Source organism: Streptomyces sp. NPDC046308 (assembly GCF_055588065.1).
In genome coordinates, this window is sequence record NZ_JBVJFB010000012.1 from 1 (window position 1) to 57671 (window position 57671).

The 57671-nt window shown below is 72.9% G+C and carries 44 protein-coding genes (1 of these 44 running past the window's edge); 28 read left to right on the plus strand and 16 right to left on the minus strand.

Translation table 11 applies throughout. The features are described from left to right. Window positions 1–209: 209 nt before the first annotated feature. The gene (locus ACZ6JT_RS33875; RefSeq protein ID WP_469215832.1) at window positions 210–1157 is read right to left on the minus strand and encodes an NAD-dependent epimerase/dehydratase family protein; all 948 of its coding nucleotides are present in this window, start codon (window positions 1155–1157) and stop codon (window positions 210–212) included. Next, a complete protein-coding gene (locus ACZ6JT_RS33880) occupies window positions 1154–1825 on the minus strand; it encodes a ScbR family autoregulator-binding transcription factor (protein WP_469215834.1) in 672 nt (223 codons plus the stop codon). Before ACZ6JT_RS33880 ends, ACZ6JT_RS33875 begins: the two co-directional genes overlap by 4 nt. A gap of 102 nt (window positions 1826–1927) precedes the next feature. On the opposite strand from ACZ6JT_RS33880, the gene ACZ6JT_RS33885 reads away from it, so the two are divergent. The 3 genes from ACZ6JT_RS33885 to ACZ6JT_RS33895 all read left to right on the plus strand — a co-directional run bounded on the left by ACZ6JT_RS33885 (window position 1928) and on the right by ACZ6JT_RS33895 (window position 6130). Further along, window positions 1928–2899, plus strand: coding sequence for a ScbA/BarX family gamma-butyrolactone biosynthesis protein (locus tag ACZ6JT_RS33885; RefSeq protein WP_469215836.1), 972 nt, complete (start codon window positions 1928–1930; stop codon window positions 2897–2899). A gap of 302 nt (window positions 2900–3201) precedes the next feature. Continuing rightward, complete coding sequence (locus ACZ6JT_RS33890) at window positions 3202–4884, plus strand: AMP-binding protein (protein ID WP_469215838.1); 1683 nt, start codon at window positions 3202–3204, stop codon at window positions 4882–4884. Between the two features lie 49 nt (window positions 4885–4933). Continuing rightward, entirely contained in the window at window positions 4934–6130 is a 1197-nt protein-coding gene (locus ACZ6JT_RS33895) for a serine hydrolase domain-containing protein (RefSeq protein ID WP_469215840.1), read from the plus strand. Window positions 6131–6136: 6 nt separating this feature from the next. On the opposite strand, the gene ACZ6JT_RS33900 is transcribed toward ACZ6JT_RS33895, so the two are convergent. Then, window positions 6137–6394, minus strand: coding sequence for a hypothetical protein (locus ACZ6JT_RS33900; protein WP_469215842.1), 258 nt, complete (start codon window positions 6392–6394; stop codon window positions 6137–6139). Window positions 6395–6573: 179 nt separating this feature from the next. Between ACZ6JT_RS33900 and ACZ6JT_RS33905 the strand changes: the two genes are divergently transcribed. Continuing rightward, window positions 6574–6786 (plus strand): hypothetical protein, encoded by a 213-nt coding sequence (locus ACZ6JT_RS33905; protein ID WP_469215844.1) that lies wholly within the window; start codon window positions 6574–6576, stop codon window positions 6784–6786. A 431-nt stretch (window positions 6787–7217) separates the two neighbouring features. Here ACZ6JT_RS33905 and ACZ6JT_RS33910 read toward each other — a convergent pair whose 3' ends face one another. After that, window positions 7218–11939 (minus strand): hypothetical protein, encoded by a 4722-nt coding sequence (locus tag ACZ6JT_RS33910; protein ID WP_469215846.1) that lies wholly within the window; start codon window positions 11937–11939, stop codon window positions 7218–7220. Between the two features lie 271 nt (window positions 11940–12210). Here ACZ6JT_RS33910 and ACZ6JT_RS33915 point away from each other — a divergent pair, with 271 nt between their 5' ends. Both ACZ6JT_RS33915 and ACZ6JT_RS33920 read left to right on the plus strand, forming a co-directional pair. Then, window positions 12211–14277, plus strand: a complete 2067-nt coding sequence (locus ACZ6JT_RS33915) for a galactose-binding domain-containing protein (RefSeq protein ID WP_469215848.1) — start codon at window positions 12211–12213, stop codon at window positions 14275–14277. A gap of 164 nt (window positions 14278–14441) precedes the next feature. Then, window positions 14442–15062, plus strand: coding sequence for a TetR/AcrR family transcriptional regulator (locus ACZ6JT_RS33920; RefSeq protein ID WP_469215850.1), 621 nt, complete (start codon window positions 14442–14444; stop codon window positions 15060–15062). On the opposite strand, the gene ACZ6JT_RS33925 is transcribed toward ACZ6JT_RS33920, so the two are convergent. After that, entirely contained in the window at window positions 15056–16765 is a 1710-nt protein-coding gene (locus tag ACZ6JT_RS33925; protein ID WP_469215852.1) for an FAD-dependent oxidoreductase, read from the minus strand. The genes ACZ6JT_RS33920 and ACZ6JT_RS33925 overlap by 7 nt on opposite strands. A 102-nt stretch (window positions 16766–16867) precedes the next feature. Here ACZ6JT_RS33925 and ACZ6JT_RS33930 point away from each other — a divergent pair, with 102 nt between their 5' ends. Both ACZ6JT_RS33930 and ACZ6JT_RS33935 read left to right on the plus strand, forming a co-directional pair. Further along, complete coding sequence (locus tag ACZ6JT_RS33930) at window positions 16868–18058, plus strand: SchA/CurD-like domain-containing protein (protein ID WP_469215854.1); 1191 nt, start codon at window positions 16868–16870, stop codon at window positions 18056–18058. A gap of 13 nt (window positions 18059–18071) precedes the next feature. Next, window positions 18072–18329 (plus strand): acyl carrier protein, encoded by a 258-nt coding sequence (locus tag ACZ6JT_RS33935; RefSeq protein WP_469215856.1) that lies wholly within the window; start codon window positions 18072–18074, stop codon window positions 18327–18329. 115 nt (window positions 18330–18444) lie between these two features. On the opposite strand, the gene ACZ6JT_RS33940 is transcribed toward ACZ6JT_RS33935, so the two are convergent. Together ACZ6JT_RS33940 and ACZ6JT_RS33945 are read right to left on the minus strand one after the other, a co-directional pair. Beyond that, the gene (locus ACZ6JT_RS33940) at window positions 18445–19521 is read right to left on the minus strand and encodes a methyltransferase (protein WP_469215858.1); all 1077 of its coding nucleotides are present in this window, start codon (window positions 19519–19521) and stop codon (window positions 18445–18447) included. 34 nt (window positions 19522–19555) lie between these two features. Further along, window positions 19556–20704, minus strand: a complete 1149-nt coding sequence (locus tag ACZ6JT_RS33945; protein WP_469216096.1) for a right-handed parallel beta-helix repeat-containing protein — start codon at window positions 20702–20704, stop codon at window positions 19556–19558. A gap of 369 nt (window positions 20705–21073) precedes the next feature. On the opposite strand from ACZ6JT_RS33945, the gene ACZ6JT_RS33950 reads away from it, so the two are divergent. The 4 genes from ACZ6JT_RS33950 (at window position 21074) to ACZ6JT_RS33965 (ending at window position 27737) form a co-directional block, all read left to right on the plus strand. Beyond that, on the plus strand, window positions 21074–21436 hold the full coding sequence (locus ACZ6JT_RS33950; protein WP_469215860.1) for a hypothetical protein: 363 nt from the start codon (window positions 21074–21076) through the stop codon (window positions 21434–21436). Between the two features lie 147 nt (window positions 21437–21583). After that, the gene (locus tag ACZ6JT_RS33955; RefSeq protein ID WP_469215862.1) at window positions 21584–25432 is read left to right on the plus strand and encodes an nSTAND1 domain-containing NTPase; all 3849 of its coding nucleotides are present in this window, start codon (window positions 21584–21586) and stop codon (window positions 25430–25432) included. A gap of 303 nt (window positions 25433–25735) precedes the next feature. Next, window positions 25736–26284: a streptavidin gene (locus ACZ6JT_RS33960; protein WP_469216098.1), complete on the plus strand. Its 549-nt coding sequence runs from the start codon at window positions 25736–25738 to the stop codon at window positions 26282–26284. Window positions 26285–26804: 520 nt separating this feature from the next. Further along, a complete protein-coding gene (locus ACZ6JT_RS33965; protein ID WP_469215864.1) occupies window positions 26805–27737 on the plus strand; it encodes a cytochrome P450 in 933 nt (310 codons plus the stop codon). A 37-nt stretch (window positions 27738–27774) separates the two neighbouring features. On the opposite strand, the gene ACZ6JT_RS33970 is transcribed toward ACZ6JT_RS33965, so the two are convergent. From ACZ6JT_RS33970 to ACZ6JT_RS33995, 6 genes are all read right to left on the minus strand, one after another. Beyond that, window positions 27775–28977 carry a thiolase family protein gene (locus ACZ6JT_RS33970; protein WP_469215866.1) on the minus strand — a complete coding sequence of 401 codons (1203 nt, stop codon included), beginning with the start codon at window positions 28975–28977 and terminating at the stop codon, window positions 27775–27777. Then, window positions 28974–30515 (minus strand): AMP-binding protein, encoded by a 1542-nt coding sequence (locus ACZ6JT_RS33975; RefSeq protein ID WP_469215868.1) that lies wholly within the window; start codon window positions 30513–30515, stop codon window positions 28974–28976. Before ACZ6JT_RS33975 ends, ACZ6JT_RS33970 begins: the two co-directional genes overlap by 4 nt. Before the next feature lie 48 nt (window positions 30516–30563). Next, a complete protein-coding gene (locus ACZ6JT_RS33980; RefSeq protein ID WP_469215870.1) occupies window positions 30564–31727 on the minus strand; it encodes an 8-amino-7-oxononanoate synthase in 1164 nt (387 codons plus the stop codon). A 16-nt stretch (window positions 31728–31743) separates the two neighbouring features. After that, a complete protein-coding gene (locus ACZ6JT_RS33985; RefSeq protein ID WP_469216100.1) occupies window positions 31744–32925 on the minus strand; it encodes a beta-ketoacyl-[acyl-carrier-protein] synthase family protein in 1182 nt (393 codons plus the stop codon). Beyond that, window positions 32925–33167 (minus strand): acyl carrier protein, encoded by a 243-nt coding sequence (locus ACZ6JT_RS33990; RefSeq protein ID WP_469215872.1) that lies wholly within the window; start codon window positions 33165–33167, stop codon window positions 32925–32927. The genes ACZ6JT_RS33985 and ACZ6JT_RS33990 overlap by 1 nt, the downstream gene beginning before the upstream one ends. 101 nt (window positions 33168–33268) lie before the next feature. Continuing rightward, window positions 33269–34495 (minus strand): MFS transporter, encoded by a 1227-nt coding sequence (locus tag ACZ6JT_RS33995; RefSeq protein ID WP_469215874.1) that lies wholly within the window; start codon window positions 34493–34495, stop codon window positions 33269–33271. 756 nt (window positions 34496–35251) lie between these two features. Here ACZ6JT_RS33995 and pabB point away from each other — a divergent pair. From pabB to ACZ6JT_RS34070, 15 genes are all read left to right on the plus strand, one after another. Next, window positions 35252–37261, plus strand: a complete 2010-nt coding sequence (gene pabB / locus ACZ6JT_RS34000; RefSeq protein WP_469215876.1) for an aminodeoxychorismate synthase component I — start codon at window positions 35252–35254, stop codon at window positions 37259–37261. After that, on the plus strand, window positions 37258–37734 hold the full coding sequence (locus tag ACZ6JT_RS34005) for a GNAT family N-acetyltransferase (RefSeq protein ID WP_469215878.1): 477 nt from the start codon (window positions 37258–37260) through the stop codon (window positions 37732–37734). Before pabB ends, ACZ6JT_RS34005 begins: the two co-directional genes overlap by 4 nt. Then, window positions 37731–38669 carry an arginase family protein gene (locus ACZ6JT_RS34010; protein ID WP_469215880.1) on the plus strand — a complete coding sequence of 313 codons (939 nt, stop codon included), beginning with the start codon at window positions 37731–37733 and terminating at the stop codon, window positions 38667–38669. Before ACZ6JT_RS34005 ends, ACZ6JT_RS34010 begins: the two co-directional genes overlap by 4 nt. Continuing rightward, window positions 38666–38989, plus strand: coding sequence for a chorismate mutase (locus ACZ6JT_RS34015; protein ID WP_469215882.1), 324 nt, complete (start codon window positions 38666–38668; stop codon window positions 38987–38989). The genes ACZ6JT_RS34010 and ACZ6JT_RS34015 overlap by 4 nt, the downstream gene beginning before the upstream one ends. Then, window positions 38986–39573, plus strand: a complete 588-nt coding sequence (locus ACZ6JT_RS34020) for a hypothetical protein (RefSeq protein ID WP_469215884.1) — start codon at window positions 38986–38988, stop codon at window positions 39571–39573. Before ACZ6JT_RS34015 ends, ACZ6JT_RS34020 begins: the two co-directional genes overlap by 4 nt. Further along, complete coding sequence (locus tag ACZ6JT_RS34025) at window positions 39570–40730, plus strand: LeuA family protein (RefSeq protein WP_469215886.1); 1161 nt, start codon at window positions 39570–39572, stop codon at window positions 40728–40730. The genes ACZ6JT_RS34020 and ACZ6JT_RS34025 overlap by 4 nt, the downstream gene beginning before the upstream one ends. Further along, a complete protein-coding gene (locus ACZ6JT_RS34030; RefSeq protein WP_469215888.1) occupies window positions 40727–41530 on the plus strand; it encodes a class I SAM-dependent methyltransferase in 804 nt (267 codons plus the stop codon). Before ACZ6JT_RS34025 ends, ACZ6JT_RS34030 begins: the two co-directional genes overlap by 4 nt. Then, window positions 41520–42767 (plus strand): GNAT family N-acetyltransferase, encoded by a 1248-nt coding sequence (locus tag ACZ6JT_RS34035; RefSeq protein ID WP_469215890.1) that lies wholly within the window; start codon window positions 41520–41522, stop codon window positions 42765–42767. The genes ACZ6JT_RS34030 and ACZ6JT_RS34035 overlap by 11 nt, the downstream gene beginning before the upstream one ends. Then, window positions 42764–44791 carry a LeuD/DmdB family oxidoreductase small subunit gene (locus ACZ6JT_RS34040; RefSeq protein WP_469215892.1) on the plus strand — a complete coding sequence of 676 codons (2028 nt, stop codon included), beginning with the start codon at window positions 42764–42766 and terminating at the stop codon, window positions 44789–44791. Before ACZ6JT_RS34035 ends, ACZ6JT_RS34040 begins: the two co-directional genes overlap by 4 nt. Then, window positions 44788–45855: an isocitrate/isopropylmalate dehydrogenase family protein gene (locus tag ACZ6JT_RS34045; protein WP_469215894.1), complete on the plus strand. Its 1068-nt coding sequence runs from the start codon at window positions 44788–44790 to the stop codon at window positions 45853–45855. Before ACZ6JT_RS34040 ends, ACZ6JT_RS34045 begins: the two co-directional genes overlap by 4 nt. 3 nt (window positions 45856–45858) lie before the next feature. Then, window positions 45859–46764, plus strand: coding sequence for an aminotransferase class IV (locus ACZ6JT_RS34050; protein ID WP_469215896.1), 906 nt, complete (start codon window positions 45859–45861; stop codon window positions 46762–46764). Next, the gene (locus ACZ6JT_RS34055; protein WP_469215898.1) at window positions 46764–48125 is read left to right on the plus strand and encodes a hypothetical protein; all 1362 of its coding nucleotides are present in this window, start codon (window positions 46764–46766) and stop codon (window positions 48123–48125) included. Before ACZ6JT_RS34050 ends, ACZ6JT_RS34055 begins: the two co-directional genes overlap by 1 nt. Further along, on the plus strand, window positions 48122–49390 hold the full coding sequence (locus ACZ6JT_RS34060) for an MFS transporter (protein ID WP_469215900.1): 1269 nt from the start codon (window positions 48122–48124) through the stop codon (window positions 49388–49390). The genes ACZ6JT_RS34055 and ACZ6JT_RS34060 overlap by 4 nt, the downstream gene beginning before the upstream one ends. Before the next feature lie 55 nt (window positions 49391–49445). Then, complete coding sequence (locus tag ACZ6JT_RS34065; protein WP_469215902.1) at window positions 49446–50663, plus strand: 3-deoxy-7-phosphoheptulonate synthase; 1218 nt, start codon at window positions 49446–49448, stop codon at window positions 50661–50663. Between the two features lie 88 nt (window positions 50664–50751). Continuing rightward, window positions 50752–52017 carry an MFS transporter gene (locus ACZ6JT_RS34070; RefSeq protein WP_469215904.1) on the plus strand — a complete coding sequence of 422 codons (1266 nt, stop codon included), beginning with the start codon at window positions 50752–50754 and terminating at the stop codon, window positions 52015–52017. Here ACZ6JT_RS34070 and ACZ6JT_RS34075 read toward each other — a convergent pair. Beyond that, the gene (locus ACZ6JT_RS34075) at window positions 51970–52713 is read right to left on the minus strand and encodes a 4'-phosphopantetheinyl transferase family protein (RefSeq protein ID WP_469215905.1); all 744 of its coding nucleotides are present in this window, start codon (window positions 52711–52713) and stop codon (window positions 51970–51972) included. The two genes, ACZ6JT_RS34070 and ACZ6JT_RS34075, sit on opposite strands and share 48 nt — an antisense overlap. 129 nt (window positions 52714–52842) lie before the next feature. Here ACZ6JT_RS34075 and ACZ6JT_RS34080 point away from each other — a divergent pair, with 129 nt between their 5' ends. Next, a complete protein-coding gene (locus ACZ6JT_RS34080) occupies window positions 52843–54198 on the plus strand; it encodes a cytochrome P450 (protein WP_469215907.1) in 1356 nt (451 codons plus the stop codon). Window positions 54199–54301: 103 nt separating this feature from the next. On the opposite strand, the gene ACZ6JT_RS34085 is transcribed toward ACZ6JT_RS34080, so the two are convergent. Next, window positions 54302–56011 (minus strand): AMP-binding protein, encoded by a 1710-nt coding sequence (locus ACZ6JT_RS34085; protein WP_469215909.1) that lies wholly within the window; start codon window positions 56009–56011, stop codon window positions 54302–54304. Beyond that, window positions 56008–57671, minus strand: the 3' end of a protein-coding gene (locus ACZ6JT_RS34090) for an amino acid adenylation domain-containing protein (protein ID WP_469215910.1). Its footprint extends 3031 nt past the window's final position; 1664 of the gene's 4695 nt are visible here — the last part of the coding sequence; its start codon lies beyond the right edge, outside the window; its stop codon occupies window positions 56008–56010. The genes ACZ6JT_RS34085 and ACZ6JT_RS34090 overlap by 4 nt, the downstream gene beginning before the upstream one ends.

Sequence of the window (57671 nt, forward strand, 5' to 3'; positions counted from 1 at the left end):
TCCACGAACGCACCACCGAACAGCTCCGCCAACGACTCGTCCCACTCGTCCGGCACGACACCACGCACGTCATACGCCTTGACGATGTTCGAAAGGTCGGGCATTTCCACTCCTTCAGGGGGTGACCGGCTGTGTCCCGGACGCTACCCGCCGCGCCGCCCGGCCCAGCCCGTCCGCACCCCAACCCGCTGAGGCTTTGGCAGATCGCCTCACCCCGGGGCGCTCCCGCCCCTCTCCCGGTACCACTGGGCCGCCGCGCCGAGCCGGCTCAGCGGGCCGGGACCCGGCGCGGTCCCGGCGAGCCGCCAGACCTCGTCGGCGCGGTACCAGTGGTCCCCGGCCAGCAGCGTGAACTGCCGCTCGCTCACCCAGCCCGGGGTCGCGGCCAGCGTCTCCAGGCACCTGCGCCACGGCCGGTCCCCGACGGGAGCCGCCGGCAGCACCCGGTGGGCGGCGAGGGCGGCCATGAGGTCGCGGTTGCGCACCGGCACCGGGTGGTGGGCGTGCAGGATGCCCGCGGGCGCGGCGCCCTCCCCGAGCGCGAACGCCGCGATGAGCCGTGCCAGGTCGTCGACGTCGACGAAGGAGGCCAGTCCCGCGCCGCCTTCCCAAGCCGCCGGTACCCGCCGGAAGGCGTCGGCGAGGGCCGGTACGACCCAGCGGTCGCCGCGGCCCAGCACCAGCCCCGCGCGCAGGACCAGCCCCCCGGCGTCGAGCACCGGCTCCTCCCCCGCCAGCCGGCTGTTGCTGGCCGCCGACACCGGGGCGGGCGTCAGCTCGCCGACGTCCTGTCCGGTGTGCGGGCCCGGCCCGTAGACGGCGCAGGTCGACAGCTGGACGATGCGCCGCACGCCCGCCCGGCGCGCCTCGGCCATCAGGGCGGCGGTGCCGGTGGAGTTGACCGCCGTACAGCGGTCGACGTCCGGTCCGATGAAGGAGGCCAGGGAGAGCAGGACGTCCGCGCCGTCGCACACCCCGCGCAGGGATTGCGCGTCGGCCAGATCCGCGCCCACCCAGCGCCCTCCGTACGCGATGGGGGGACGCGTACGGGACACCGCGCGCACCACGGCCTGCGGGTCCTGCTCGGCCAGCCGGCGCAGCACCGCCGACCCCACGAATCCCGTCGCCCCGGTGACGACGATGTGACGGGGGCTCACCCGCGCTGCTCCGGTCCGGGTTCCGGTTCCTTCGGCCGCTGCGTCGGCGGCAGCGTCAGGCGGATGGTGCGGCGGGTCTCCTCGGTGGCGACCGCGGGGAGGAGGTAGCGCCACAGCGAGGCGATCCGCTGCGGCAGGTCGGCGCGTCCGGTGGACGCCTGGGAGAAGAGCTGCGCGCCGGTGAAGGAGCTGACCAGCACCCAGGCCAGTTCGTGGTCGTCGACGTCCGGCTGGAGTTCGCCCTTGGCGCGGGCGAAGCGCAGCTGCTGGCGGAACTCCAGCACCCAGGCCTGGTAGGCGACGTCGTCGCGGAGGCCGAACTCGCCCTGTTCGACGGCCAGTCGGACGCCGGCCCGGAGCACCGGATTGTGCTGCAGCTCCTCCGAGAGGTAGAGCGTGATGTCCACCAGGTGCTGGAGCCCGTCCTCGCCTTCGGGGAAGACCAGGCCCTCGCCCTGGCCGACCATCACGGCGTAGGCGAGCTCCTCCTTGGAGCTGAAGTGGAAGTACATCCCGCCCTGGGTGACGTCCGCCCGCTTCATGATCTTGCTGATGCTGGCCCCGCTGAAGCCGAACTCGTCGAAGACCTCCGCGGCGGCACGCAGGATGGCCGCTTTGGTCTGAACTGCCCTGAGTTGAGGGGCGCGTTGCTGCTTCCGCTCTGACATGGACACCTAATCTCTCTCGACAAAAAAAACGAACATCCTTTATTTTAGGACCCAGCGCCACACAAGCACCAGCTCATGTCCGATGTCCAGGGGGGCTCAACCATGACTGTGTCAGCTGATCACTCCGTCTCGTCCGTCGCCGCACTCAGCAGCGCCTTACCGCGGGAGTACGTCCACAAGAGCGCACACTCCGAAGTCCTGCTCACCGGTTGGCGCAGCGTCGCGCCCGACGAGTACGTCGTCACCGCCCAGTGGCCCCGGGCCCACAGCTTCTACTCGCCGGACGGGGGCCACCACGACCCCCTCCTCCTCGCCGAGTCGGTCCGCCAGGCCATTCCGCTCCTGAGCCACGTCGCCTACGAGGTCCCCTTCGGCCACCGCCAGATCTGGGACACCTTCAGCTACTCGGCGCATCCGGAGGCCCTCGTCGTCGGGCCGGCGCCGGCCGACATCGAGCTCCGCATCAGCTGCTCCGGCGTCACCCGCCGCGGCCGAAGACTGGCGGGCCTCACCATGCACGTCACCGCGACGCGTGACGGGGAGGTCCTCGGCACCGCCGAGGCCGGCTTCACCAACCAGCCCCAGGCCGTCTACCAGCGCCTTCGCGGTACGAACGCGGACCTCGACCAGGTGGCCGCCCGCATCATCCCGCTGCCGCCGCCGCTGACGCCCCGCCGCGTGGGCCGCGACCGCTTCCACGACGTGGTCCTGTCCCCCACCAGTTCCGCGCACCGCACGCAGCTCCGGGCCGACATCAACCACCCGATCCTCTTCGACCACCCCGTCGACCACGCCCCGGGCATGCTGCTCCTGGAAGCGGTGCGGCAGGCCGCGTACGGTTCCGCCTTCCCCCGCCGGGGGGTCCTGACCGACATCGAGATGCGCTTCTTCCGCTACGCCGAGCTCAACTCGCCCTGCTGGATCGAGACGACCCCCGTCACCGGCGGGACGACCGCGGCGGGCCGCCATCCCGTCCGCGTCGTGGCCCGCCAGAACGGCGAGGACGTCTTCACCGCCACGGCGACGATCACCACCGCGGCGCCCGTCCCCCTCCGCGTCTACGCCGCGCCCTGATCCCCCGGCCGGGAGTGAACGGCCGGATGAACGACGAAGGCGCCTGACCGGGTCTCCGCCCGGCAGGCGCCTTCGCCTTCCCCGCGGAGCGCGGGAGACGGGTGCGGCTCGCTCCGGTCAGAGCTTCCCGACCACGCCGGACTTACAGGGGGTCAGTCACCCCGACCGTACATTTCAGGCCATCTTCGCAGGTCGGCGCACGCGTACCCGCTCCGGCGTGTGCGAGAGTCCCGTCGGCGCGGTTCACGAGGGGTCGCCGGACCGCCGGGTCCCGCTCTCGCCACCCAGTCCAGGAGGTCCATGTGTCTGCCGCATCGAGCTACGCGTCCGGGGTCGGTGAAACTCCGCTGCTGGGAGACACCATCGGCGAGAACCTGGACCGCACCGTGCGGAGGTTCCCCGGGCGCGACGCCCTCGTCGACGTGGCCGCGGGGCGCAGGTGGACGTACGCGGAGCTGGCCGCCGACGTCGACGCGCTCGCGCTCGGACTGCTGGACCTGGGCATCGTCAAGGGCGACCGCGTCGGCATCTGGGCCCCCAACCGGGCGGAGTGGACGCTGGTGCAGTACGCCACCGCCAAGATCGGGGCGGTCCTCGTCACCGTGAACCCCGCGTACCGCTCCCACGAACTGGAGTACGTGCTCCGGCAGTCGGGGGTCCGGCTGCTGGCCGCGGCGGACCGGTTCAAGACCTCCGACTACGCGGCCATGATCGAGGAAGTGCGACCGCGCTGCCCGCTGCTGGAGTTCGTGGCCCTGCTGGGCGGGCCCCTGTGGACCTCGCTGCTGGAGCGGGGCCGCCAGGGCGACCCGGCGGAGCTGGCCCGCGCGCAGGCCGCGCTGAGCCCGGACGACGCGATCAACATCCAGTACACCTCGGGAACCACCGGCTTCCCCAAGGGCGCGACCCTCTCGCACCACAACATCCTCAACAACGGCTTCTTCGTGGGCGAGCTGTGCCACTACACCGAGCAGGACCGGGTCTGTATCCCGGTGCCCTTCTACCACTGCTTCGGCATGGTGATGGGCAACCTCGCGTGCACCAGCCACGGCGCGGCCATGGTGATCCCGGCGCCGTCCTTCGAGCCGGCGGCCACCCTCGCCGCCGTGGAATCGGAGTCGTGCACCTCGCTGTACGGGGTCCCCACCATGTTCATCGCCGAGCTGGCCGATCCCGGATTCGACGCGTACGACCTGTCCAGCCTGCGGACGGGGATCATGGCGGGATCGCCCTGTCCGGTGGAGGTGATGAAGGAGGTCATCGACCGGATGGGCATGTCCGAGGTGTCCATCTGCTACGGGATGACGGAGACCTCGCCCGTCTCCACGCAGACCCGCGCCGACGACTCCGTCGAGCGGCGGGTGTCCACGGTGGGCCGCGTCGGGCCGCACCTCGAAGTGAAGGTGGTCGATCCGCAGTCCGGCCTGACGGTCCCCCGCGGGGAACCGGGTGAGCTGTGCACCCGCGGCTACTCGGTCATGCTCGGCTACTGGGAGGAACCGGAGCGGACCGCCGAGGCCGTGGACGCGGCCCGCTGGATGCACACCGGCGACCTGGCCGTCATGGACGGCGACGGCTACGTGAGCATCACCGGCCGGATCAAGGACATGGTGATCCGCGGCGGGGAGAACCTCTACCCGCGCGAGATCGAGGAGTTCCTCCACACCCATCCGGACGTCCTGGACGTCCAGGTCATCGGCGTGCCCGACGCGAAGTACGGGGAGGAGCTGATGGCGTGGGTGCGGATGCGCGAGGGCGCCGAGCCGCTGACCGCGGCCGCCGTGCGGGCGTACTGCGACGGCCGGCTGGCCCACTTCAAGATCCCGCGCTACGTGCACGTCGTGGAGGAGTTCCCCATGACCGTCACCGGAAAGATCCGCAAGGTGGAGATGCGCGAGGCGGCGCTCCGGTTGCTGGAACTGCCCTCCCAGGACGGCGCGTTGCGGCCCGGCCCGCCGCCCGCCCTGCCCGATGATCTCCGGTAGGCATCACAGACCCCGACCTTCCGACCAGAGGAACACAGTGCGCCTGCCCATGAACCGCCGTCTGGCCCTCAGTACAGCCCTGCTCGCGGTGATGGCCGCGGTGGCTCCGGTGACCACCGCCCACGCCGCCGGGACCACCCCCGACCTCGAGGCCCTGACCCAGGCGCTGGTGAGGACGACCGACGCCGGGGCGCCGGGCGCCCTGGCCCGTTTCAGCGGCCCCGACGGCACCCGCACCCGGGCCGTGGGCGTACGCGACCGGGGCACGGGCGCGCCCATGCAGCCCCAGGTCCGCTTCCGGATCGGCAGCGTCACCAAGACGTTCTCGTCCGTCGTCCTGCTCCAGCTGGTGGGCGAAGGACGGATCGAGCTCGACACCTCCGTCAACCGGTACCTGCCCGGCCTGCTGCCCGACGACCGCATCACGGTGCGTCATCTGCTCACCCACCGCAGCGGACTGGCGGACTACACCGACGCCATGTTCGAGCACACCGTGCCCGGCTTCGAGGCCGTGCGCAACAAGGTCTTCGGCTACCAGGAGCTGGTGGACCTCTCCCTGGCCAAGCCGCGGACCGGCGTGCCCGGGGCGGCGTACGGGTACTCCAACACGAACTTCGTCGTCGTCGGCATGCTCATCGAGAAGGCCACCGGCCACCCGGTGGCCAAGGAGTACGAGCGGCGCATCATCCAGCCGCTGCGGCTGCGCAACACCGCGTACGTGCACCCCGTCACGCGGATCAGCGGGGTGCACGCGCGCGGCTACCTCCACCCGGACGAGGCCGGCGGGCCCCTGGTCGACTCCACCGAGCAGACGGCGTCGTGGGCCCAGTCCGCCGGTGCGATGATCTCCGACCCGGCCGACCTGAACACCTTCACCTCGGCCCTGCTGAGCGGGAAGCTGCTTCCCGCGCGGCTGCTGGACGCCATGACCACCGCGACCCCGACCGACGCCACGAACACCCGGTTCTACGGGCTCGGCCTGCGGCGCTACGACCTCTCCTGCGGCACGTCCGTCTACGGGCACACCGGCACCGTGCAGGGCTTCTACACCTACGCCTTCTCCACCCGCGACGGCCGCCGCAGTCTCGCCGCCATGGCGAACACCTCGAACAAGGGCGAGGCGAACACCGCCCTCGGCGGGACCCTCGAAGCGGCGTTCTGCGGGAAGCGGACCGCGAAGGCGACCAAGCGCGGCTTCGGGTTCGCCCCGGCCGAGGTGGACCTGCCCGAGCACGACGTGCGCTGACGCGCCTCAGCCCTCGCCCGCCGCGTCGTCGCAGGCGGGACAGACCAGGCTCGCCTCCTGCGGGTCGTACCACGCGGAGCCGGGCTGCCCCGGCGGCTGCCGGGAGGCCCTGCGCATGGCGAACGTGTCCCTGCCGCAGAAGGTCCGCGGGCCGGGGACGGCCGTCATGCCGGGGGCGGCCGGCGCCGCGTGCACCCGGCGTACGGAGGGCTCGCCGCCCTCTGCCGGTGCGCCGAGCTCGTACACGACGACGAATTCGCTCATACCCCGACGGTAGGCCGCCGACGGGCGTCCCGCAGGACCCCGACACCGGACGGGTGAGCCGGGTGCGCCCCGGTTCACCTGCGTGTCGGGCCGCCGGCGCCGACCGGGTTCGCCATCCTGGGCCGGGCGCGGTCCCGCGGGGGCCGCGGCCCCTCCCCCACGGCGAGAAGGAGCACGGCATGGCCTCGGACGCGATCGGACGTTTCCTCGCGGCGCTGGACCCCGACCACCGGGAGGCCGTCAGCGGCAGACCGCGCGAGGAGCAGGAGCGTCTCGCGGCCGCGTGGGAGCGGGAACTGGAGTCGGACGACGAGCTCGACACCCTCGACGAGCTCTCTCCCGCCGCGGCGGAGGCGGAGGCGGCCCGCCGCGTCATGTCCCGCGAAGCCTGACCCGCGCCGCCGGAAAGCCGCCCCGCGCCTCAAACGCCGGCGAGGCTGAATCTGCGCGCCGGTGCGGCTCAAAGCCCGGGGCTCCGCCCCGCACCCCGCGCCTCAAACGCCGGCGGGGCTGAATGGGTGCGGCGCAGCTGGACAGTGCGGCTCAAGGATCGGGGCTCCGCCCCGGACCCCGCTCCTCAAACGCCGGAGGGGCTAAATTTGCGCGGCGAGCCGGGTCGGTTGGGGTGGGGGTGGGTGGGTGTCGGGGTGATCCCCGCAGGGCGCCAAACGCACTGCCGCCCAGCTCTCCGACACCCCGACACGTTTGGCGCCCGAGGAGACGCCCCGGCGCGCGCCCGCCCCCACCACAACCGACCCCCGCACCCGCTAGGTCGCGCCGCGACAGGCCCCCGTACCCGGCCCGAGCCGCGCAGCCAACCCGCTCACCCCCCGGACGGGCGTCGGTGCCAGGCCTGCGTGAACATCTCGTGGAGCGGCGCCGTCGGCAGGACCCGGTCGAACGGGGCCTGGATCGTGTTGCGCCACAGCGGCCGCACCAGGTGGCTCGCCAGCTTCGCGGTCTCCAGCGGCAGGTGCGGGGCCTTCAGTTCGGTCCACTCCCCGGGCAGGAACAGGGTCCGGCCCGCCCGCGCCCGCTTGGCCTCCACCACCGCGCCCGTGGCGAGGAGTTCCGTCCGGGCCGACGTGTGCTCCTTGGCCGACCAGCCGTTCCAGCGCCGTACGTCGCGGTCGGTGGGCGCGGCCAGCGTGGCCAACTGGAGGTACAGCGCCGCTGCGTCCGCGCCCACGCCGAGCTCCGCCCCCACCCGCGCGACCAGCTCCGGGCAGGACTGCCGCGGATCGGCCTCGTACGCGCCGGCCGGCAGGGCTCCCGAGCGGGCCCGGAGCATCATCCGCTCCAGCCCGCCGCCGGGCAGCAGCGGCGCCACCCGGTCCAGTGCCTCCGCGAGGCCGGTGATCGCGCGCAGCCGCGTCCACACCTCGGGGCCGGTGGCCGCCGCGGGCCGCAGGAAGGCGGCGCCGCCGGGCGCGCAGACGACGAGCGGCCCGGAGTCGTAGGCGGCCACGGTCACCGGACCCTCCTCCGCGAAGCGGCCCTTCACCACCGGCAGCCGCGCCGGCCCGAACTGCTCGGCGATCGGGATCGTGCTGTCGTGGACCGTCGCCCCGGGCAGTTCCAGCAGCAGCTCGGGGCGCCGCAGCTCGGCCCGCAGCCGCTCGTAGAGGGCCATCGCGCCGGCCACCGCCGGATCGCCGACGGGCCGGTCCGTCCAGGCCCAGACCAGCGCGCTCGCGATCCGCCCGAGGGCGAGGCCGACGGGGGTGCCGTACGGGAGCTCGGCTCCGGCCGGTGGCACGGCCCTGACCTCCACCTTGTTGCCGTAGCGGGTCGCCTCCAGCTGCCAGCCGGCGGCTTCCACGGTCGTGTCCTCCGCGGCCTCGTAGCCGGCCGCCAGTCGCCGGGCCCACACCTCGCAGAGGCCGAGGTCGGCCTCCAGGGCGTCGGCGGCCTCCTCGTGCACGGCGGGCTGCGCCCCGATCAGCTCCCGCCACACGGCGGCCATCCGTTCCACGGCCGCCAGGACCCCGCCCGGCCGCCACAGCTCGGCCGGGTCCTCGGGCAGGGCCGCGGCCAGGACGGCCCGCCGGCCCGCGCCCCCGAGCCGCGCGCGCAGCCGCTCGTACGACTCGGCCGTCATCGGGGTCGCCTTGTACGGGGCCTTGCGCGCCAGGGAGCGGTCCTCGTCGCGGCCGGGCCGGCCGACCAGTCCGGCCACGACGAGCCGGGCCACGGCCCTTCGGGCGCCCGTCAGTTCGGCGAAGCGTTCGGCCGCCGACTCCGGCAGCGGGACGGGCCCGTGCGCGTCGACCGTCTCGACCAGGGCCCTGAGCCGGGCGGCGTCGTCCCGCTCCACCCGGACGAGGCGTGCGTCGGCGATCGTCGCCGGTACCGGATCGGCGTCGGCGTCCGGCGCCACGGGGGCGACGAACCAGCAGGCGGATCCTCCCGCCCGTACCGCGGCGGACGCCACGGCCGTGCCGCCCGCGCGCAGGCCGTCCAGGACCCCGGCGTCGGCCCGGCCCACCCACCACCGGCCGTCCGCCCGGGCGAACGGCAGGCCGGCCCAGGTGTCCAGGAGCGCGAGCAGCGCGGCCCGGTCCGTGTCGGGGGTCGGTGCCACCGCCGCCCGCCAGGCCGCGGCGTCGATCGCGCCCAGCAGCTGCGACCAGTCGTGCGGGGGCGCCGGCGGCGAGAGCCGGCGGACCTCCTCGACGATCGTCCCGGCCAGACAGGCACCGTCGGAGGCCAGCGCGGTGAGCGTCGCCGGCAGGGCCGCGTCCCGGGTCGGCCGCTCCCCCTTGGAGACCAGCCCGTACAGCGCGGGCATCAGTTCGGTGTCCGGTGCGGACCGGCTCGGCGGGGCCGGCGCGGCCTCGGTGAGCAGGGTGACGCGCCGGTGCAGGGCGCGCCGGCGCTCCTCCACCCGGGCGGCCCGCCCGGCCACCGCCACGACGGCTTCGACCAGGACAGGGTCGGTGACCGGCAGCTCCCGGGCCACGGCAGCGCGCAGGGCCGCCGGGCCGTCGAGGGCGGCCGTCAGCAGGGTGTCGGCGGTCTGCCGTCGCACGCCGCGCAGTGCCCGGGATCCGGCCGTGTCCCGGGTCCGCAGCAGGTACCAGAAGGCGGGCGGCAGGGCCACGCCGCCCGAAGCGGTGGCCCGCCGGGCCGGCCTGACCCGCGGGTGCCGGGGTGAGTGGTGTCCGTCCAGTTCCCACAGCAGCACGCCGTCGGCGGTGTACGCGCGCACGCCGGTCCGGGTCTCCGCCTCGGCGAGGACCACGTCCTCGACGGCGCCCTCCGGCGGGGCCCACAGGGCCCAGGGCTCCTGCCCCGGACGGTCGATGTCGAACCGGGCGGTGCGCCCGTCCACGCTCTCCAGCAGGTAGTGGTCGGGCGCGTGGTCGCGGTGCCGGGTGCGGAACAGCACCCGGGTCCCGACGAGCCCGTCCCGGCTGCCGAGCGGGGAGCCGTCCAGGCCCGCGGGCAGCGGCGCGAGCTGCAGCGCCTCCACGGCAAGGCTCATGCCCACCTCGGACGGTTCCGCGCCCGGATCGGCGCTCGCGGGCCGGCCGGGGAAGTCCGGCAGCGGCGTCGCGCCCCGCCGCTCCCCGGTGACCGGGTCGACCACCTCCCACGGCCGCCGCCCGAAGACGGAGTTGGTCCAGATCCGGGTGCCGTCGCCGAGCAGCAGCTCGTCCCCGTCGATGCCACCGGTGCCGCCGGGGCGCAGCACGCGCCTGCCGCCGTGCCGTCCGCCCCCGTCGGCGGTCTCGAACTGGAAGCCGTAGGCCCCGTCCAGGCTGCCGCCGAACGGCACGAGGCCGCTCAGCTCGTCGGGGGTGAAGGGCTCCTCGGGGCGGTCGGCCCAGACGGCGGTGTCGCAGAACCAGGGGCTCGCCTTGAGGGTCCAGCTCACGAGGAAGGAACCGCCCACGTAGTGGACGGCGTACATGGTCGCCCCGTCCGGGACCGTGAACCGGCAGGAGCCGCGCTCCCCGTCCGGGGCCACGGCGACCGCCCGGTCCCGACCGAACACCGTCAGCACCGGCCAGGTGCAGGTCACCCCGGCCACCCCCGGCAGCGCCTCGTCCGCGGCCCCGGGCCCGGCGTCGGCCGCGAACCGCGCGTACACCGCTTCCAGGGCCGGCCAGGCCAGTTCCTCCGGCAGGCCGGCCGCCAGCGAGCGCCGCAGCGCGCCGGCCGCGCCCGCTCCGGCGAGGGCGTCGGCGATCCCGCCGAGCGCGGTCACCGTGGGCCGGTCCAGCAGGGCCTCCAGTTCGGCGACGGCTTCCTCGGCTCCCGCCATGCCGCCGCCCGCGACCGTGTCGACGAGCTTGCCGACCCGCCCGGCGACCTCGTGGGCGATGCCGTCGTTGCCGGGCAGCAGCGTCACCGCGGACCCGGGCCGGCGCTGCGGCGACCAGCGGGGGGTCAGGTCCTGGTGGACGCGCCCCTCCAGGCGGGGGCCGAAGACCGGGTCGGCCGCCAGTGCGACGAGGTCCCGGCGGGACCGCTCGCCCCAGAAGCGCATCCGCGTCTCGGGACCGGGGTCGACGACCGCGACCCCGGCCGCGAGGCAGGCGTCCAGTACGTCCGCGTCGAAGCCCTGGTAGTGGTGCCGGGTGGTGTGGAGCGTCACCGGGGCACCCGCAGCCCGCAGCCGCGGCCCCAGCCGGCCCACCAGGTCGAGGAACTCCGCCGGGAGCGGCTGCCGTGCGACGCCGCCGCCGGACTGCGCCGCGTACTGGTACATGCGGACGAAGTTCCCGACCCAGTGGTGCAGTCCGCCCTGCGGCACCACCCGTCCGCTCTCCATCGCCTCCGCCGCGCCGCAGCCGATCAGCATCCGAAGCCACGCCCCGCCGTCGGTGACCCCGTCCGGGAAGACCTCCACCAGCCCGGCGGCGACCGTGTCGGCGGGCGGACGGGCCGTCAGGACCTGTTCCGCGGCGGTCAGCAGCGCGTCCGGCACCGACTTGTTCCGGGTGACGCACAGGATGGCGCCGACCAGGCGCGCGACCTCCTCGTCCCCGTGCCCGGCCGCCTTCGCGGAGGCCCGTACGCGGCGTACGAGATCCGCCGGCAGGTCCGCGCGCGAGCCCGCCCAGGCGGACAGGAACGCGTCCAGGGCGGTGTGCGCGGCGGCCGGGTCCAACGTCTCGGCGAGGAAGCGCTGGTGGGCCCCGAGCTCCTTGGCCGGCATGGCCCCGCCCCTGGCGAACAGCAGGGCGTTGGCCCGCCGGTAGGCCGGGTCCACCGGCAGGCCGTGCCGGTCCTCGGCCGCCCGCGCCGCCGCGTAGGCCCGCCCGCCGGGGCGGCTCCCGTAGCCGATCAGCCGGTGGCCGACGGTGTCCCAGAACCACGGCAGGTGGGCCGGCGGCAGCCGTCGTGCGCGCGCCGTCATCGTGTCGAGGAAGCGGCCGGGCTTGCCGTGGGACCGGCCCAGTTCGGAGCGCATGTCCTCCATCAGCGCGTGTGCGGTCCCGGCCGCGTCCGGGTCGTGGGCGGCGACCCAGTCGGCGTAGGTGGTGGAGGTGTGCGTACCGGCGGTGGGCAGCAGGGCGGCGAGCGAGGCGATCATGCCTGGGATCGTCGCACGTCCCACCGACACCGCCGGCACCCGAGGACACCGGGGGCACCACGGCCGGAGGGAGCCGATCCGGCCGGACTGACGAGTCATCAGGTCATCTGTCCCGGACTCTTGACTCTGCTGCCGCCAGTGGCGATTCTCGTCCCACTGTTTGTGCGGTCCATGACAATCAAGCCACAGCCGTGCCGTGCGGTCGTGGCCGTCGTGCCCCGGACGGATCCGGCTCCTCGACCGCGCCCTCCACTGACCGAAGACGTGAGTGATGACCATTTCCCGACACACGCACCACAGGCGTAGGCCCCTGGCGGTCCTGTCATTGCTCCTCGCCGTGGTGGCCATGGTGCTCGGCCCCGTGCCCAGTTCCTCCGCCGCCGACCCCGGCTGGTGGAACCCGGTCGCCCGGCCCGCGCCCGACTCCGAGATCGACGTCACCGGCGAGCCCTTCAAGGGGACCGACGCCCAGGGGCGCGTGCGCGGCTTCGTCGACGCGCACGACCACCTGATGTCCAACGAGGGTTTCGGCGGCCGTCTCATCTGCGGCAAGCCGTTCTCCGAGCAGGGGGTGGCCGACGCGCTCAAGGACTGCCCCGAGCACTACCCCGACGGCACGCTCGCCGTCTTCGACTTCATCACCAAGGGCGGCGACGGCAAGCACGACCCGAACGGCTGGCCGACCTTCAAGGACTGGCCCGCCCACGACTCGCTGACCCACCAGCAGAACTACTACGCGTGGGTCGAACGAGCCTGGCGCGGCGGTCAGCGCGTGCTCGTCAACGACCTCGTCACCAACGGCGTGATCTGCTCCGTCTACTTCTTCAAGGACCGCGGCTGCGACGAGATGACCGCGATCCGCCTGGAGGCGCAGAAGACGTACGACATGCAGGCGTACGTCGACAAGATGTACGGCGGTCCGGGCAAGGGATGGTTCCGGATCGTCACCGACTCCGCGCAGGCCCGCGACGTCGTCAAGCAGGGCAAGCTGGCCGTCGTCCTCGGGGTGGAGACCTCCGAGCCGTTCGGCTGCAAGCAGATCCTGGACATCGCCCAGTGCGGCAAGGAGGACATCGACCGCGGCCTGGACGAGCTGTACAGGCTGGGCGTGCGCAGCATGTTCCTGTGCCACAAGTTCGACAACGCGCTGTGCGGGGTCCGCTTCGACCAGGGCGCGCTCGGCACCGCGATCAACGTGGGCCAGTTCCTCTCCACGGGAACCTTCTGGCAGACGGAGAAGTGCAGGGGACCGCAGCACGACAACCCCATCGGCCTCGCGGCGGCGCCCGAAGCGCAGAAGCAGCTCCCGGCGGGCGTCGCGGTCCCCTCGTACGCGGCGGACGCGCAGTGCAACACCCGCGGGCTCACCGAGCTCGGCGAGTACGCGGTGCGCGGCATGATGAAACGCAAGATGATGCTGGAGATCGACCACATGGGGGTCAAGGCCGCGGGCCGGGCCTTCGACATCCTCGAATCCGAGTCGTACCCCGGCGTGATCTCCTCGCACAGCTGGATGGACCTCGACTGGACGGAGCGCGTGTACCGGCTCGGCGGCTTCGTCGCCCAGTACATGAACGGTTCCGAGGCCTTCAGCGCGGAGGCCAAGCGCACGGACGCGCTGCGCGAGAAGTACAAGGTCGGCTACGGCTACGGCACCGACATGAACGGCGTCGGTGGCTGGCCCGGCCCCCGCGGCGCGGACACCCCGAACCCGGTCCGCTACCCGTTCCGCAGCACCGACGGCGGCTCGGTGATCGACAAGCAGACCACCGGCGTGCGCACCTGGGACCTGAACACCGACGGCGCCGCGCACTACGGCCTGGTCCCGGACTGGATCGAGGACATCCGGCTCACCGGCGGCCAGGACGTGGTGGACGACCTGTTCCGGGGCGCCGAGTCGTACCTGACCACCTGGGGTTCGTCCGAGAAGCACAAGGCGGGGGTGAACCTCGCCGCCGGCGCCGCCGCCTCGGCCAGCTCGTCCGAGTGGAACCCGTTCGTCAGTTACGCGCCCTCCCGGGCCGTGGACGGCAACACGAGCACCCGCTGGGCGAGCGACTGGAGCGACGACCAGTGGCTCCAGATCGACCTCGGGACACCGGGCCTGGTCAAGCGCGTCACCCTCGAATGGGAACGGGCCCACGCGAAGTCGTACCGCATCGAGCTCTCGGGTGACGGCACGAACTGGCAGTCCGCGTGGTCCACGACCACCGGTGACGGCGGGCTGGACACGGCGCAGTTCGCCGCCGCCCCGGCCCGGTACGTACGGGTCCACGGGCTGCAGCGCGGCACCCAGTGGGGGTACTCGCTCCACGAGGTCGGCGTCTACAGCAGCTGACGCGTGACGCCGCCCGGGCGGCGTCCGGGCACCGGGGCCGGCCGGATCCTCACCGATCCGGCCGGCCCCGGCCGTCTTCCCCGGACACGGCACGACACAGCACGACACGGCACGGCACGACACAGCACGGCACAGCACCGCAGCACGAACCGAAGGGACCGCCCATGGCACGGATGCCGTCGGCCGACCGGCGCCGGCAGCTGACCGAGGCCGCCATCCGAGCGATGACCCGCGACGGGGTCGCCCGGACGACGACCCGGTCGATCTCCGCCGAGGCGGGCGTGTCGCTGAGCGTCTTCCACTACTGCTTCGACTCCAAGCAGGCCCTGCTCGAATCCGTCATGACGGCGATCACCGAGCACAGCGTCACCGTGGTGAGGGAGGCGATCCAGCCGAAGGCCACCCTCCGGGAGACCGTCCGGGCCGGCTTCCAGGCGTACTGGGACCACGTGTCCGCCCACCCGGGCGAGCACATGCTCACCTACGAGCTCACGCAGTACGCCCTGCGCAGGCCCGGCTTCGAGCACCTGGCGCGACGCCAGTACGAGCTGTACGCCGACACCTACACCGAGCTCATCGAGCAGCTCCGCCACCACATGGGCTTCGAGCTCCGCGTCCCCGTCACCGTGCTGGCCCGCTATCTGGCCGCCATGACGGACGGACTGACGCTCAACCACCTCGTGCTCGGCGACGCGACGATCTCCACGGCCATCCTCGACACGGTCACCGACCACGTCGCGGGCCTCGTCGGGGACGACCGCGCCGGCGGGCGCGGCCGTCAGTAGCGGTCCAGCAGGGTGGTCAGGACCTTGTAGAGGACCGATTCCTCGTCCGCCACCGCCTCCTCCGAGCGCCAGGCCACGAAGCCGTCCGGGCGGACGAGGACCGCCCCGGCCTCGGTCGTGCCGTGCGCCTCGGCCCAGTCGCCGCCGTTCGCGGGGATCAGGTCGGCCTCCGGTCCGGTGCCGATGGCGTAGGCGTCCAGGCGCACGTTCATCCGTTTGGCGACGGAGCCGGCCGCTCCGCTCCAGGGCGTGCCCTCGGAGCTGAGCAGGACGAAGGACCGCTCGTAGAGGTCCACGGTGGACTTCGGCCGCTCCTCTCCGGGGACGTGCAGCCACATGTGCGGCGCGCGGGTGCCCGGTTCGCCGCGCAGGCTCATCCGTTCGGGCACGACCGGCTGGTCGGGGTCGGTGCCCAGGACCGCGCCCTGGTTGTAGCGGTAGCCCATGGCCACGGCCAGGACACCGCCCTGCGGTCCGCCCGCGCCCCCGCCCGGGGTGGGCTCGGGCTGGGCCTCGGGGTGGGGTTCGTAGCCCGGGTGGCTGTGCTCGGCGGACCGGGCGGAGGCGCGTTCGCTCGTCGCCCGGGCGACCGGGAGCCGCTCGGCCTCGTACGTCTCCAGCAGCCCGGGGCCGGCCGCGCCGTCCAGCACCGCGGCGAGCTTCCAGGCCAGGTTGTGCGCGTCCTGGATACCGGTGTTCGAGCCGAACGCCCCGGTGGGGGACATCTCGTGGGCGGAGTCGCCCGCCAGGAAGACCCGTCCGGCCACGTACCGCTGGGCGACCCGCTCGGCCGCGTGCCACGGGGCCTTCCCGGTGATCTCGACGTCCAGGCCGGGTGCGCCGACGGCCCGGCGGATGTGCTCGACGCAGCGCTCGTCGGTGAAGTCCTCCAGGGTCTCGCCGCGGTCGGGGTGCCACGGCGCGTGGAAGACCCACCGCTCGCTGTTGTCCACCGGAAGCAGGGCCCCGTCGGCGTCGGGCTTGGTCAGGTAGCACACGATGAAACGCCGGTCGCCGACCACGTCCGCGAGCATGCGGGACCGGAAGGTGATGCTCACGTTGTGGAAGAGGTCCCCGGAACCGGTCTGGCCGATCCGGAGCGCCTCCCGCACCGGGCTGCGGGGCCCGTCGGCGGCGACGAGGTAGTCCGCGCGGACCGTGCTGTGCTCACCGCTCTCGCGGTCCTTCACGAGGGCGGTCACCCCGCCCGGATCCTGTTCGAAGGAGAGGAGTTCGGTGGAGAACCGCAGGTCGGCCCCGAGCCCGGGGGCCACGGACATCAGGACCGGCTCGATGTCGTTCTGGCTGCACAGACACCACGCCGACGGGCTGAAGCGGGCGAGCGCACCCCCCGGGTCGATCTGCTCGAACAGCCACTCCTGGTCGTCACCGGTGAGGGAGCCGCCCTGCAGGATGCCGTGGTTGTCCGCCAGGACCGAGGCGGCCTCGCGGATCCGGTCCTCGACACGGGCGACGCGGAACAACTCCATGGTCCGTACGTTGATACCGCGTCCTCGCGGGTGCATCGAGGTACCCGCGTGCTTCTCGACCAGCATGTGGCTGATGCCGTGCCGGCCGAGGAACAGCGAGGTGCACAGGCCCACCAGCGAGCCGCCCACGATGAGGACAGGGACGCGGTGGTCGACGTTTTCCTTCATGGCTCTTCCATGCCCTGTACGAGGGGGCTTCCCTCGCTCGTTCACCCGCTTGGTTCTCTCCTCTCGCGCCGAGCGGATTACGGGACAACGATCGGTTCGGGTGGCGCCGCCCCGTGGCGACCGTGTGGTCTCGAAGGAGTGTGAACGATGACAACCTTGTCGGAACGGATATCCCAGTCCGCCTTCGACGGCTCGAGGCTTCGGGTCGTGCTGCTGCTGGATCTGTACGACGGTGCGCAGAACCAGTTCCTGGAGGTCTACGAGCATCTGCGCAAGCAGGTGTCCTCCGTCCCCGGACACGTCAGCGACGAGTTGTGCCAGTCGATCGAGAACCCCTCGCAGTGGCTCATCACCAGTGAGTGGGAGAGCGCGCCGCGGTTCCTGGACTGGGTCAACAGCGAGGAGCACGTCGCGTCGGTGCAGCCGCTCCACGGCTGCGTACGGGACACGCGCTCGCTGCGGTTCAGCGTGCTGCGGGTGACCGGCAAGGACTCCGGGCCCGAGGCCCCCTTCTCCCCCTCCTCACCCGGCGACGACCCCGGCTTCGGCCCCGACGCCGCCACCGCGCACTTCGGGGACCGGCCCGGGGACCGCCTCCAGGTCGCTCCGCGGCGCGGGGACGGCGTGGTCCGCCACGCGCTCACCTTCACCGTGAAGCCGGGCAGCGAGGCCGTCGTGGCGGAGCTGCTCGCCGGGTACACCTCCCCGCAGGCCCGGGTCGACGAGAACACCCGGCTGCGGCGCACCTCGCTCTTCATGCACGGCAACCGGGTCGTACGGGCGGTCGAGGTGGAGGGCGACCTCCTGGCGGCGCTGCGCCACGTGGCCCTGCAGCCCGAGGTCAGGGCTCTGGAGGAGGCCATCAACCCGTACCTGGAACAGGACCGGGACCTGAGCGACCCGGGATCCGCGCGGCTGTTCTTCACCCGTGCGGCGCTCCCCGCGGTGCACCACGTGGCGGGCGCCGGCCGCGAGCACGCGGACGTCCGGCGGCACGCGCTGATCTATCCCGCCAAGAACGGGTGCGGCATGGAACTCGCCCGGCTGCTCGCCGGCCAGGACGAGAGGGCCGTGGACGACCCGGCCAACCCCATCGAGGCCAGCACCCTGTTCCAGCGCGACGACATCGTCGTCCGGCTCCTCGACATGCGCGGCCCGCTCGACGCCCGGCCCGCCCTGACGCTCGGCGTCGAGGGTGGCCACAAGGCGGCGGTGCTGGCCCGGCTGCTCGACAGCGCCAAGGACGGCGTCCCCACGACGGACGAGGAGATCTCACGCTTCCTCGCGCGCTCTGAAATGCGCCTGATCACCGACCGGCGCACGCCGGACCAAGCCTGAGGAGATGGCCGTCATGACCTCTCGAGTGACCATGGAAGAACTGGCCGCCCTGATGAAGAAGGGGGCCGGGGTGAACGTCGACCCCGCGGCCATGGCGAGCCGCCCCGACGCGGGCTTCGACGAGTGGGGGCTCGACTCCCTGGGGCTCCTCGGCATCGTCGGCGAACTGGAGAACCGGCACTGCCGGCCCCTGCCCGCCGACGCGGACCGGTGCAAGTCGCCGCGCGAGTTCCTGGACCTCGTCAACAACGCCCTGGCGGCGAAGACCTGACGCGTTCACGGACGGGCACCGCCCGTCCGCCGTGCCGACGCCCCCGAGACCGGCTCGTCCCGCCGGTCTCGAGGCGTTGTGGCGCCCGGAGGGGGCCGTACGGCGCGGGCTCGGCTCAGCCGGGCACGGTGCACTCGAAGGCGTGCAGGTACGGGTTGACCGGACGGATCTCGCCGATCACCAGACCCGCGTCCCGCATCCGGGTGCACAGGCTGTCCTTGGTGTGCTTCGCACCGCCGACGTTGAGGAGCAGCAGCAGGTCCATCGCCGTGGTGAACTTCATCGACGGGGTGTCGTCGACCAGGTTCTCGATGATGACGACCCTGGCTCCGGGGCGGGCCACGGAGACGACGTTGTGCAGGGTCCTGCGGGTGCTCTCGTCGTCCCATTCGAGGATGTTCTTGATGATGTACATGTCGGCCTCTACCGGGATGGCCGCGCGGCAGTCCCCGGGGACGATGCGGGCGCGCTCGGCGAGCGGGCCGCCGTCCCGCAGGCGGGGATCCGCCTTCGCCACGACACCCGGCAGGTCGAGCAGGACGCCGCGCACCGTCGGGTGCTTCTCCAGCAGGCTCGCCAGTACGTGCCCTTGGCCGCCGCCGATGTCCGCGACCACGGAGACCCCGGTGAGGTCGAGGAGCTCCGCGACGTCCAGCGCCGACTGCATGCTGGAGGTGGTCATGGCCCGGTTGAACACGTGGGCCGACTCGTGCGCCTCCTCGTGCAGGTACTGGAAGAACCCCTTGCCGTAGAGGTCCTGGAACACGCTCCCGCCGGAACGCACGGCGTCGTCGAGGCGCGGCCAGGCCTGCCAGGTCCAGGGTTCCGTGCACCAGAGGGAGATGTAGCGCAGGCTCTGCGGGTCGTCCTCGCGCAGCAGCCGGGACATCTCCGTGTGGACGAACTTCCCGTCCTCGGTCTCCTCGAAGATCCCGTAGCAGGTCAGGGCGCGGAGCAGCCGTTCCAGGGGCCGGGGCTCGCAGTTCACCGCCGCGGCGAGCTCGGCGGCGGCGGTGGGCTCCGTGCCGAGGGCGTCGGCCACGCCGAGGCGGGCGGCGGCCCGTACGGCCCCGGCGACGGCAGCCCCGAAGACGAGCTCCCGCAGCCGCATGGCGGGCTGGGGGGTGTGCGGGGGAACGGGGACGGTGGCGGGGGTGGAGGTGGAGGTGGAGGTGGAACCTACCGTGGTCATACGGCCTCGCTTCTTCCGGTGAGGTGGGGCACGGTCAGCACATCCCGGCCGGTACGGAGGTCCCGCAGCGGTTGCCGACGAACCGGTTACCCGTGCCGGTGCCCCGGTTGGCCAGGTCGGCTGGCTGGTTGTCCCGCACCACGTTGTCCTCGATGACGTTGTCGGTGTTCGTCGCGCCCACGAAGCTCTTGAACAGCAGGATTCCGCCCGAGAGGGGGGAGGCGCCGACGTTGCCGCGGATGGAGTTCGAACGGACGACCGTCTCCTCGGCCCCGGTGAGGACGATGCCGACGCCCTGGATGTCGGGGAGGCGGGTGTTGCCCTTGCAGAACTTGTTGTTCTCGTGGATCAGGTTGCCGCGGATGATCATGTCTCCGGCGCCCGGCTCGCCCTCGTCGCCGACGACGAAGATGCCGCCGCAGTTGCCGGTGAGGGTGTTGCCGCTGACGGAGAGGTTCCGCACCCGCCTGACCGTGACGCCGATCCGGTTGCCGGTCAGCGTGTTGCGCCGGACCACCGCGCCCAGGGTGTCGGTGGCGCCGCCCTCGCGTGCGACCGTGTTGGCGATGAAGATCCCCGACTCGGTGTTGTCGCGGGCGATGTTGCCGCGGAACACGCCGCGGGTGGACCGTTCCTGGGCGATGCCCCAGGTGCCGTTCTTCTCGGAGATCACCCGCTCGACGCTCAGTCTGTCGGTGTAGGAGGCCCAGATGCCGTTCCGTTTGAAGCCGGAGACGGTCAGGGCGCGGATCTTCACCTGGTTCACGCTCCGCTCCGGCGTCCCCATGACGCAGATGCCGGTGTCGGCCTGCGAGCAGGTGGTGGCCGCGCGCGCGGGGGCCGCCGGCGCGCCCGGCGCGGCCTGGGCCGCTCCGGCCGGTGCCTCGGGGACGGCGGGTACCGCGGGTACCGCGGGTGCGACCGGTGCCGCCGGTAGGGCGGGCGCCGCGGTTGAGGCCGCCCCGGCCTCGGCGGCCGGTGGCCTGATCACCGTACGGCTGCCGTATCCCCGCAGGGTCAGCCGCTTCGTGATCAGCACGTTCTCGTAGTAGGTGCCGGGCATCACGGTGATGATGTCGCCCGGCCGTGCGGCGTCCACCGCGTCCTGGATCGAGTCGCCCGGGTGCACTCGGCGTCCGGCCGCGGCGGCGGGCGGCGCGGCCACGCCGAGCCCTGCGGCCATGACGACTGCGATGCACGTGAGGGACTTGAGTTGTCGGTTCGTCACGATGCAGAAGTTATGGGCGATTAGGGCAATTCGCCACACTGGGTGAGCGGAAGGACACATGCCGTGCGCAAACGGCGCAATTTGACCTCCTCAGGAGTGGCGTGCGAGGGCCGGGGCGGCGGCGTCGCGCCCCGCGCCATGACGCCTCGTCACCTGGAGTCGGGGAGCACGCCACGAGCCGTTGCCCGCGCTCGCGCGACCGGGCTGGTCGCAGGGGGTTTCCCGGGCCCTCCGGCAAGGGGCAACGGGCAACCCGTCGACCCCGGCACCCGGCGGGGGCAGGCTGAAGTCGTCCGCAGGAGGCAAGAACCACCAGGGGAAATCATGCTCAAGACGTTCCGCGGCCTCGCCGCTCTCGCGACCGCCGCCACCGCCGTCCTCGCGCTCAGCGGCTCCGTCGAGGCCAAGCCGGTCGACGCGTGGGCCGGATGCCCGGAGGGGGCGGTCTGTATCTACCCTCAGAACCAGAACCCCGCCGTCAAGCCGACCCACGTCTTCTACTCGTACGGGGCCCACAACCTGAGCAACCAGTTCGGGAACCACTGGGTGCTCAACAATCAGTACGGCGGTGCGACCGCAAACCTGTGCACCGGCTACAACGGCGCGGGCTGCGGCAACCCCATCGCCGCCAAGACCGGTGTGTACGCCGACCTCACGCCGGTCAACTCGGTCCGGCTCAACCGGTAGCACCCCGGCGGCAAGGGCCTCCGGAGTCGCCGAGCGGACGGCTCCGGGGGTTCCTGTGCTCGTCATACCGGCTGGAAGATCCGGGTTTCCGGCCCTCCCTCGCGGTAGCCTGGGCAGCGCCGCCCCGCTGCCCGGGCGCGCATTGCCATGGGGGATGTCTTGGGGGATCCGGACCGCCGGCGGAACACCGACCACCCGTACGAATCCGAAGGCGCCGCGGCGCACTTCCCCGCACAGCTGAGACGTCTGCGGGTGCAACGCGGCCTGTCCCTCGCGGACCTCGCACGGCAGACGCACTACAGCAAGGGCTACCTCAGCAAGATCGAGACCGGCTCGAAGCGCGTCACCGTCGACGTCGCGCGGCGCTGCGACGACGTGCTGCGGGCGGGAGGTGAACTGCTGCGGATGGTACGGGAGACGGGAACGCCCGGCGCCGGTGCCGGCGTGGCCCCCGGCGCGGAGCACCCGGCCGGCGCCGGGCCGGCGGCGGACGGCGCGTGTCCGTACCGCGGCCTGCCGGCCTTCACCGCGGGGGACGCCGAGTGGTTCTTCGGCCGGGAGCGCGCCACGGCCGAGCTGGTCGAACGGGTCTTCGAGCGGGTCGGCGTGGGCCCGCTGATGCTGGTCGCCCCGTCGGGCGCGGGCAAGTCCTCGCTGCTCAACGCCGGTCTCGTGCCGGCGCTGCGGCGTCGCGGGGGGTTTCCGATGCCCGGCGCCGACACCTGGCCGGTGGTGCGGTTCACTCCCACCGCGCGTCCGCTGGAGGAGCTGCTGGACCGCGCCGCGAAGGTGCTGGGCGCCGATCCCGGCATCACCGCGGGGGAGTTGCGGGAGCGTCCGCACGCCCTGCTCGAAGCCGCCCGCCGGGTCCCGGACCCTCCCCCGGGCGGCTCCGGGGACCGGCGGCCGCCTCCCCCGCGTCCGGTGCTGCTCGTCGACCAGTTCGAGGAGCTGTTCACGCTCTGCTCCGACGAGGACGAGCGGCGCGCGTTCGTCCGTGTCCTCTGCGCGCTGGCCGCGTCCGGACCGGCGACGCCGGCCGGTCACGACCCCGCCGTCGTGGTGCTCGGCGTACGGGCGGACTTCTCCGGGAACTGCCTGGACCTTCCGGAGCTGGCCCCGGTCTTCACCGGTGGGCTGTACGTGCCGCCCCCGATGTCCCCGGCGGAACTGCGGGAGTCGATCACCCGGCCGGCCGAGCTCGCCGGTCTCACCCTCGAACCGGGCCTGGTCCCGCTGCTGCTGCGCGACGTCGGACTGCGCGACGACCCGCCGGACCGGACTCCGTCCGGCGCGCTGCCGCTGCTCTCCCACGCGCTGATGGCCACCTGGCGGCAGCGCGAGGGCGCCACCCTGACCGTCGCCGGGTACGAACGCACCGGCGGCATCCAGGGGGCGATCGCCCGCACGGCCGAGGAGGTGTTCACCCGCCTGTACCCGGCGGAGCAGCACACGCTGCGCCGCGTCCTGGTACGGCTGGTGCACGTGGCCGACGGCACGGGCGCGGCCCGGCGCCGGATGAGCCGGACCGCCCTGATGGAACAACTGGCCGACGCGGGCCCCGCTGCGGCCGCGCTCGACACCTTCGTGCGGGCCCGCCTGATCACGATGGACAGCGACACCGTCGAGATCACCCACGAGGCGCTGCTGCACGCCTGGCCACGGCTGCGCGGCTGGATCCGCGCCGACCGGGCCGGGCTCCTGATCCACCAGCAACTGGCCCACGCCGCCGCCGAGTGGGAGCGCGAGGGCCGGGACCCGTCGGCGCTCTACCGCGGGACCCGGCTGGACACCGCCCGCTCCTGGGCCGACGAGCTGGACGGCAGGAGCCGGCTCGCTCCCCTGGAGGCCGCGTTCCTCCGGGCCGGCCAGGAGGCGCACGACAGCCGCGAGCGGCAGGCCGCGCGCCAGGTGCGGCTGCGGCAGCGGATGCTGGCCACGCTCGTCGTGCTGCTGGTGCTCGCGGTGGGCGCCGGCGGCCTGGCCTACCAGCAGCGCGCGGGGGCGCTCGGCCAGGAGCGCCTCGCGCGTTCGCGGGCGCTCGCCCTGCAGTCGGCGGCACTGGCCGCCGGCCAGCCGGAGGCGTCGATGCTGCTCGCCGGGGAGGCCTACCGGACCGCGCCGACGAGCGAGGCCCGGGGGGCCCTGCTGAGCACCCAGTCCCAGCCGTTCATCGCCCGCCTGGGCGGGCACGGCGGGCCGGTGAACGCGGTGGCCTTCTCGCCGGGCGACGGCGCGCTGGCGACGGCCGGTTCCGACGGGACGGTGACCCTGCGGCGGGTGGCCGACCGCCGCACCCTCGCCACCTTCACCATGCCCGGGCGGGCCCGCGCGGTCGCCGTCAGCCCCGACGGGCAGAGCCTGGCGGCCGCCTCCACGGACGGGCCGGCGCGGCTCTGGGACACCGTGACCCACCGTCCGACGGGGGTGCTCCCCGCGAGCACGACGGGCGCCCGGGCCGTGGCCTTCGCCCCGGACGGGCGGACCCTGGCCGTCGCCGGCGCGGACGGGACGGTCCGGCTGTGGGAGAGCGCCGGGGACCACCGCGCCGTCGCCTCCCTCGCGGGCCACGCCGGGCGGGTCAACGCCCTCGCGTACGCCCCGGACGGCCGGACGCTGGTCTCGGCCGGCGCCGACCGGACCGTACGGCTGTGGGATCCGGTGGAGGCCCGCCCCCTGGCCGTGCTCACCGGGCACACCGGCGAGGTGCTGGGGGCGGCGTTCGCCCCGGACGGCCGCACGGTCGCCACGGGGGGCGTGGACCGGACCGTACGGCTGTGGGACGTGGGCGGGCGGCGGACGGCCGCGACGCTGACCGGGCACAGCGACGACGTCAACGGCGTCGCCTACACACCGGACGGGACGACGGTCGTCAGCGCGGGGGGCGACGGGACGACCCGGCTGTGGGACGTGGCGGGCGGCCGGCTGACGGCGACGCTGGCCGGGCACACCGACTACGTGCTCGGGGTGGCGGTGGACCAGCGCGGGGCGGTGCTGGCCACCGCCGGCTTCGACCAGTCGGTGGTGCTGTGGGACCTGCGGGGCGCGGCGCTGGCCTCGCGGCCGTTCACGGAGATCTGGCACGCCGCGTACAGCCCGGACGGCAGGCTGCTGGCGACGGCGGAGGCGGATCACCGGGTGCGGCTGTGGGACGTGGCGGAGCGCAGGGTGCTGGCCACCTTCGAGGGACACGGCGAGACGGTGTTCTCGGTGGCCTTCTCCCCCGACGGGCGCACCCTGGCCTCGGCCGGCTCCGACGGGACCGTACGGCTGTGGGACGTCGCGGCGGGCGGTCCGTCGGCCACGCTCGCGGGGCTGGGCGGCACCGTGTTCGCGGTGGCCTTCTCCCCCGACGGGCGGACGCTCGCCTCGGCCGGCTCGGACGGCACCGTACGGCTGTGGGACGTCGCGGCGCGGCGCTCGCTCGCCACCCTCACCGGGCACACGGATTTCGCCAACGACGTGGCGTTCAGCCCCGACGGGCGCACCCTGGCGAGTGGCGGCGACGATCTGACGGTCCGTCTGTGGGACGTGGCGGGGCGCCGTCCGCTGGCCGCCCTGACCGGTCATACGGGCGCGGTGCGCGGGGTGGCCTTCAGCCCGGACGGGCGGACCCTCGCCAGCAGCGGCAATGACGGGACCGTGCGGCTGTGGGACGCGCGGCGCCACCGCTTCCGGGCGGCGCTGTCGGGCCACACCGGCTCCGCGCGGGGCATCGCCTTCTCCCCGGACGGGCGCACGCTGGCGAGCAGCGGCAACGACCGCACGGTGCGGCTGTGGGACGTGGCGGCGCGCCGGACGGTGGCGGCGCTGGCCGGCCACGCCAGCGCGGTGTGGGGGGTCGCCTTCGCCCCCGACGGGCGGACGGTGGCCAGCAGCAGCACGGACGGAACCGTACGGCTGTGGAACCTGGACGTGGGGGCGCGTCTTGCGGCGATCGACGGGTTGCGGAAGGGCCCGGCCGGCCGGGGAATGGCTGATCCACAGGGGAGTTGACGAGGCCAACGTCCATACTCGGCCAGAGTTTGGCTGAATTTCCTTTGCAGAAAACGTTGCTGCGAACCCCCGTGGCAATAGTACGATTTCCACCGAACATGTGCCCTTGGCAACCATCGACCCGGACCTCGACCATCCTGTTCTGCCGCCAAAGGCCCATGCCGCATTGCCGCTTGTCCACCGGCACCGTCAGGTGCACGGCCGAGGTCACAAACCTTGACGGGCGGGGCACGGACGGCGTGCGCGACATGCGCGCCGACCACCCCGTCGGCAACACCTAGGGGAGTATTTTCCGTGTCTCACATGCGCAAGATCGTCGTTGCAGCCATCGCCGTTTCGCTCACCACCGTCGGGATTACGGCCAGCGCCTCGGCGGACCCCACGAAGGACGCGAAGGCCCAGGTCTCGGCCGTCGAAGCCGGCATCACCGGCACCTGGTACAACCAGCTGGGCTCGACCTTCATCGTGACCGCGAACGCGGACGGCGGCCTCACCGGCACCTACGAGTCGGCCGTCGGCAACGCCGAGAGCCGTTACGTCCTGACCGGCCGTTACGACACCGCCGCCGCCGACGGCACCGGCACCGCCCTCGGCTGGACGGTGGCCTGGAAGAATAACTACCGCAACGCCCACTCCGCCACGACGTGGAGCGGCCAGTACGTCGGTGGCGCCGAGGCGAAGATCAACACCCAGTGGTTGCTGACCTCCGGCACCACCGCGGCCGACGCCTGGAAGTCCACCCTGGTCGGCCACGACACCTTCACCAAGGTGAAGCCGTCCGCCGCCGCCATCGACGCGGCCAAGAAGGCCGGCGTCAACAACGGCAACCCGCTCGACGCCGTCCAGCAGTAGGACGCGCCCGGGCACCCGGGTGCCGAGACACCGCACCGAACGCGTGCGGGCCGTCCGGAGGACCCTCCGGACGGCCCGTCCGTCCGCGGACCCGCCCCGGCGCCGTCCACGCGAGACGCGTCTCACACAGACTCGTCCCCGGCGGGTGTTCAGCGTGATCACGACGGCTTGATACCGTCGGCCGGGGGAAGGTGGAATTGACGTGATGGTGGCAATACCCGTTGGCAGTGTGGATCTTTTCGACCAGGGGTACGCACTCGACCCCTATCCGACGATGGCGGCACTCCGCGCGAAAGAACCCGTGAAGTACGACGAGAACACGGGGCTTTGGCTGATAAGCCGGTACGAGGACGTGCGCCGCATTCTCCTCGACCCGGAGAATTTCCTTCCGGATAATGCGATCGATGCCGTCGGGCGTTTCTCGGTGCCGACGCTGCGCGCTCTCGCACGGGTCAGGTTCGACCTTCCGCAAACGCTTGCAAACAACAGCTCGGACAGTCACGCCGGTTATCGGCGGATCATGACGAAGTTGTTCAACGCCCAGGCCGTCACCGCCTCGGTGCCGATGGTCGAGAAGGTCGTGGCGGAGGCGCTCGACGACGTGGAGCGGCGGCTGGCCGCCGACGGCGCGTGCGATCTGGCGACGACCATCGCCCGGGACGTGCCCTTCCGGGTGATGCTGCGGCTGCTCGGTCTGGAATCGGCCATCGACGTGGACATCGACACCCTGGCCCGGTGGAGCGACGCCTCCCTGGAACTGTTCTGGGGGCGGCCGCGGGGCGAGCGGGAGGTGGCACTGGCCCGCGAGGCCGCCGACTTCTACGCCTGGCTCACCGCGCTGGTCTCCAAGCCCGCGCCCGAGGAGGCCACGCTGCTCGGCGCGCTCGCCGCGCACCGGCTGCCGGACGGGGAGCCGCTGGGCGTGAGCCAGAGGGCCGCGGTGGTCTACTTCATGATCATCGCCGGTCAGATGACGACCACCCAGATGCTCAGCACCATGTACCGCAGGGCCCTGCGGGAGCCCGGCCTGTGGCAGCGGTTCGCCGAGGCTCCGGCGACCGTCGGGCCGTGGACCGAGGAGGTGCTGCGGCGCGATCCGCCCATCACCACCTGGCGACGGGTCACCGGCCGGCCGGTGACCCTGTCCGGTGTGGGCCTGCCGGCCGGGGCGCCGCTGCTGCTGATGCTCTCGTCCACCGGCTCGGACACCGAGGTCTTCGAGAACCCCGAGCAGCTCTGCCCGCACCGGGCCAACGTCCGCAAGCACCTGTCCTTCGGCGTGGGGCGTCACCGCTGCTCCGGCGCCGAACTGGCCAGGATGGAAGCCGATGTGGTGATGCGGATGACGGCCGAGCGGCTCCCGGACCTCAGGCTCTCGGACCGGTCCTCGCCCGGGATGCTGGCGCTGCTGTCGTTCCGGGCCCCCCTCCAGGTGCTGGTGGAGCGGGGCTGAACAAGGCCCCGCCGCCGCCCGGGGGTCCGGCCGGCGGTCAGGGCCGCGGCGCATGGCGTTCGAAGAGGGTGGCGATGCCGAGGCCGCCCGCCGCCCCGAGCGTGGCCAGGCCGTACCGGGCGCGGCCCGCCACGGGGTCCGTGTCCCCGAACATGTCGGAGAAGAGCCGGGTCACCAGAACGGCACCCGAGGCGCCCCACGGATGGCCCAGCGCGATGGCGCCGCCGCCGCGGTTGACCCGCTCCTCGGGGATGCCCAGTTCGTCCAGGCAGGTCAGTACCTGACCGGCGAACGCCTCGGTGAACTCCACCAGTTCGACGTCGGCGAGGTCGAGGCCGGGATTGCGCTCAAGCAGCCGGCGCACCGCCGGGACGGGACCCCAGCCGAGGATCTCCGGGTCCACGCCGGTCACCGCGGAGTCGGTGACCCGCAGCCCCCTCGTCAGGCCCAGCTCGCGGAACTTCCGCTCGGAGACCACCGCGACCATGGCCGCGCCGTCGTTGACCGGGCAGGAGTTGCCGGCGGTGACGGTGCCGCCCTCGACGAACGCGGGCCGCAGCCGCGCGAGCTTCTCCAGGCTGGTGTCCGGCCTCGGGCACTCGTCCGCCGTCACGGTCACGGTGCCCGCCCTGCCGACGCGTACGTCCACGGGCACCAGCTCGGCCGCGTGGCGTCCCGCCCGGGCGGCCTCGACCGCTTTGCGGTGGCTGGCGAGCGCGAACCGGTCCTGGCGTTCCCGGGTGATCCCGCCCCGCCGGGCCACGTTCTCCCCGGCGACCCCCATGTCGGGGTCCCCGAACCCGGCGGGCACGAAGTGCGGGCGGGCGTAGAACCGGGGTGTCCCGTGCGGGACCGGCGGGCGTTCCACCCGCCAGGGTGCGGTGCTGGCGCTCTCCGCGCCGCCGGCCAGGATGACGTCCGCCGCTCCCGCCGCCACCAGCCGGGCCGCCAGGTTGACGGCCTCCAGACCGCTGCCGCACTGCCGGTCGACGGTGGTCGCCGGCACCTCGATGCCCAGGCCCGCGGTGAGCGCGGCGTACCGGGCGGGGTTGCCGCCCGAGCCCCCGGCATTGCCGACGATCACGTCGTCGACGTCGGCTCCGGTGAGCCCCAGGTCCTCCAGCACGGCCGTGAGGACGGGCCCGAGGAGCTCGTGGATCGGTGTGGTGGCGAAGGCACCGCCGATCCGGCCGATCGGGGTCCGCCGCGCCGCCGCGACGATGGGCAGCCGCCCGTTCACATGACCTCCCGCATACCGTGGCGACCGTCGAGGAGGATGCCGCGCACCCGCCCGTGGTCGATCTTTCCGCTGGACGTGTAGGGCAGCGCGTCCGTCTCGAACAGCCGCCTGGGGCACTTCTGCCGCGACACGTGGGCCGCGGCCCGGTCGCGTACCTCCGTCAGGGCGAGGCGCGCCTCGCCGTGCCACCGGACCACCGCGCACACCAGGTCGCCCCAGTGCTCGTCGGGCAGGCCGACCACCGCGGCCTCGGCGATCTCCTCCAGCTGGAGCAGGGCCGCCGTGACCTCCTCCGGGTACACGTTGAGCCCGCCGCTGATCAGCATTCCCTTCTTCCTGCCGACGAGGTGGAGGTAGCCGCGCTCGTCGAGGCGGCCGACGTCGCCGACGGTGAACCAGCCGTCCCGGTCCGGGCCTTCGCCGTCCTGCGCCGACAGGTAGCGGGTGAAGAGCATGTCGCTGCGCACGTGTACCTGCCCCGGCTCGTTCACGCCGACCTCCTCGCCCGAGGGCGAGCGCAGCGACAGCTCGACTCCGGCCGCCGGCCTGCCGACCGACTCCCGCGGGCCGTCGTCGTCCCCGTGGAGGACGGAGACGAGGCTGAGTTCCGTCGCGCCGTAGAACTCCACGGCGTCGGCGTTCGGGAAGAGCTCCCCGGCCTGGGCGCGGCGGGCAGGGGACCATTTCGCGCCCACCGAGAGCAGGGAGCGCACCCCGGGGAAGCGGCGGCCCGGGTGCCGGCGCGCATGGTCGAGCAGCGCCTGGAACATGGTCGGCACCAGGTAGAGCCGGGTGGCGGAGTGCCGCTCGATGTCGTCGAGCGCGCGGCCCGCGTCGAAGGCGGGCGTCAGGCAGACGGTCGCCCCGACGTGCAGTGCGTGCACCAGGCCGAAGAGGAAGTGCGAGTGGGCGAGGGAGCCCGGCAGCAGGACGGTGTCGCTCGCGTCGATGCCGAACTCGTCGGTGTAGCGGTCGAAGGTGCGCAGCCAGGACCGGTGGGAGCGGACCACGCCCTTGGGCCGGCCGGTGCTCCCCGAGGTGAAGCCGACGTAGAACGGCGCGCTGTCCGGCACGCCGGCGAACCCGGCGGGGCCGCCGGGGTCCTCCCCGCCGCCGTGATCGCCCAGCCAGGCCTCGAAGCGGGGTCCGGGCACCTCCAGCAGGTCGGCGGGGGGCACGTACCGCGTGAGCGGTTCGGCGGCCCCCTCGCAGAACAGCCGGGAGGGCGGCGTGTCGCGCAGGACGGCGGCCAGTTCGGCGTCGCTCCACGCCGGGTCGAGGACCATGACCGGGACGCCGGCGACGGCCGCGCCGAGGAACAGGCGCGGGAACTCCTCGCGGTTGCCGAGGAGTACGGCGATCCGGACGTCGGGGCCGGGATGCGGGCCGAACTCGGCGCGCAGGGCGCGGGCGACGGCGAGCACGCCGCGCCGCAGCGCTCCGTAGCTCCACCGCCGCCCGGCTCCCCCGCCGATGGCGAGGGCGGCCCGGCCGGGTGTGGTCGTGGTGTTCGAGAGGAACCCACCGGCGATCGTCATGACGGTCTCCCTCACTCGGCCCGGGCCGACTCGCCCCGGGCAACGGGCTTACCAGGGGCTGTGCTTGACCACGACGTCGATCGCGCGGTCGATCTCGGCCTCGGTCAGGTCGGCGCGGGAGGTGAGCCGGATCCGGGAGAACCGGTCGGGCACCGACGGCGGGCGGAAGCACGCCACCTTGACGCCGTCGGCCAGGCAGTCCTGCGCCCACTTCGCGGTCTGAGCGGCGGAGGGCCCGCGGACCGAGACCACGGCCGCCTGCGCCTCGGTCACCGGCAGTCCGGTGGCCGCGAGGCGCTCGGCGAGGGTGACCGCCACGTTCCGGGTCCGGGCCGGCCGGTCCGGCTCGGCGCGCAGCACCCGGAGCGCCGCCAGGGCTCCGGCGGCGGAGGCGGGGGCGAGCCCGGTGTCGAACAGGAAACTGCGGGCCGTGTTCATGACGTGGTCGATCACCCGGCGGGGGCCGATCACGGCTCCGCCCTGGGCGCCGAGGGACTTGGACAGCGTGATGGTGGTGACCACGTCGGGGCTGCCGGCCAGCCCGGCGGCGGCCACCGCGCCCTCTCCGCGCTCGCCGATGACGCCGAACCCGTGCGCGTCGTCGACGAGGAGGCCGGCGCCCTGCCGGCGGCAGACGTCGAGGACGGCCCGGAGGTCGACGAGGTCGCCGTCGACCGAGAACACCGACTCGGTGACCGCCACCGCGCGTTGCTGCTCCCGTTCGGCGAGCACCCGCTCCAGCGCCTGCGGATCGGCGTGCGCGGTGTCGACCACGTCCGCGCCCGACAGCCGGTAACCGTCGATCAGGGAGGCGTGGTTGAAGGCGTCCGAGGCGATCATGGTGCCGGGGCGGGCCAGTACGGTGACCGCGCCGAGGTTGGCCAGGTAGCCCGAGGAGAAGACCAGTGCGGCCTCCGCTCCGCTGAACTCGGCGAGCTCCCGCTCCAGTTCGACGTGGAGCTCGGTCGTTCCGGTGGCCAGCCGGGAGCCGGTCGAGCCGGCTCCCCAGGTCAGGGAGGCGTCTGCCGCCGCCCGGACCACGTCGGGGTGGCGGGTGAGGCCCAGGTAGTCGTTGCCGCCGAAGTCGATGACGTTCGGCCGGGCGCCGCGGACCTGGACCCGGCGGGTGAGGCCCGCCCGGTCCCTGCGCCGTGTGCTGTCGTCGATCCACGCGAACACGTCGTTCGGATCGCTGTGTCGCTCTGCTTGCATCGCTTCGCTCCGAACGCTATCCGGCAGGGCCGAGGACGAGGACGCCGTTGTGGCCGCCGAAGCCGAACGACTGGGTGAGCGAGGGGCCGGGCTGCCACGTGCGGCCCCCGCCGGTCACCACGTCCACGGCGAGCGCCGGGTCGACCGTGGTGAGGCCGACGGTCGGCGGTATCAGCTCGTGGCGCATCGACAGGAGCACCGCGACGGCCTCCAGCGCACCGCCCGCGCCGAACGCGTGCCCGGTCGCCCCCTTGGTGGAGGTCACCGGCGGGCACTGGTCGAAGACCGACAGGATGGCGTTGGTCTCCGCCTCGTCGTTGCGCAGGGTGCCGGTGCCGTGCGCGTTGATCTGCCGTACGTCCTGCGGGCGCACCCCGGCGTCCTCGAGGGCGAGCCGGATGCACCGGGCGGCGTCGCCGCCGCCCGGGGCGGGCATGGTGATGTCGTGCGCGTCGGCGGTGCTGCCGGAGCCGAGCACCTCTCCGTGGAGGGTGGCGCCGCGCGCCACCGCCGTGTCCCAGTCCTCCAGGACGAGCACGGCGGCGCCCTCGGCGATGGCGAAGCCGTCGCGTTCCGCGTCGAAGGGCCGGGTGCGGCCGGAGGCGGACAGGGCCCGCATGTTGGTGAACCCGGCGACGATGGTCGGTGTGATCGCGGCCTCGGTGCCGCCGGCGAGCACCCGGTCACAGGTGCCGTCGGCGATCATCCGGGCGGCGTGCCCGATGGCGTGGGTGGCCGCGGCGCAGGCGGTCTCCAGGCTCTCGCACGGGCCGCGCCAGCCCTGGCGCATGGCCACCGTCGCGGCGGCGGCGTTGGCCATCATCATCGGCACGAGGAACGGGGAGACCCGGCGGCCGCCGCGCTCGTGGTGGATGACGGTCTGCCGTTCGAAGGTGCTGACGCCGGCCAGCGCGGTGGCGATGACGACGCCGCTGCGTTCGGCGTCCACCTCCGTGAGGCCCGCGTCGCGGTGGGCCATCTCGGCGGCCGCGACGGCGAACTGGGTGAACCGGTCGGTGTGCCGGGCTTCGCGGACGTCCATCCAGGGCGACGGGTCCCAGTCCGTCAGTTCCCGGTGGCCTTCGGGCGGCGGCTGGAAGAGGCCTTCCCAGAAGGCCTCCACCCCCGTGCCGCAGGCGCTCACGACACCGAGCCCGGTGACCGCGACGCGGCGTGCCCCTGGCGCCCTGCCTGCCATCACGCGACCAGCGAGAGGATGAGCCGGTGCAGGTCGTCGACGGTGCGGATGTCCTCCACCGCCTCGTCGGGCACCGAGATGCCGAACTCCTCCTCTATGGCCATGACCAGCTCCACCTGGATGAGGCTGCTGGCGCCCAAATCGTCGGTCAGGCTCGCGTCCGGGGTCACGGACTCCTGCTTGACCTGCAGCACGTCCACGGCGCAGGTGGTGAGCCGGTCGAAAACGTCGTCGTCAGCCACGGGTGGCCAACCTCCCCCAAAATAAGATGAATTGTCAGTGTTTCGTACTTTCCGGCTCCAGGGCCGCTGTGTCAGCGCCGGGAGGCCGGAAGTCATCAAGGTCACATGTCGTGCACGGGCTCCGGCAGCGCGCAGGCGGGCACCCCGGCCCGGCCCTTGCGACCTGCGGAAACCCTCGGGAGGACGACCAGCGCCAGAGCGATCAGCTCCAGGCAGGCGCCCGCCCAGGCGAGGGCGGCCGGTGAGAGCCTGTCCAGCACCGCCCCGCCGACCGCGCCGCCCAGGGCCACGCCGAGGTACGAGGCCGAGCTGTTGACGGAGATGGCCACGCTCGGGGCGGTGGGGGCCAGGTCCAGCACGCGGTGGATGGCGGTGGGCGGTTCGGCCCAGTAGACCGTCCCCCAGCCGACCGTGACGGCCAGGAAGAGGACCACCACCACCGTCGAGTCGGAGGCGAACCAGCTCGCCAGTACGGCCAGCAGCACCATGGCCGCCGCGACGCCCGACACCGAGGCGGTGAAGGTGCGCTGCGCCCCGACGCGGTCGCTCAGCCGGCCGCCGACCGCGTTGCCGACCGCGCCCGCGACACCGAACACCAGCAGGACGATGCTCACGCTGGCGTCGTCCATGCCCGTGGTGGCCCGGGTGAAGGCCGCCAGGTAGGTGAAGACGGTGAAGCAGCCGGCCACCGCGAACAGGTTGGCCAGCACGGCCAGCAGGACCGGGCGCCGCGCGCCGATCCGCACCCGGTCGCGCATGCTGATGAGCGGCGGCTGCGGCACCGCGGGCAGCACCAGGAACAGCCCGATGAACACGGGCAGGGCCAGTACCACGACGAGCGCCAACGTCAGCCGCCAGCTGCCGAGTTGCCCGACCAGCGTACCGCCGGGCACACCGAGCGCCGTGGCCACCGTGAGCCCGCCGATGATCAGGGACACCGCCCTGCCCCGGTACCGCTCCCCCGCGAGCGCCGTCGCGGTGGCCGCGGCGGTGTTCATGTAGAGGGCGGCGCTGATCCCGGCCAGGATCCTGGCCGCCATCAGCACCCCGTACGTGGGGGCGAGCGCACCCAGCACGTTGGCGAGCAGGAAGGCCAGCATCGAGCCGCGCAGCATGACGCGGCGGGACAGGCCGGCGGTCAGGGTCATCAGGACCGGAGCACTGATCGCGTAGCTGAGCGCGAAGGCCGTGACGAGCTGTCCGGCCACCGGTTCGGACACGTCCAGTTCACCGGCGATTCGCGGAAGAATCCCGCTGATGACAAATCCGTCGGTGCCGACGGCAAAGGAGCCGATCGCGAGAAGCGCCAGAATCACCTTGTGGGGCATGACGCCTCCCGGGGACCCTGTGCGCGATCACGCATGTCAGGATCGTGAATTTCCGAGCCCCCCTTTCAAGTCGAGCCGCTCTCGTGAACCGGCTGTACGAACGGGGTTGTTCCGATCAACGTACCAGCAAGCATGTCCCGGCAAAAACGGCTTTGACGTGAGGGCGATCACGCCTTGCGATGGCTGAAAAACATCTCCCTGCCGACGGCTTGACCAGCAATGACGGTTGCTTTTCAGACACATCCCGGCCGCCGCAGACAGATGTGGCTTAAATGCGACGGGTGGGCGAATACGTGGGGACCGTTTGTCAACGTGCGATTCCGACGAACTGCCACGCGGGGTGGTTCCATGACGGTTCGTCAGCAACGCCCGGAGCCGCGACACCTGACGTCGGACAACTGACTCGAGTAACGACTCCGGGCGTTACCGCTGGTCGCAGTGGGCTGAGTCACACGAGGGTGCATATTCGGCCCGGCGTGACTAGCATCGAACGGTGGAACGGCCTTCTCGGACCGCCGCATCGACCGCACGACCATTCCGCGCATCCGAGAAGATCCGAACAGTGACAGACACGACGGGGGCTTTACATGTCACTTTCATTGGCTTCGCCATGCGCACCTTTCTCTTGAACATGCCGACGTGTGCTCGACCAAGAGCGATCGATTCACCCGTGAATCACCACCGATAGAAAAGTCGGTCAGCCGGACCACCGTGCCCAAAAGGCCCGTTCCGGCCGTCAAGGAGCTCGACCACATCGTGATAGACCTGCGAATCCTTCTCGTAGACAACTATGACTCCTACACGTGGAACCTCTTCCAGCTGATATGGAAGGTGGCAGGCGTACCCCCGGTCGTCGTGCGCAACGACGAGGCGACGGCGGACGACCTCCTGCGCCGGGGCTTCACCCACGTCGTGATCTCCCCGGGCCCGGGCACCGCGGCCAGGGACGAGGACTTCGGGCTCTGCCGGGCCCTGCTCGAACAGGCCACCGTGCCCGTCCTCGGCGTATGCCTCGGCCACCAGGGCCTCGCCCTCGCCTTCGGCGGCGAGGTCCGGCACGCACCGGAGGTCGTGCACGGCCAGACGAGCTCGATCACCCACACCGGGACCGGCGTGTTCGCCGGCATCCCGCAGGGCTTCCGCGCGGTGCGCTACCACTCCCTCACCGTCACCGAACCGCTGCCGGAGGACCTCGTCGCCACGGCCTGGTCCGAGGGCGGCCTGCTGATGGGCCTCCAGCACCGTGAACGCCCGCTGCACGGCGTGCAGTTCCACCCCGAGTCGGTGGACAGCGAGTACGGGGAGGAGATCATCGCCAACTTCCTGGGCATCACGCCCACGCTCCGCTGGAGCGAACTGGACGTCGACCTGAGCGCCGAGGACCTGTTCCTGCGCGCCTTCGCCGACAGCCCGTACGCCTTCTGGCTCGACAGCTCGCGCACGGCGTACGGGATGGGCCGCCACAGCTACCTCGGCTCGTGCGCCGGCGCCGGCCTGGAAGTGATCCGGGCGTACGCCGGGGCGAACGTCGTCGAGCGCGAGACCCACGAGAGCGTCGAGCGCGTCCACGGCACCGTCTTCGAACACCTGAGGACCGGCCTCGCGGCCACCCCGGTGCCGTCCGGCGCCTCGCCCGTGCCGTTCGCCGGCGGCTACCTCGGCTATCTCGGATACGGGATCAAGGGAAGCGTCGGCATCGGCCGGGCGGGCAGCGGGGAGCGGCCGGACGCGGAACTCCTGCGCGTCGACCGCTTCGCCGCCTACGACCACGAGACCGACCGGCGCTACCTGATCACCGTGGGGCTCGGCGCCGAGGAGCACGAAGCCTGGTGCGAGGAGGTGCGCACGCTGGCACGGCGCGCCCTGGTGCCCCGGCCCCGGCGGGAGGCCGCACCGGCCGTACTGGAACCCGGCGTCGACCGGGAGACGTACCTGGAGCACTTCGACACCGTCCAGCGGTGGCTGCGCGACGGCGACTCGTACGAGGCCTGCTACACGTACCAGATCAGCGGCACCAGCGAGGCCGACCCGCTGGACACCTACCTCCGGCTGCGGGCGACCAACCCGGCGCCCTACGCCGCGTACGTCCGGCTGGGCGAGCGCTCCATCCTGAGCTCATCGCCGGAGCGGTTCGTCACGGTGGCCGGCAACGGCGAGGTCGAGGCCAAGCCCATCAAGGGGACCGCCCCCCGGCACGCCGATCCGGTGGCCGACGAGGCGGCCCGCAGGGCGCTGGAGACGGACCGCAAGATCCGCAGCGAGAACCTGATGATCGCGGACCTGCTCCGCAACGACCTCGGGCAGGTCTGCGACACCGGAACGGTGCACGTGCCCAAGCTGATGGCCGCCGAGTCGTACGCCACCGTGCACCAGCTCGTCACCACGGTGCGGGGCAGGTTGCGCGCCGACCGCGGCGCGGTCGACTGCGTCGAGGCGCTCTTCCCCGGCGGGTCGATGACCGGCGCGCCGAAGAAGCGGACCGTGGAGCTGCTCGACGCGCTGGAGCCGGAGGAGCGCGGGGTGTACTCCGGCAGCCTCGGGTACTTCGGGTTCGACGGGGCGGCGGACCAGTCCATCGTCATCCGCACCATCGTCTGGGAGGGCAACCGCGTGCGCATCGGCGTGGGCGGGGCGCTCATCGTGCTCTCGGACGGCGAGGAGGAGTTCCAGGAGACGCGGCTGAAGGCCCGTGCGCTGCTGCGGGTCCTCGGCGTCGAGGAACTGCGCGAGGTCACATCGGGAACGGCTGCGAGGTATCAGGGATGAGCACGGTGGAGTTCGAGACGGGCCCGGCCGAGCCCGCGGAGGCGCAGGCGGTGGCCGAGGCGGTCACCGCCCTCCTGCGGGAGCTGCGCGGGGACCCCTCCCACACGATCCCGGGCCTCGGCGCGGCCGTGGACGAGGCCATCGCCGGCAAGGACGGCTCCGGCGTGCTGGTCGCGCGGGACGGGGAGCGGCGCGTGGTCGGCGTCCTGGGGTACACCACCCAGACCGCTCTGCGGCTCGCCGCCCCCTACCGCCACGTCCAGGAGCTGTGGGTGGCACCGGAGCTGCGGTCCCGGGGGGTCGCGGCCCTGCTGCTGGAGGCGCTGGACGCGCGGTGCGCCGCGGACGGCGTCCGGCGGGTCGAAGTGTGCCTGCCCGCCGAGCAGTTCTCCACCTACCCGCGGACCCTGGCGTTCTACGAGCGCTCCGGTTTCCGTGTCATCGGCCCGCGCGTGATCAAGGACCTGTCATGACGCTGCACGTGGTGGTACCCGAGGAGTCCGAGGCGCTGCCGTTCACGGTCGAGCCGGGCGGCGCCCAGGTGGCCAGCAAGGAGATACCGGAGCGGATCCACCGGATCCTGGCCGGTCTGCTCGACGGCGGCGCGGTGGCGGCCCCGCTCGGCGCGGACGGCACGGCCCGCGCGGAGCGGATGGTCGGCGCGGTGCACGAGGCGGCCCTGCTGGAGCACCTGCGCCACGGGGTGCCCGAGGGCCGGGACTCGGTGCTCGACAGCGCGTTCGCGGCCCCGGGCCTGGAGCAGGAGACGCCGGTCACCCGCGGGGTGTGGCCCGCCGCCCTCGGGGCCGCGGCCGCCGCGGTCCGGGCGGCCGAGCTGACGGCCCGCCGGGGCGAGAACAGCTACGCCCTGGTGCGGCCCCCGGGCCACCACGCGGGCCCCGGCTGGTACGGCGGCTACTGCTTCCTCAACAACGCCGTCGTCGCCGCCCGGACCCTGCGCGAGGAGGGCGTGGCCCGCGTCGGCATCCTCGACGTCGACTACCACCTGGGCAACGGCACGCTCGCGTGCGTCCAGGGCGATCCCACGCTGCCGTTCGCCTCGGTGCACTCCAGCCACGCCAAGGACTTCCCGTACGCCTTCGAGCCGGGACCGGGGCTCTTCGGCGTGGAGTGCGACCCCGGCACGGAGGGGTTCCTCGCGCTCGTGAAGGACGCCCTGTCGCACCTCCTCCGGGAGGACGCCGAGGCCCTGGTGGTCTCGGTCGGCTACGACGTCCTCGCGGGCGACCCGCACGGCTCCTGGACGCTCCCGCCGGAGGTGTTCGGACCCGTCGCCGCGCTGCTGGCCGAGCAGCGCCTGCCCACCGTCTTCGTCCAGGAGGGCGGATACGGACTCCCGTCCCTGCGCGGCGCGGCCCGCGCCCTCGCATTGGAGGCCTCGCGATGAACGCGACTCCCGAAGACGTCCTGCGGCCCTTCCGGGAACGGCTGGAGGTACTGGACCAGCAGCTGGCGGAGCTGGTGGCGGCGCGCCTGGCGATCTGCTGCGAAGTGGCCGAGGTCAAGCGGGCCCACGGCATCCCGATGATGCAGCCGCAGCGGGTCACCGCGGTGCGCGAGGCGTACGCGGCCCGGGGCGAAAAGCTCGACCTCTCCCCCGCGTTCATGCGGTCCCTGGCGACCCTGCTCATCGACGAGGCGTGCCGCCTGGAGGACGAGATCATCGACGCTCCGGCGGCCGCGACGACTGTGGAGGCACGGCGATGACCCTGACGTTCACCACCCTCGGCCCCGAGGGAAGCTGCCACGAGAACGCCCTGCGCCACTACTTCGGGTTCCAGGGCATCGAGGACGACGCGAAGATCGACCTCACCATCGACCTGCACGAGGGCCTGGAGCGGGTGCGCCGCGGCGAGTCCGACTACCTCGTGCAGTGCAGCGCGCACCCCGAGGTGCACCTGCTCACCGAGCGGTACTTCAACGAGGTCCACGTGGTGGACACCTTCGTGTACCCCACCAAGGAACTGGTGCTGCTGAGCCGGGCCGACGTGGAGCGGCCCCGGTCCCTCGGGCTGGTCCCGGCGACCGCCGGGTACGTCGACGTGTCGCAGTGGGAGGAGGTCGTCCCGGTGGCGTCCAAGCCCGTGGTGGGCGCCCAGCTGCTGGCGGGGGCCTACGACTCGGGGCTCACCCACCTGGAGTACCTGGAGAAGTCGAAGGGGACGCTGCGCCTGGACCGCTACATCGGCGCGGTGACCACCACCTGGGTCGTCTACGGGCGCCGGCCCCGGTTCTCCGGTGAAGTCATCGGCACCAAGTGCCGCGAGTACCTGTTGGGAGAGGGCGCATGACCGGGACCGCATCCGCGGCGAGGAACATCCTCGTCTGTGACACCACGCTCCGCGACGGCGAGCAGACCTGCGGAGTGGCCTTCCAGGTCGAGGAGAAGGTGAGGATCGCCCGCCTCCTCGACGAGATGGGCGTCGACGTGATCGACGCCGGCTTCCCGGCCTCCTCGCAGGCCGACCAGGACGCCGTGCGCGGCATCTCCGCCCTGGGCCTGCGCGCCCGGGTGGTGGCGTTCTGCCGGCCCAACCGGACCGAGATCGACCTGGCCAGGGCCTGCGGGGCGAACGCCGTCTACACCTTCGTGCCCACCTCCGACGTGCACATGCGGGTCAAGTTCGGCGGCACGGACAGCGCGGTGCGCGAGCGCCTGAAGGCCGAGATGGCCGACGGCATCAAGTACGCCAAGAGCCTCGGCATGTACGTCGGCTGCGGCTCCGAGGACGCCACCCGGACCCCGTACGACTACCTCGAGGAGGTCCTCGTCCTCGCCCAGGAGAGCGGCGCCGACCTGGTGGGCGTCGCGGACACCGTGGGCTCCACCACCCCCGACGCCTTCCGGACGCTCATCCAGCGGCTGCGCTCGCAGATCCACGTGACGCTCTCGCTCCACTGCCACAACGACTTCGGCCTCGCCACGGCCAACACGGTCGCCGGCATCCTCGGCGGCGCCGACGAGGTCCAGTGCACGATCAACGGCCTGGGCGAGCGGGCGGGCAACGCCTCCCTGGAGGAGGTGACCGTGGCCCTGACCCAGCTGTACGGCTTCGAGACCCATGTGGACCTGTCCCGGCTCAAGCCCATGTCGAACCTGATCGCCGACCTGTCCGGCATCGGGGTCAGCCCGATGAAGCCGATCGTCGGCGGCAACGCCTTCTCGCACGAGTCCGGCCTGCACGTGTCCTCGGTGATGAAGGACTCCACCGCCTACGAGCCGCTGCGGCCCGAACTGGTGGGCCACACCCGGCGGATCGTCATGGGCAAGCACTCGGGCAAGGGCATCATCGCCCACGTCCTCGACGCCCACGGGCTCGCGTACGACGACGAGGTCCTCGGCGCGGTGCTCCTCGACGTCAAGGCGGCGTCCGTGCTGACGAAGTCCAGCGTCACCGAGGCCCAGGTGATCGAGATCCACCGCGCGCGAACGGCCGTACGGATATGAGCGCGGAGCACGACACCGGCACCGGCGCCGCCGCGGCCGACACCTCCGGCTGGTACGCGGACCAGACCTTCTGGGACGACTTCCACCCGCACATCTTCTCCGCCGAGCGCGCCGCGGAGGCCGCACGGATCGTGGAGCGGTCCCCGCTGTTCCGTTTCCCCTCCGGTGCCCGCGTCCTCGACCTGTGCTGTGGACCGGGCCTGTTCACGGTGCCGCTCGCGCGGGCCGGCCACGCGGTCACCGGCGTGGACCTCAGCGCGCCCCTGCTCGGCCGGGCCCGGGCGCGCTGTCAGGACGCCGGCGTCAAAGCCCGGTTCGTCGAGGCGGACATGCTCCGTTTCGCCGAGCCGGAGGCCTTCGACGCCATCGTCAACATGTTCACCTCCTTCGGTTACCTGGACCGGCACGAGGACAACGTCCAGGTGCTGCGCAACGCCCACACCAGCCTCGCGCCGGGCGGGACGCTGCTCGTCGACGTCGTCGGCAAGGAGATCCTCGCGCGGCTCGACGAGCGGGTCTCCTGTTCCGAGCAGAACGGAAAGCTGCTCTTCCAGCGGGACACCGTCCTCGACGACTGGAGCCGGCTGCGCAGCGACTGGTACTCCATCGACGGCTCGCACGCGGCCCGGGGCTCGATGACGCTCCACCTCTACGGGGCGAGTGACCTGCGGGCGATGCTCGCGGCCGCCGGCTTCACCGACGTCCGCTTCCACGGGGACTACGCCGGCGGACCGTACGACCACCGGGCCGAGCGTCTCATCGCGGTCGCCACGAAGGGCGTGGACGTCCGTGGGCACTGAGGTCGTCGTCGTACGGTCGGCATCCGGCGTGGACCGCGAGGAGTGGGACGCGCTCGTCCCCGACGCGCAGGTGTACCTCTCGCACGACTGGCTGCGCGCCGTCGAGGAGTGCTTCGGCTTCGAGCTGGTCCTCTTCCTGCTGCGGGACGGGGCGCGCACGGTCGCCGGCGTGCAGGGCCTGCTGGTCCGGGACCCGGACGCGTTTCCCTACCACGATCCGACGGGGGCCCTCTTCGGCGACTACGAGATGGACCACCTGCGCCGGGCGCTGGCGCGGGACCGCTCGCAGGAGGAGTCCGCCGAGGCGGCGGCGCTGCTCGCCGCCGTCGTGCGGACGGAGGCCGGGCACACGCGGGCGACCGGCTATCCGGCGCTGGTGATGACCAGTCCGTACGGGTACGCCAGTGACGTCCTGACCCTGCCGGACGTCGACCGGCGGCGTGCGATCGGTGAACTCCTTTCGGCCGTGGACGAGTTCTGCGAGGCGGCGGGGGTGCCCTCGCAGTCCTTCCTGTGGGAGTCCGGCGGGGACGGCGAGCTGCACCGCGCCCTGGCCGACCACGGCTACCTGGGGTTCCTCTCCGACCTGGAGTTCGACCTCGAGACCGGGCCGCACACCTCCCTGGAGGAGTACCTGGGCGCCCTGGACCGCAAGCGCCGTACCGTCGTCCGCGCCGAGATCCGCAAGTTCTCCGAAGCCGGGATGCGGGTCGAGCAGATCACGGAGCCGGACCCGGCGGTGATCGCCCGCTGCGCCGAACTGTCGGAGGAGCAGCAGAAGAAGTACGGGCTGCCGGTCGACCGGGCGGCGATGGAACGGCTGTTCACCGCGCTCCTCGGGGCCCCGCGGCTGGGTCCCGCGCTGTACGTGGTGCGCGGCCGGGAGGCGCAGGGGCCCGACATCGCGGGCTTCCTGCTGTGCCTGGAGGGCGGGGGCGTCCTGCACCCGAAGTTCCTCGGCTTCGACGCCGCCGCCGTCGGGGCCTCCTACGCCTACTTCAACCTCGTCTTCTACCACCTCGTCGAACTGGCCGTCGCGGGCGGCGCCCGGCGCATCGCCTACGGCATGGGTTCGGCGGACGCGAAGCGGCTGCGCGGCTGCCACCCGGCACCGGTGCGCGGCTGGATCCGCTTCTCCTCGCCCGCGGCGCACCGGCGCATCGAGCCGTACGTCACCGTCTTCGACTGCCTCAAGAAACAGCTTCTCGGCCACCAGGATGGACGCGTTCTGCGATGACTCTCGTACGACAGCTCTTCGAGCACAAACTCGGCCGTCCCGTCAGCACCGGCGAGGTCGTGGACCTGCCGTTCGACCTGTGCTGGGGCAGCGAGATGACCGTCAAGTGGGCCCTGGACATCCTCCGGGGCTCCGGCTTCGACGACGACTACATCACCGCCGGCCTCGCCGCGCAGCGGGAGAAGACGGCCTTCGTCTTCGACCACGTCGTCCCCACCCACACCGCCTCGATGGCCTCGATCCTCGTCGAGCTGCGGCGGTTCGCCCGCGAGCACGGCATCAAGGTGTTCGACGTGGGCTACGACGGCGGCATCCAGCACAAGATCCTCATCGAGCAGGGGCTGATCCGCCCCGGCGACGTCGCGGTCGGCGCCGACTCGCACAGCTGCACCGCGGGCGCGATCGGCTCGCTCGCCACCGGCATCGGCTCCACCGACCTGGCCATGGCCCTGGTCCGGGGCAGCGTCTGGATGCGGGTGCCCGAGGCGACGCTGGTCCGCTTCCACGGGAGTCTGCGTCCGCACGTACAGGGCAAGGACGTGGCGCTGTACCTGTGCGGGCTGATCGGGGTGCACGGCGCGGTCTACCGCAGCCTGGAGTTCGGCGGTCCCGGCCTCGCCTCCCTGGCGATCACCGACCGGCTGTCGCTGAGCAACATGGCGGTCGAGATGGGCGCCAAGTACGGCCTGTTCCCCACGGACGGGGTGCTCGCCGACTACCTCGGCGACGAGGTGGGGTACCCGTCCTTCGCCATCGACGAGGACGACTCCGAGTACGTCGACGTGATCGACGTCGACCTGGGCCTGATCGAGCCGACCGTCGCGCTGCCGTTCTCCCCCGACAACGCCGTCGGCACGCACCAGCTCCAGCACGTCCTGCGCAACTGGGAGGCGTACGAGGGCCGTGAGGACCTGATGACGGGCGTGGCGCCGCTGGCCCGCAGGGCCAACGGGAACGGCGAGATACCCGTCGACCAGGTCTTCATCGGTTCCTGCACCAACGGGCACCTGGAGGACCTGCGGGTCGTCGCGGACGTCCTGCGGGGCAAGCGGGTCCACGAGGGGGTGCGCACCATCGTCATCCCGGCCTCCCAGCAGGCCTACCGGGCGGCGATGAAGGAGGGCCTGATCGACGTGCTGATCGAGGCCGGCTGCTACGTGGAGTCCTCCAGCTGCGGTCCGTGCATCGGCATCAAGTCCGGTGTGCTCGGCAAGGGGGAGGTCGCCATCTTCACCTCCAACCGGAACTTCCGCGGCCGGTGCGGGGACGTCGACGCCAGCGTCGTCCTGGCCAGCCCCGCCATCGCCGCCCGGGCCGCGCTGACCGGCGTACTGGCCCCCATCGGCGACCGGAGCGACTACTACGCCGACGAGGACGCGCTGCGGCGCGGCATCGACGAGCTGTTCGCGCTCCACTCGGCGCGCGAGGGCCGGGCCCCGCTCACGGGCGGTCCGGACGGGCTGCCCGCGGCGCCGGCCGACGCGGATGGCGCCGGAGGCGGCGGACGTCTTGCCTGGGTCTTCGGCGACCACGTCAACACCGATGTGATCCTGCCGGGCGTGTTCTGCCAGATCCCCGATCCGGCCGAGTACAAGAAGCACATCATGGCCCACGCGGGCAACCAGCCGTTCCTCGACCACTACGCGCGGACCGGGCACGACCTGAGCGGCTCGGTGATCGTCGGCGGCATGAACTTCGGCTGCGGCTCCTCCCGCGAGAACGCCCCGATGGGCATCAAGGCCTCCGGCGCGCCCTTCGTCGTCGCGCACAGCTTCGCGCGGATCTTCTTCCGCAACGCCCTCAACATCGGCCTGCGGCTGGTGGAGGTCGGGGAGTTCGCCTACGAGATCCGCGAGGGCGACCGGCTGGTCGTCGACGACGAGCGCGGTGAGCTGGTCAACGTCACCCGGGGCACCTCCGCGCCGATCACCCCGCCCTCCGCCTTCGAGCGGGAGCTGCTGACCGCGGGCGGCCTCGTCGCCTACGCCGGCGCCCAGGTCCGGGCGCAGGCGGCGGCCTCGTGAGTACCCTCGCGGTCATCCCGGGAGACGGCATCGGCCCCGAGGTCATGGCCGAGGTGCTGAAGGTGCACGCGGTGGTCGAGGAGGTCTTCGGCACCGGCCTGAAGACCGAGGTGCTGCCCTACAGCGCCGACTGGTTCCTGGAGCACGGGGACGTCGACATCGACATCCAGGCCATCCGCGGCGCCTACCGGGCGGTGCTGCTCGGCGCGCTCGGCGACGCCCGGATCCCCGACAACCGGCACGCGATCCGGATCATCGGCGGACTGCGCCAGCAGCTCGAACTGAGCGTCAACCTGCGGCCGGTGCGCCTGCGCGCGCTCGCGCACTGCCCGCTCAAGCACGTGCGCTCGGTCGAGGACGTGGACCTCGTCATCGTGCGGGAGAACACCGAGGACGTGTACGTCGGCGTCGGCGGCACGGTCCGGGGCGGCCGCCCCGGCCACGTCGCGATGGAGGTCGGCGTCCACACCCGCTGGGCCGTGGACCGGGCGGTCACGGCCGCCTTCGAGCTCGCCCGCTCCCGCCGCCGCAGGCTCACCCTGGTGGACAAGAGCAACGCGATGCCGAGCGCCGGCCCGCTGTGGCAGAGCCGGTTCCGGGCCATCGCCGCGTCCTACCCGGACGTGGAGTGCGACCACCTGTACGTCGACGCCGCCGCCATGGAGCTGATCCGCGACCCCGCCCGCTTCGACGTGGTGGTGGCCGGCAACCTCTTCGGGGACATCCTCAGCGACGAGGCCGCCATGCTCGCCGGCGGGCTCGGGGTGGCGCCCTCGGCGAGCTACGACCCCGAGGACACGCAGTTCCTCGGCGTGTTCGAGGCCGTGCACGGCAGCGCGCCCGACCTCGTGGGCACGGGACGCGCCAACCCGCTCGCGTCCGTGCTGAGTTACTCGCTGATGCTGGACCGGATGGGCCTGACCGCGGCGCACACCGCAGTGGAACGCGCCGTCGACGAGGTGCTGTGCGGTGACCTGCTGACACCCGACCTGGGCGGTACCGCGCGCACCGCCGAGGTGGGCAACCTGATTTGCCGGGCGGTCGCCCGGCACGACAAGGACTGAGGAATGAACGAACCAGCGAAGCTCATGTGGTGGCAGGGCAGCGTGGTGCCCGCCGGGGACACCGCGCTGACCCTCGCCAACCACAGCCTCCACTACGGCCTCTGCGTGTTCGAGGGCGTCTCCGCCTTCCCTTCCGGGGACGACGGCCACCACGTCTTCCGGCTGGAGGAGCACATGACCCGGTTCGCCGAGTCGTGCCGCCTGGTGGGAACGACGCTAGCCCAGTCGCCCGCCGAACTGGCCGCCGCCTGCCACGAGACGCTGACCGCCAACGGCCTGCGCCGGGCCTACCTGCGCCCCGTCGCCTTCCTCGGCGACGGGGTCCTGGGCCTCGCCGCGCCCGGTGCGCAGGCCCAGGTCGCCGTCCTGGCCTTCGACGTCTCCTCCTTCGACGAGGTCGTCCGCGGGCAGCAGCCCCGGCTGACCCTGTCCTCGGTCGCCCGGCTCAGCCCGCACGCCTTCCCCACCAAGGCGAAGGTCTCCGCCGGCTACCTCAACTCCAGGATCGCCTGGATGGACGCCCAGCGGCGCGGCTACGACGACGCGCTGTTGCTCGACGACATCGGCTTCGTCGCCGAGTGCACCGTGCAGAACGTCTTCGGGGTGCGCGGACGCACCCTCCTGGTGCCCGACTCCCCCGCCGCGCTCGACGGGATCACGGTGGCCTCCGTCATCGAGATCGCCCACGACCTCGGGTACGAGGTGGACCGGAGCCCGCTCACCGCCGCGGACCTGCCGGCCTGCGAGGCCCTGTGCGTGGCGAGCACCGCCGGCGGCGTGCGCCCGGTCCGGTGCGTGGACGGGACCGACTTCGACACGGAGAACGCCGTGGTCGCCGAGATCGTGCACACCTACCGGCAGGCGGAGCTGGGGCTGCTCCCCCGGTACGCGAAGTGGGTGTCGCTCTGATGGCCGACGCACTCGTGGTGGACCTGTACGACACCCTGCCCGAGGAACTGCGCGGGCGGATCGACGCGCTCGGCCGGGACCACTGGCGCCGGGCGAACGCCGGAGTGCCGCGCGTCGCGGACTCCTGGTGCCCGACCCGACCCCTGCTGCTGGGCCCCGAGGCCCACGCGCTGGTCGGCGCCGTCGCGGACCGCGCGGCGCGCCTGGTGCTCGACGCGTGCCTGCGCCGGGTGGGGACGGCCGGCGAACTGCTGGACGCCCTCGCCATGCCCCGCGAGCAGTTCCCGCTCCTCGATCCGGCACAGCGGCTCACCGAACGGCTGCTGACCTCCCTGCGCGCCGACGTCATGGTCGAGCGCGGCGTGCCCAAGGTCGTCGAGCTCAACATCGACGGGGCGATCGGCGGGGCCATCGAGGCCGACCTCATCGCCGGCCAGTTCTACCGCATCTACGCCGACCTGCTCCCGGCCGGACCGGACGGCCCGGCGGGCCCGCTGCGCACCCCGCCGTCGGCCGTCGACGCGTTCTTCGCCGAGCTGGTCTCCTTCCTCGGTCTGACCGACGGCAGCTGCCTGCTCGTCCCCGTCTTCCGCGAGGACGGCCTCGACGCCCTCGCCGACCTGGACGACTTCATCGGCTTCCTCGCCCCCATGGCGGAACGGGGCAAGGCGTACGGCATCGGCGTCGTCGGGTACCCGCTGGACGCGCTGACCCTCGACGACCGGCAGCGGCTGCGGGCCGGCGAGCAGATCGCCGACGGCGTGTTCCGGCTGTTCATGCCCGTCGAGCAGGCGGGCGCCGGGCTCGACGCGCTGGAGCGGGCGCTGCGGGCGGGCACCGTCGGCATGTACACCCCGGAGGCGACCAGCCCGGTCAGCGACAAGCGGGTGCTGGCCTGGATCTGGGAGGACCTGCCCCTGCTGGACCCTGCGGACCGGGATTTCGTACGCCGGCACATCCCGCACACCACCATGGCCCGGGCGGACGCCCTCGGCGAGGACCGGACCTCCCTGGTGCTCAAGCCCGGCGACGGCTACGGCGGCGCCGGGGTCACCCTGGGCCGCTCGGTGACCGAGGAGGAGTGGCGGCAGCTGCTCCTGGCGGCCGCCGCCACGGGCGACCACGTCCTCCAGCGGGTGGTGGACGCCGACCTCGTCACCTTCGAGTTCGCGCACGACACGACCGGGGAGATCCGCAGCTCCGCCGTGCCCTGCGTACTGGGGCCGATGATGTACGGCCGCGAGCTGTCGGGCGTCTACGTCCGGCACGCCACTCCCCGGCCCGGTGAACTCATCAACACGCACCAGGGCGCTGCCTCCAACAGCGTGCTGATCGTGGAGAGTCCGACGGTCGGACGGTGAGCGTCGACGGCGGCCGCGCCCCCACCCTGCTGGACCCCCTGCGGCAGCGGGACTTCCGCTGCCTGGCGGGGGGCCGGATGGCGACCTACTTCGCCAATGCCATGGCGCCGATCGTGCTCTCGTTCGCGGTGCTCGACCTGACCGGTTCGCTGATCGACCTGGGGATCGTCGTCGGGGCGCGGTCGGTGGCCAACGTGGCGCTGCTGCTGTTCGGCGGCGTGATCGCCGACCGGCTGCCGCGCAGGCTCGTGCTCCAGGGGTCGAGCGTGGCCGCCGGGCTGGCCCAGGCGGTGATCGCGGCGAGCCTGCTCTTCGGCTTCGCCTCGATCCCGGTGCTCGTCGTCATCAGCGTGATCAACGGCATGGTGGCCGCGGTGTCGCTGCCGGCCGCGGCCGCGCTCGTACCGCAGACCGTCCCGCACGAGGTGATCCGGCCGGCCAACGCGGTCGTGCGGATGGCCGTCAACGCGGGGATGGTCCTGGGCGCCTCGACCGGCGGGCTCGTCGTCGGCCTCGCCGGCCCCGGCTGGGGCATCGCCGTCAACGCGGCCGTGTTCCTGCTGGCGGGGCTGTGCTTCGCGGGGATCCGGGCCGCGAGGACCGCGTCGCCCGCCGCGGGGCCGGCCCGACCGCTGGCCGAACTGCGCGAGGGCTGGTCGGAGTTCACCTCCCGCACCTGGGTGTGGGTGGTGGTGCTGCAGTTCCTGGTCATCAACGCGGTGGTCGCGGGCGGGCTGCAGGTGCTCGGCCCCACGATCGCCGACCAGTCCTTCGGGCGGACGACCTGGGGGCTGCTGCTCGCCGCGCAGACGGCGGGCGCCTTCGCGGGCGGCTTCCTCGCGGCCCGTACCCGGCCCCGGCACGCCCTGCGGATCGGCGCGGCCGTGGGCGCGTTCGAGGCGGTGCCGCTGCTGGCGCTCGGGACGACCTCGCACATCGCCCTGCTGCTGGCCGCGATGTTCGTCAACGGTGTGGCCCTGGAACAACTGGCCGTCGCCTGGGACGTGTCCCTGCAGGAGAACATCCCTGCGGAACGGCTCGCCCGGGTCTACTCCTACGACGCGCTCGGCTCGTTCGTGGCCATCCCCGTCGGGGAGGTGGCCGCGGGCCCGATCGCCCTCCACGTGGGCCTCGACACCACGCTGGTGGCCGGCGCCGTACTGGTCGTCGCCGCCACCGGTCTCGCCCTGTGCAGCTCCAGCGTGCGCCGGCTGACCGTCAAACCGGCCGAACGTAACCTGCCGGCCGGGGAAGTGACCGCGTGAAGCAGACCACCACAGCACCATCGGCACGAACAGCACCACACCTAGGGGGACCACCATGCCGCACGGCATATCTCTCATCGACAAACCGGGGTGGTACGGAGGGGAACCGTACCCGCCCGGGGCCCTGGACCACATCCGGGCCCTGCCGGCGGCGCAGCAACCCGACTGGGCCGCCCACCAGGCCCTCGGCTCCGCCGTAGGGCAACTGCGCGAGGCTCCGGGGCTCGTCGGCCCCCGCGACGTCGACCGGTTCGACCAGCTCGTCGCCGAGGCCGCGCTCGGCAACGTGGGCATCCTGCAGGCCGGGGACTGCGCGGAGGACCCGGCCGACTGCACGCCCGAAGCCGTACGCGGCAAGGTCCGCATGCTCGACGTCCTCGCCTCGGCCCTCTCGGAGATCACCGGCAGGCCGACGGTGCGGGTCGGCCGGATGGCCGGGCAGTACGCCAAACCGCGCTCCCGGCCCACGGAGCGGCGCCGCGGCCGGGAACTGCCCGTCTTCCGCGGGCACATGATCAACCGACCGGAGCCGGAGCCGGCGGCCCGCGCCCACGACCCGCGCGGGCTCACGCGCTGCTACCGGGCCGCCCTCTCCGTGCATGCGGCCCTGCGGCCCGACACGGGGTGGACCTTCGCGACCACCTGGACCAGCCACGAGGCCCTCGTCCTCGACTACGAACTCCCGCTGGTGCGCGGGGACGGCGCGGGGCGCACGTTCCTCTCGTCGGCGCACTGGCCGTGGATCGGCGAGCGCACCCGCTCCACCCGCGGGGCCCACGTGCGGCTGCTCGCGACGGTGGACAACCCGGTCGCCTGCAAGGTCGGGCCGACGATGAGCCCCGCGGAACTGGTGGAACTGTGCGGGCTGCTCGATCCCCACCGCCGGCCGGGCCGGCTCACCCTGATCGCCCGGCAGGGCGCCGGCACGGTACGGCGCAACCTGGCCGCCCTCGTGGAGTGCGTACGCCGGGCAGGGCATCCCGTGGTCTGGATGTGCGATCCGATGCACGGCAACACCGTCACCACCGCGGGCGGCCGCAAGACCCGCCTCGTCGAGGAGATCGTCCGCGAGATCGCGGGCTTCCGGCACGCCGTGGAGTCCGCCGGCGGGGCGGCCGGCGGCCTCCACCTGGAGGCGACCCCCGACGAGGTGCTGGAGTGCGTGGCCGACGCCGACGGCCTCACCGGACTCGCCGGCCGCCCCGAGCCGCTGTGCGACCCCCGGCTGAACCTGGAGCAGGCCCTCACCGCGGTGTCCGCCTGGCGTGCCTGAACGCCGCCGCCCACCTCCACCAGCCGGCCTTCCACTTTTCCGCAACCGGGCGACATCGCCGACTGCGCCCCGAGACGGAGGGAGCCCGATGACGAGTACGGACCTCCGCGCGGCGCCCGCGAAGCGGCGGCTCGGCGCCCCGTACGAGCTGCTGCTGTTCGCCTTCGTGGTGTCCGGGCTGGGCAACTGGATCTACCGCCTGGCACTGCCGCTGATGGTGTTCGAGCTGACCGGGTCGGCGCTGAACACCGCGGTGGTGTACGCGCTGGAGTACGCGCCACTGCTGCTGCTCTCGCTGCCGGGCGGGGTGATCGCCGACCGCTTCGAGCGCCGGCGGATCCTGGTCGTGGGCGACCTGGCGGCGACGGTGCTCGCGGGGCTCCTCGCGCTCGTCGTGACGTCGGGGTCCTCGTCGGTGCTGCTGGTCTACCTGGCGGCGTTCCTGCTCGCCTGCGTGGAACCGCTGTACTACCCGGCGTTCCAGGGGATGGTGCCGGACCTGGTCCGCGACAAGGACCTGGAACGGGCCAACGCGTGGATGCAGATGGGCGACAACGTGATGAGCCTCGCCGGTCCCGCCGTGGCCGGCGTGCTCATCGCGGCCGTCGGCTACGAGGGCGCGATCTGGGCCGACGCGGGCACGTTCGCCGTGTCGGCCCTGGCCATGGTCGCCATCCGGACCAGGTCGAGGCCGCCCGCCGCACAGGGCCCGCATCCGGTACGCCGCGACCTGCGGGCCGAGGTGAGGGACTCCCTGGTCCACATCGTCCGGGACAACCGGCCCCTGCTCAGCGGGGCGGTGCTGTTCGCCCTCGCCAATCTGGGCACCTGGCTGGTGCAGGCCAACCTCGTCTATTACCTGAGCGACTACCAGGCGATGTCACCCACCCTGATCGGGGTGGTGTTCGCCGCGCAGGGCGCGGGTGCGGTGCTGGGAGCCGCCGTCTGCCCGTGGCTGGGACGCCGTTTCGCGCCCGGCCGGGTGGTCATCGCGGGCACGGTGCTCGCGGGCGCCGGGATCGTCCTGCTGATCCCGCTGCGCGACGTCGTCGGCATTTCCGTGCTGTGGGCGCTGATCTACGGCATCGGCACCGTGAACATGGTGAGCTGGTTCGTCCTGCGCCAGCGCACCGTGCCCGCGCGGATGCTGGGCCGGGTGGTGGCGACCACCCGGATGATCGCCTTCATGTCGATCCCGGTCGCCTCGGTGCTGGGCGGTGTGCTGGAGCAGCACTGGCACAACATGTACCTGATCATCGCCATCGCGGGGCTGCTGCGCCTGCTCGTCGGCCTGGGCGCCCTGTTGTCACCGCTCAACTCGGCCGCCGGATGGCGTGATCCGGCCGATTCCTGACGGCGGGCCCGGCGGCACGACGACCGCGGCCAGGAGCAGTGCGGGGGTGGCCGCCCAGCGTCCTTCGTACAGGAGGGGCGCGGGCTGCTGCTCCCCGGACCCCGGCCGCTCCCCCGCCGGGGCCGTCCCGGCCCGTTCGGCCATCTCGGCGCGGAAGGTCCCGGCCGCCGGGTCGAAGGTGACCGAGGCGTCGGCGAAGCCGAGCCGGCGCCCGGTCATCGGGAACCACGCCTTGTACACGGCCTCCTTCGCGCAGAACAGCAGCCGGTCCCAGTGGACCTGCGGGCAGCCGGCGCCGAGGTCGGCCAGCCGCTCCCGTTCCTCGGGAAGGGTGACGGCTCCCCGTACCCGCGGCGGCAGGGGTTCGTGTGGTTCCGCGTCGATGCCCACGGCCCGGACGTCCGTGCTGCGCGCGACCGCCGCGGCCCGGTACCCGGTGCTGTGCGTCATGCTGCCGACCACCCCGCGCGGCCACACCGGCGCCCCGCGCTCACCGTGCAGCACCGCCACGGGCGGTACGCCGATTTCCGCCAGGGCGCGCCGGGCGCAGTGCCGGACGGTGGTGAACTCCCGGCGGCGCCCTTCGTGGCGGGCTCCGCCGAGTGCTTCCAATTCCTCCGGGAGAAGCGTGGATTCGGATACGTCGGCAAAGCTCTCGGCACACGCCACGGTGGCCGGAAGGATCAGTTCGAGCACCTCAGGACCCTAACGACCGGAACCGCTCTTCCGCCATTTCTGCCCGCCGACCCGGCTGCTAGCGTGAGTCGGGACCAGATGTGCATTCGAACGAAACGCGAGATTCGTTCACCGAGGGGGAATTCCGCAATGACCAGCGGTATTGATGAAGTGTCGACCACCGAAGGCTTACCCGAAACGGGCTCGACGAAGCGGCCGCCCGGTCTGCGCCTGCCCGCGGTGGTCCAGACCCTGCTGTTCGCCCGGTACCGGCACCGGCTGTTCCCGGCCCTGCGCAGCATCCACGGGGACGTGTTCACGCTGCGGCTGACCACTCCCACCCGCCATCTGGTGATCCTCACCAAGCAGGAGGACATCAAGACCGTGTTCGGCGGTCCGGTGGAGGTCCTGCACGCGGGCGAGGGCAACGCGATCATGGGTCCGGCCCTCGGCGACCACTCGGTGCTCCTCACCGACGAGGCCGAGCACCGAAGGGCCCGCCGGCTGCTGATGCCCGCCTTCACCGGTGCGGCGCTGGCCGGCTACCAGGAGATGGTCGGCGAGCTGACCAGGGCGGAGGTGGACGGCTGGCCCGAGGACACCGTCTTCAGCTCCCACGAGCGGATGCAGGCCCTGACCCTGGAGGTGATCCTCCAGGTGGTGTTCGGAGTGACCGACGAGGCCAGGCTGAAGCGGATGCGCCCGCTCGTGCGCGGCATCGCGGACATCGGCCCGGTCACCCTGCTCGGACTGCCCTACCCGCTCCTGCAGCGCTTCGGGCCGTGGCGCCGCCACATCACCCTCCAGCGGGGCCTCGACAAGCTGCTGTACGCGGAGATCTCCGACCGGCGCCGCGCCGCCGACCTGCACAGCCGCACCGACGTGCTGTCGCGGCTGCTCCAGGCTGCGGAGAACGAGGAGGGCGGCGGGTTCAGCGACGCGGAGCTGCGCGACCAGCTGATCACGCTGCTCCTCGCCGGGCACGAGACCACGGCCACCGGGCTGGCCTGGGCGCTCCACGAACTGGTCCGCGAGCCGAAGCAGTTGAAGCGGGCGCAGCGCGCCGCGGACGAGGGTGACGACGCGTACCTGACGGCCGTCGCCAAGGAGGCGCTGCGGCTCAAGCCCGTGGTGTACGAGGTGGCCCGGCAGCTGACCCGGCCGCTCACGGTCGGCGGCTACCGGCTGCCCGCCGGCGCCACCGTGATGCCCGCCATCGGTCTGGTGCAGTCGGATCCGGCCTACCACCACCAGCCGGACGAGTTCCGCCCCGACCGCTTCCTCGACGGCCAGCCGCCTGCCCACACGTGGATCCCGTTCGGCGGGGGCGCCCGCCGCTGCATCGGTGCCGGTTTCGCGCTGCTCGAGGCGACCGTGGCCCTGCGCGAGGTGCTCGTGCGGTACGAGATCCGGCCCGACCGGGCCGCCCCGGAGGAGCAGAAGGCGCACCACGTCACGCTGATCCCCTCGCGGGGTGCGCGGCTCGTGGTGCGCCGCCGCCGCTGATCCCGTCGCGGGGGTGGGACGCGGACCGCGGCCGTCCCGTACGGGGCGGCCGCGATCGGCCCGGCGGCCGGAGGCGGTGGCCGGCCTCGGTGTCCGCCGGCGGTCAGCGGGCGAGTTCCGCCAGGACCGGCAGCTTCCCCGTCAGGTAGCGCTCCCGGGTCAGGGCGCGCTGGACCTTGCCGGAGGAGGTCCGCGGGATCGCGCCCTTGTCGAGGGCCACGACCTTGTCGGGGGCGTGCCCGAGGTGCTCGCGCAGCCGCTTCATCACCAAGGCCGCCAGCTCGGCGTGGTTGTCGAAGCCCTTGGCGGTCTCGAAGGCCACGATCATCCGCTCGGTGTCCGGCACCGCGAAGGCCGCGCAGACCGGCCGTACGCCGTCCACCTTCGCGGCGACGTGCTCGTAGTCCTCGGGGTACAGGTTGCGGCCTGAAACGATGATCATGTCCTTGACGCGGCCGCAGACCACCAGGCCCCCGTCCTCGGTCCGGTAGCCGAGGTCGCCGGTGCGCAGCCAGCCGTCGCGCAGGACGGCCGCGGTCGCCTCGGGGTCCTGCCAGTAGCCCTGCATCAGGGAAGGGCTGTTCACCCAGATCTCGCCGACCCGGCGCTCCGCCAGCGGCTCGCCGTCCTCCTGCCTGATCTCGATGCGGACCCCGGGCACCGGGGGTCCGCAGACCGCCAGCGCGCGGGCGTCGGGGGCGCCGGCGGGCACCGGGGTCGCGACGGCGCCCGCCTGCAGTCCCTCCCGGGACACGTGGTCCCAGACCAGCGGGCGGGTCGCCTCTCCCATGGCGACGGCCAGGGTGGCCTCGGCCAGCCCGTACATCGGGGTCATCGCCTGCGGCCGGAGCCCGTACGCGGCGCCCGCCTCCACGAACTGTTCCAGGGTGGCCGCCCGGATCGGCTCCGCGCCGTCCCCGCACACCTCCAGGTGGGACAGGTCGAGCTGCCGCGGGCGCAGCCGCATGCCCTGGGCGGCGAGGCCGTAGGCGAAGTTCGGGGCGACCGTGCTGGTGGCCCGGAACCGGGACAGGGCGTCCACCCAGGAGTCCGGCCGCGCCAGGAAGTCCTCCGGCGGCTGCAGCACCATCTTGATCCGGTAGGCCATGCCGGAGAGCACGGAGATCAGGCCCATGTCGTGGTAGAGCGGCAGCCAGCTGACGTGCACGCTGCGGTCCCGGACCAGTTCGAGGCGTTCGCAACAGACCGCGGCGTTCGTGAGCATCTGCCGGTGGGTGAGCGCGACCGCCCGGGGCAGGCCGGTGGTGCCCGAGGTGAACTGCAGGTAGGCGAGGTCCTCGGGGCGGGTCCGGACCGGCCCGCTGATCTCCTCGCGCTCCGAGGCCAGCTCACCACAGGTCAGCACCGGCCGGTCGCCGGTGATCCGGCCGGTGACGAAGTCGCCGAAGGCGTCCGCGACCACCACGCAGCGCGCGTCCACGTGGTCGAGCCGCCGGTTGATCTCGGCGACGAACTCCGGCAGGTCCGACAGCCGGTGCGGCAGCGGCAGGATGACCGGCACGGCGCCCGCCCGCCAGACGCCGAACAGGCTGAGGAGGAAACCGGGCGAGGTGGAGGAGACGATCGCCACGCGGTCCCCCTCGGCCACGCCCGCCCGGACCAGCCCGCCGGCCACCCGCCGCGCACCGGCGGCCAGCAGCGCGTACGGCATCGGGCTCTGGTCGAGCCGCCGGTTCACCACGGTGATCCCGCGCGGGGTGGTGGCGGCGAGTTCCAGCACCTCGGGCACCGTCACCGCGCCGAACAGGTCCTCGGGACGCGGGTGTTCCATGGTCTTCTCTTCCCCGTTCATCCGGCGCTCCGCGCCAGCGTGTGCAGTTCCTCGATGAAGCGGTCGGCCAGGGCCCGGACCGTCGATTCCTCGTGCAGGTGGGAGCTGTACGTCCACACCAGGCGCAAGGTGCCGTCCGACACCATCGCCATCAGGTCGAGCGTCCTCGTCCGGTGGCCGAGGTCGCTGCGGTGGTGGCCGAAGGAGTCCACCACCGGGCGGGCGTCACCGGTGAAGTACTCGCTGACGTCGCCCCAGTAGTTGAAGCCGATCTCGGGCACGGGGACCTCGGCCATGCGCGCCCGTACCGCGGGGTCGGGATGCAGGTGGCGCAACAGGCCGTATCCGACGCCCTGGTGGGGCATCTCCCGGATCTGCCGGAGTACGGAGGCGAGGTCGCCGGGGCGCAGCACCAGCGGCGACAGCGTGGAGAACCGGGCGACCGTACGGGAGATGTCCAGCGGTCCGAACGCCCGCTGCCGGCCGTGGCCCTCCACCTCGACGACGAGTTCCGGCTGTCCCGTCCAGGCGGTCACGGCCCGGACCAGCGCGGTCAGCAGCACCTCGCGGATCTCGGCGCCCTGCGTGCGCGGGAGCCCGGTGACGACCGCGTCGAAGGTCTCGCCGATCACCTCCGTGAAGTGGCGGACGGCGGAGGCCTGCGTGTTGGGGCCGAGGCGGTGGTCGACGGGCAGCGGCTGCGGTGAGAGGTCGGCGAGCCTGCTCCAGTACGGGAGCTCGGCCGTGACCTCCTCGCTCGCCGCGTACGCGTGGAGCCGGGCCGCCGCCTGCGGCAGGGAGGCCGTCTTGGGCGGCAGGACCGGTTCGTCACCCCGCTCGAGGGCGAAGCAGGCGGTGCGCAGGTCCTCGTAGAACACCCGGGAGGAGTAGTAGTCCATGACCAGCCAGTGGGCGCTGACGAGGAGGCGGGGCCGGCGCGCCGGCCCGAGGTCGAACTGGGTGAGCTGGACCGTCATGCCGTCGGCCAGGTCGAGCTCGCCGTTGCGGAGCGCGACGTGCCGGGCCATCTCCGCCTCGAGGTCGGCGTCGGGGGTCGCGCCGAGGTCGACCTCCGTGACCCTCGAGTCGGCCGGCGGCCGCACTCCGGGCAGTTCCGCGTACGGTCCCTGTTCCCCGGTGCGGAACCGGGCGCGCAGCCCGTCGTGGTGGGCGAGCACGGTGGCGAGCGCCTGGCGCAGCGCACCGGGCTCCAGCCGCCGGTCCAGCTCGAAGACCGGCCACATGCCGTTCCAGTGGTCGGCCGCGGCGAAGTCCTGCTCGAAGAACCAGAGCTGGCTGGGCGAGAGCCCGGCCCGCCCGGTGATCTCGCCCTGGTCCGCGGCGGCCGTCGGCCGGTCGGTCGCGACCGCCGCCTGCCCGGCGACGGTCGGGTGGGCGAAGAAGTCCGCGAGCGTGAGGTGGATCCCCTGCTCGGCGGCCTTGGCCACGGCGCGTACGCCGAGCAGCGAGTCCCCGCCGAGGGCGTAGAAGTCGTCGTGGCGGCCGATGGTCTGCACGGGCAGTACGCAGGCCCAGGCGCGGGCGAGGGCCTCCTCGGCCGGGGTCGCGGGCGGCTCGGCTCGCGGGGCGACGGCCTCCGGCACGGGCAGCGCGCGCCGGTCGAGTTTCCCGTTGGCTCCCGTGGGGAGCCGGTCCAGGGTCATGACGACGGCGGGGACCA

Bases quoted from the DNA above. Each gene is read 5' to 3' on its own strand.
- ACZ6JT_RS33955 (WP_469215862.1), top strand. From the start codon at position 21,584: ATGGGGGATGTCTTGGGGGATCCGGACCGCCGGCGGAACACCGACCAC.
- ACZ6JT_RS33930 (WP_469215854.1), top strand. From the start codon at position 16,868: ATGACAACCTTGTCGGAACGGATATCCCAGTCCGCCTTCGACGGCTCG.
- ACZ6JT_RS33950 (WP_469215860.1), top strand. From the start codon at position 21,074: ATGCTCAAGACGTTCCGCGGCCTCGCCGCTCTCGCGACCGCCGCCACC.
- ACZ6JT_RS34055 (WP_469215898.1), top strand. From the start codon at position 46,764: ATGGCCGACGCACTCGTGGTGGACCTGTACGACACCCTGCCCGAGGAA.
- ACZ6JT_RS33965 (WP_469215864.1), top strand. From the start codon at position 26,805: ATGACGAAGTTGTTCAACGCCCAGGCCGTCACCGCCTCGGTGCCGATG.
- ACZ6JT_RS33960 (WP_469216098.1), top strand. From the start codon at position 25,736: ATGCGCAAGATCGTCGTTGCAGCCATCGCCGTTTCGCTCACCACCGTC.
- ACZ6JT_RS34015 (WP_469215882.1), top strand. From the start codon at position 38,666: ATGAACGCGACTCCCGAAGACGTCCTGCGGCCCTTCCGGGAACGGCTG.
- ACZ6JT_RS33910 (WP_469215846.1), bottom strand. From the start codon at position 11,939: ATGATCGCCTCGCTCGCCGCCCTGCTGCCCACCGCCGGTACGCACACC.
- ACZ6JT_RS34070 (WP_469215904.1), top strand. From the start codon at position 50,752: ATGACGAGTACGGACCTCCGCGCGGCGCCCGCGAAGCGGCGGCTCGGC.
- ACZ6JT_RS34025 (WP_469215886.1), top strand. From the start codon at position 39,570: ATGACCGGGACCGCATCCGCGGCGAGGAACATCCTCGTCTGTGACACC.
- ACZ6JT_RS33900 (WP_469215842.1), bottom strand. From the start codon at position 6,394: ATGAGCGAATTCGTCGTCGTGTACGAGCTCGGCGCACCGGCAGAGGGC.
- ACZ6JT_RS34065 (WP_469215902.1), top strand. From the start codon at position 49,446: ATGCCGCACGGCATATCTCTCATCGACAAACCGGGGTGGTACGGAGGG.
- ACZ6JT_RS34020 (WP_469215884.1), top strand. From the start codon at position 38,986: ATGACCCTGACGTTCACCACCCTCGGCCCCGAGGGAAGCTGCCACGAG.
- ACZ6JT_RS33975 (WP_469215868.1), bottom strand. From the start codon at position 30,515: ATGACGATCGCCGGTGGGTTCCTCTCGAACACCACGACCACACCCGGC.
- ACZ6JT_RS33915 (WP_469215848.1), top strand. From the start codon at position 12,211: ATGACCATTTCCCGACACACGCACCACAGGCGTAGGCCCCTGGCGGTC.
- ACZ6JT_RS33920 (WP_469215850.1), top strand. From the start codon at position 14,442: ATGGCACGGATGCCGTCGGCCGACCGGCGCCGGCAGCTGACCGAGGCC.
- ACZ6JT_RS33945 (WP_469216096.1), bottom strand. From the start codon at position 20,704: ATGGCCGCAGGGCTCGGCGTGGCCGCGCCGCCCGCCGCCGCGGCCGGA.
- ACZ6JT_RS33935 (WP_469215856.1), top strand. From the start codon at position 18,072: ATGACCTCTCGAGTGACCATGGAAGAACTGGCCGCCCTGATGAAGAAG.
- ACZ6JT_RS34030 (WP_469215888.1), top strand. From the start codon at position 40,727: ATGAGCGCGGAGCACGACACCGGCACCGGCGCCGCCGCGGCCGACACC.
- ACZ6JT_RS33995 (WP_469215874.1), bottom strand. From the start codon at position 34,495: ATGCCCCACAAGGTGATTCTGGCGCTTCTCGCGATCGGCTCCTTTGCC.
- ACZ6JT_RS34080 (WP_469215907.1), top strand. From the start codon at position 52,843: ATGACCAGCGGTATTGATGAAGTGTCGACCACCGAAGGCTTACCCGAA.
- ACZ6JT_RS33905 (WP_469215844.1), top strand. From the start codon at position 6,574: ATGGCCTCGGACGCGATCGGACGTTTCCTCGCGGCGCTGGACCCCGAC.
- ACZ6JT_RS34005 (WP_469215878.1), top strand. From the start codon at position 37,258: ATGAGCACGGTGGAGTTCGAGACGGGCCCGGCCGAGCCCGCGGAGGCG.
- ACZ6JT_RS34040 (WP_469215892.1), top strand. From the start codon at position 42,764: ATGACTCTCGTACGACAGCTCTTCGAGCACAAACTCGGCCGTCCCGTC.
- ACZ6JT_RS33985 (WP_469216100.1), bottom strand. From the start codon at position 32,925: ATGGCAGGCAGGGCGCCAGGGGCACGCCGCGTCGCGGTCACCGGGCTC.
- ACZ6JT_RS33885 (WP_469215836.1), top strand. From the start codon at position 1,928: ATGACTGTGTCAGCTGATCACTCCGTCTCGTCCGTCGCCGCACTCAGC.
- ACZ6JT_RS34010 (WP_469215880.1), top strand. From the start codon at position 37,731: ATGACGCTGCACGTGGTGGTACCCGAGGAGTCCGAGGCGCTGCCGTTC.
- ACZ6JT_RS33880 (WP_469215834.1), bottom strand. From the start codon at position 1,825: ATGTCAGAGCGGAAGCAGCAACGCGCCCCTCAACTCAGGGCAGTTCAG.
- ACZ6JT_RS34085 (WP_469215909.1), bottom strand. From the start codon at position 56,011: ATGAACGGGGAAGAGAAGACCATGGAACACCCGCGTCCCGAGGACCTG.
- ACZ6JT_RS33980 (WP_469215870.1), bottom strand. From the start codon at position 31,727: ATGCAAGCAGAGCGACACAGCGATCCGAACGACGTGTTCGCGTGGATC.
- ACZ6JT_RS33940 (WP_469215858.1), bottom strand. From the start codon at position 19,521: ATGACCACGGTAGGTTCCACCTCCACCTCCACCTCCACCCCCGCCACC.
- ACZ6JT_RS33895 (WP_469215840.1), top strand. From the start codon at position 4,934: ATGAACCGCCGTCTGGCCCTCAGTACAGCCCTGCTCGCGGTGATGGCC.
- ACZ6JT_RS34050 (WP_469215896.1), top strand. From the start codon at position 45,859: ATGAACGAACCAGCGAAGCTCATGTGGTGGCAGGGCAGCGTGGTGCCC.